The 57542-nt window shown below is 63.6% G+C and carries 46 protein-coding genes and 1 riboswitch (1 of these 47 running past the window's edge); of the genes, 23 read left to right on the top strand and 23 right to left on the bottom strand.

The window, feature by feature from the left end; genetic code table 11:
- From ACIP1G_RS00230 to ACIP1G_RS00220, 3 genes are all read left to right on the top strand, one after another.
- On the top strand, positions 1-1388 hold the end of the coding sequence (locus tag ACIP1G_RS00230) for an Hpt domain-containing protein (protein WP_400732462.1). It extends 3562 nt beyond the left edge of the window; only the last 1388 of its 4950 coding nucleotides appear in the window; the start codon falls outside the window, past its left edge; it ends in the stop codon at positions 1386-1388.
- Positions 1381-1854 carry a chemotaxis protein CheW gene (locus ACIP1G_RS00225; RefSeq protein WP_198750407.1) on the top strand — a complete coding sequence of 158 codons (474 nt, stop codon included), beginning with the start codon at positions 1381-1383 and terminating at the stop codon, positions 1852-1854. The genes ACIP1G_RS00230 and ACIP1G_RS00225 overlap by 8 nt, the downstream gene beginning before the upstream one ends.
- Before the next feature lie 141 nt (positions 1855-1995).
- Positions 1996-2613, top strand: a complete 618-nt coding sequence (locus ACIP1G_RS00220; RefSeq protein ID WP_400732459.1) for a hemolysin III family protein — start codon at positions 1996-1998, stop codon at positions 2611-2613.
- On the opposite strand, the gene ACIP1G_RS00215 is transcribed toward ACIP1G_RS00220, so the two are convergent.
- The 3 genes from ACIP1G_RS00215 to ACIP1G_RS00205 all read right to left on the bottom strand — a co-directional run bounded on the left by ACIP1G_RS00215 (position 2614) and on the right by ACIP1G_RS00205 (position 5442).
- The gene (locus ACIP1G_RS00215) at positions 2614-3333 is read right to left on the bottom strand and encodes a 16S rRNA (uracil(1498)-N(3))-methyltransferase (protein WP_400732456.1); all 720 of its coding nucleotides are present in this window, start codon (positions 3331-3333) and stop codon (positions 2614-2616) included.
- Positions 3334-3464: 131 nt separating this feature from the next.
- Positions 3465-4871, bottom strand: a complete 1407-nt coding sequence (locus tag ACIP1G_RS00210) for an adenosylmethionine--8-amino-7-oxononanoate transaminase (RefSeq protein ID WP_400732454.1) — start codon at positions 4869-4871, stop codon at positions 3465-3467.
- Positions 4872-4950: 79 nt separating this feature from the next.
- Positions 4951-5442: a hypothetical protein gene (locus ACIP1G_RS00205; protein WP_400732451.1), complete on the bottom strand. Its 492-nt coding sequence runs from the start codon at positions 5440-5442 to the stop codon at positions 4951-4953.
- A gap of 211 nt (positions 5443-5653) precedes the next feature.
- Between ACIP1G_RS00205 and ACIP1G_RS00200 the strand changes: the two genes are divergently transcribed.
- The 3 genes from ACIP1G_RS00200 (at position 5654) to ACIP1G_RS00190 (ending at position 8836) form a co-directional block, all read left to right on the top strand.
- Entirely contained in the window at positions 5654-7414 is a 1761-nt protein-coding gene (locus ACIP1G_RS00200; protein WP_400732448.1) for a flavin monoamine oxidase family protein, read from the top strand.
- A 259-nt stretch (positions 7415-7673) separates the two neighbouring features.
- Positions 7674-8225 (top strand): cytochrome b, encoded by a 552-nt coding sequence (locus ACIP1G_RS00195; RefSeq protein ID WP_400732447.1) that lies wholly within the window; start codon positions 7674-7676, stop codon positions 8223-8225.
- 32 nt (positions 8226-8257) lie between these two features.
- Complete coding sequence (locus ACIP1G_RS00190) at positions 8258-8836, top strand: YceI family protein (RefSeq protein ID WP_400732445.1); 579 nt, start codon at positions 8258-8260, stop codon at positions 8834-8836.
- 172 nt (positions 8837-9008) lie between these two features.
- On the opposite strand, the gene ACIP1G_RS00185 is transcribed toward ACIP1G_RS00190, so the two are convergent.
- The 5 genes from ACIP1G_RS00185 to ahcY all read right to left on the bottom strand — a co-directional run bounded on the left by ACIP1G_RS00185 (position 9009) and on the right by ahcY (position 15644).
- The gene (locus ACIP1G_RS00185) at positions 9009-10922 is read right to left on the bottom strand and encodes a DEAD/DEAH box helicase (protein WP_400732442.1); all 1914 of its coding nucleotides are present in this window, start codon (positions 10920-10922) and stop codon (positions 9009-9011) included.
- A gap of 218 nt (positions 10923-11140) precedes the next feature.
- A complete protein-coding gene (locus ACIP1G_RS00180) occupies positions 11141-11929 on the bottom strand; it encodes a substrate-binding periplasmic protein (RefSeq protein ID WP_400732440.1) in 789 nt (262 codons plus the stop codon).
- 148 nt (positions 11930-12077) lie between these two features.
- Positions 12078-13154: a hypothetical protein gene (locus ACIP1G_RS00175; protein WP_400732437.1), complete on the bottom strand. Its 1077-nt coding sequence runs from the start codon at positions 13152-13154 to the stop codon at positions 12078-12080.
- An 88-nt stretch (positions 13155-13242) separates the two neighbouring features.
- The gene (gene metF, locus ACIP1G_RS00170) at positions 13243-14088 is read right to left on the bottom strand and encodes a methylenetetrahydrofolate reductase [NAD(P)H] (protein WP_400732434.1); all 846 of its coding nucleotides are present in this window, start codon (positions 14086-14088) and stop codon (positions 13243-13245) included.
- Between the two features lie 146 nt (positions 14089-14234).
- A complete protein-coding gene (gene ahcY, locus ACIP1G_RS00165; RefSeq protein WP_400732432.1) occupies positions 14235-15644 on the bottom strand; it encodes an adenosylhomocysteinase in 1410 nt (469 codons plus the stop codon).
- A 20-nt stretch (positions 15645-15664) separates the two neighbouring features.
- Positions 15665-15761: riboswitch (S-adenosyl-L-homocysteine riboswitch) on the bottom strand.
- A gap of 178 nt (positions 15762-15939) precedes the next feature.
- On the opposite strand from ahcY, the gene ACIP1G_RS00160 reads away from it, so the two are divergent.
- On the top strand, positions 15940-16341 hold the full coding sequence (locus tag ACIP1G_RS00160; protein ID WP_012274534.1) for an acyl-CoA thioesterase: 402 nt from the start codon (positions 15940-15942) through the stop codon (positions 16339-16341).
- 129 nt (positions 16342-16470) lie between these two features.
- Here ACIP1G_RS00160 and ACIP1G_RS00155 read toward each other — a convergent pair whose 3' ends face one another.
- A complete protein-coding gene (locus tag ACIP1G_RS00155; protein ID WP_400732429.1) occupies positions 16471-17706 on the bottom strand; it encodes a cation:proton antiporter in 1236 nt (411 codons plus the stop codon).
- Between the two features lie 502 nt (positions 17707-18208).
- On the opposite strand from ACIP1G_RS00155, the gene ACIP1G_RS00150 reads away from it, so the two are divergent.
- Positions 18209-19042, top strand: coding sequence for an EamA family transporter (locus tag ACIP1G_RS00150; RefSeq protein WP_400732427.1), 834 nt, complete (start codon positions 18209-18211; stop codon positions 19040-19042).
- Positions 19043-19069: 27 nt separating this feature from the next.
- Positions 19070-19456 carry an MAPEG family protein gene (locus tag ACIP1G_RS00145; RefSeq protein ID WP_400732424.1) on the top strand — a complete coding sequence of 129 codons (387 nt, stop codon included), beginning with the start codon at positions 19070-19072 and terminating at the stop codon, positions 19454-19456.
- Positions 19457-19567: 111 nt separating this feature from the next.
- On the opposite strand, the gene ACIP1G_RS00140 is transcribed toward ACIP1G_RS00145, so the two are convergent.
- Positions 19568-20719 carry a murein transglycosylase A gene (locus ACIP1G_RS00140; RefSeq protein WP_400732421.1) on the bottom strand — a complete coding sequence of 384 codons (1152 nt, stop codon included), beginning with the start codon at positions 20717-20719 and terminating at the stop codon, positions 19568-19570.
- Between the two features lie 119 nt (positions 20720-20838).
- On the opposite strand from ACIP1G_RS00140, the gene ACIP1G_RS00135 reads away from it, so the two are divergent.
- Positions 20839-21300: a c-type cytochrome gene (locus tag ACIP1G_RS00135; protein WP_400732420.1), complete on the top strand. Its 462-nt coding sequence runs from the start codon at positions 20839-20841 to the stop codon at positions 21298-21300.
- A 135-nt stretch (positions 21301-21435) separates the two neighbouring features.
- Here the strand turns inward: ACIP1G_RS00135 and ACIP1G_RS00130 are convergent, their stop codons facing one another.
- From ACIP1G_RS00130 to ACIP1G_RS00115, 4 genes are all read right to left on the bottom strand, one after another.
- Entirely contained in the window at positions 21436-21828 is a 393-nt protein-coding gene (locus tag ACIP1G_RS00130; protein ID WP_400732417.1) for a DUF1090 domain-containing protein, read from the bottom strand.
- Between the two features lie 135 nt (positions 21829-21963).
- The gene (ligB, locus tag ACIP1G_RS00125) at positions 21964-23652 is read right to left on the bottom strand and encodes an NAD-dependent DNA ligase LigB (RefSeq protein WP_400732414.1); all 1689 of its coding nucleotides are present in this window, start codon (positions 23650-23652) and stop codon (positions 21964-21966) included.
- 480 nt (positions 23653-24132) lie between these two features.
- On the bottom strand, positions 24133-25323 hold the full coding sequence (gene metK, locus ACIP1G_RS00120) for a methionine adenosyltransferase (protein WP_400732411.1): 1191 nt from the start codon (positions 25321-25323) through the stop codon (positions 24133-24135).
- A gap of 19 nt (positions 25324-25342) precedes the next feature.
- A complete protein-coding gene (locus ACIP1G_RS00115; RefSeq protein WP_400732409.1) occupies positions 25343-26335 on the bottom strand; it encodes an ArsR/SmtB family transcription factor in 993 nt (330 codons plus the stop codon).
- A 229-nt stretch (positions 26336-26564) separates the two neighbouring features.
- Here ACIP1G_RS00115 and tkt point away from each other — a divergent pair, with 229 nt between their 5' ends.
- The 9 genes from tkt (at position 26565) to ACIP1G_RS00070 (ending at position 36022) form a co-directional block, all read left to right on the top strand.
- Complete coding sequence (gene tkt, locus ACIP1G_RS00110; RefSeq protein ID WP_400732406.1) at positions 26565-28562, top strand: transketolase; 1998 nt, start codon at positions 26565-26567, stop codon at positions 28560-28562.
- 150 nt (positions 28563-28712) lie between these two features.
- The gene (epd, locus tag ACIP1G_RS00105; RefSeq protein ID WP_400732403.1) at positions 28713-29774 is read left to right on the top strand and encodes an erythrose-4-phosphate dehydrogenase; all 1062 of its coding nucleotides are present in this window, start codon (positions 28713-28715) and stop codon (positions 29772-29774) included.
- A gap of 12 nt (positions 29775-29786) precedes the next feature.
- A complete protein-coding gene (locus ACIP1G_RS00100) occupies positions 29787-30950 on the top strand; it encodes a phosphoglycerate kinase (protein ID WP_400732401.1) in 1164 nt (387 codons plus the stop codon).
- Positions 30950-31201 carry a hypothetical protein gene (locus tag ACIP1G_RS00095; protein WP_400732399.1) on the top strand — a complete coding sequence of 84 codons (252 nt, stop codon included), beginning with the start codon at positions 30950-30952 and terminating at the stop codon, positions 31199-31201. The genes ACIP1G_RS00100 and ACIP1G_RS00095 overlap by 1 nt, the downstream gene beginning before the upstream one ends.
- A 63-nt stretch (positions 31202-31264) precedes the next feature.
- Entirely contained in the window at positions 31265-31594 is a 330-nt protein-coding gene (locus ACIP1G_RS00090; RefSeq protein ID WP_004576614.1) for an MliC family protein, read from the top strand.
- 100 nt (positions 31595-31694) lie between these two features.
- Complete coding sequence (gene fba, locus ACIP1G_RS00085; protein ID WP_201206955.1) at positions 31695-32759, top strand: class II fructose-bisphosphate aldolase; 1065 nt, start codon at positions 31695-31697, stop codon at positions 32757-32759.
- A gap of 287 nt (positions 32760-33046) precedes the next feature.
- Complete coding sequence (locus ACIP1G_RS00080) at positions 33047-35173, top strand: putative bifunctional diguanylate cyclase/phosphodiesterase (protein WP_400732397.1); 2127 nt, start codon at positions 33047-33049, stop codon at positions 35171-35173.
- 39 nt (positions 35174-35212) lie between these two features.
- Positions 35213-35713, top strand: coding sequence for a M48 family metallopeptidase (locus tag ACIP1G_RS00075; protein ID WP_346646141.1), 501 nt, complete (start codon positions 35213-35215; stop codon positions 35711-35713).
- Between the two features lie 12 nt (positions 35714-35725).
- Entirely contained in the window at positions 35726-36022 is a 297-nt protein-coding gene (locus ACIP1G_RS00070; RefSeq protein ID WP_016395304.1) for a helix-turn-helix domain-containing protein, read from the top strand.
- A gap of 125 nt (positions 36023-36147) precedes the next feature.
- Here the strand turns inward: ACIP1G_RS00070 and ACIP1G_RS00065 are convergent, their stop codons facing one another.
- Positions 36148-36600 (bottom strand): GNAT family N-acetyltransferase, encoded by a 453-nt coding sequence (locus ACIP1G_RS00065; RefSeq protein ID WP_400732396.1) that lies wholly within the window; start codon positions 36598-36600, stop codon positions 36148-36150.
- 179 nt (positions 36601-36779) lie between these two features.
- Between ACIP1G_RS00065 and ACIP1G_RS00060 the strand changes: the two genes are divergently transcribed.
- A complete protein-coding gene (locus ACIP1G_RS00060; protein ID WP_400732394.1) occupies positions 36780-37517 on the top strand; it encodes a substrate-binding periplasmic protein in 738 nt (245 codons plus the stop codon).
- A gap of 128 nt (positions 37518-37645) precedes the next feature.
- On the opposite strand, the gene yccS is transcribed toward ACIP1G_RS00060, so the two are convergent.
- From yccS to ACIP1G_RS00025, 7 genes are all read right to left on the bottom strand, one after another.
- Entirely contained in the window at positions 37646-39829 is a 2184-nt protein-coding gene (gene yccS / locus ACIP1G_RS00055) for a YccS family putative transporter (RefSeq protein WP_400732392.1), read from the bottom strand.
- Between the two features lie 214 nt (positions 39830-40043).
- Positions 40044-41225: an NAD(P)/FAD-dependent oxidoreductase gene (locus ACIP1G_RS00050; RefSeq protein WP_400732390.1), complete on the bottom strand. Its 1182-nt coding sequence runs from the start codon at positions 41223-41225 to the stop codon at positions 40044-40046.
- A gap of 137 nt (positions 41226-41362) precedes the next feature.
- Positions 41363-42700: an ATP-dependent RNA helicase DbpA gene (gene dbpA / locus ACIP1G_RS00045; RefSeq protein ID WP_400733107.1), complete on the bottom strand. Its 1338-nt coding sequence runs from the start codon at positions 42698-42700 to the stop codon at positions 41363-41365.
- Positions 42701-42812: 112 nt separating this feature from the next.
- Positions 42813-44240, bottom strand: a complete 1428-nt coding sequence (gene mdtD, locus ACIP1G_RS00040) for a multidrug transporter subunit MdtD (RefSeq protein WP_400732388.1) — start codon at positions 44238-44240, stop codon at positions 42813-42815.
- 109 nt (positions 44241-44349) lie between these two features.
- On the bottom strand, positions 44350-45669 hold the full coding sequence (locus tag ACIP1G_RS00035; protein WP_400732386.1) for a TldD/PmbA family protein: 1320 nt from the start codon (positions 45667-45669) through the stop codon (positions 44350-44352).
- Positions 45669-47111 carry a TldD/PmbA family protein gene (locus tag ACIP1G_RS00030; protein WP_400732384.1) on the bottom strand — a complete coding sequence of 481 codons (1443 nt, stop codon included), beginning with the start codon at positions 47109-47111 and terminating at the stop codon, positions 45669-45671. Before ACIP1G_RS00030 ends, ACIP1G_RS00035 begins: the two co-directional genes overlap by 1 nt.
- Before the next feature lie 31 nt (positions 47112-47142).
- Positions 47143-48945: an acyl-CoA dehydrogenase gene (locus tag ACIP1G_RS00025; protein ID WP_400732382.1), complete on the bottom strand. Its 1803-nt coding sequence runs from the start codon at positions 48943-48945 to the stop codon at positions 47143-47145.
- Positions 48946-49939: 994 nt separating this feature from the next.
- Between ACIP1G_RS00025 and ACIP1G_RS00020 the strand changes: the two genes are divergently transcribed.
- Positions 49940-50203 carry a DUF3077 domain-containing protein gene (locus tag ACIP1G_RS00020; RefSeq protein WP_400732381.1) on the top strand — a complete coding sequence of 88 codons (264 nt, stop codon included), beginning with the start codon at positions 49940-49942 and terminating at the stop codon, positions 50201-50203.
- Between the two features lie 404 nt (positions 50204-50607).
- On the opposite strand, the gene putA is transcribed toward ACIP1G_RS00020, so the two are convergent.
- Positions 50608-54561, bottom strand: coding sequence for a trifunctional transcriptional regulator/proline dehydrogenase/L-glutamate gamma-semialdehyde dehydrogenase (gene putA, locus ACIP1G_RS00015; RefSeq protein ID WP_400732380.1), 3954 nt, complete (start codon positions 54559-54561; stop codon positions 50608-50610).
- Positions 54562-54920: 359 nt separating this feature from the next.
- Here putA and putP point away from each other — a divergent pair, with 359 nt between their 5' ends.
- Positions 54921-56399, top strand: coding sequence for a sodium/proline symporter PutP (gene putP, locus ACIP1G_RS00010; RefSeq protein ID WP_400732377.1), 1479 nt, complete (start codon positions 54921-54923; stop codon positions 56397-56399).
- A 188-nt stretch (positions 56400-56587) separates the two neighbouring features.
- Complete coding sequence (locus tag ACIP1G_RS00005; protein WP_400732375.1) at positions 56588-57424, top strand: 23S rRNA (adenine(2030)-N(6))-methyltransferase RlmJ; 837 nt, start codon at positions 56588-56590, stop codon at positions 57422-57424.
- Positions 57425-57542: the final 118 nt, after the last annotated feature.

Below are 57542 nucleotides of genomic sequence, written 5' to 3'. Positions count from 1 at the left end.
CACGCTTGCAGCGCGTGGTACGGCAGGTGGCCAGCGAGCTGGGCAAGCAGGTGGAGCTGGTGGTCGGCAACGCCGAAGGCGAACTGGACCGCAGCGTACTGGAGCGCATGGTGGCGCCGCTGGAGCACATGCTGCGCAACGCCGTCGACCATGGCCTGGAAAGCCGCGAAATGCGCCTGGCTGCCGGCAAGCCGGAGCAGGGCACCATTCACCTGAATTTGCTGCACGAAGGTGCCGACATCGTCATTGAAATGACCGACGACGGTGCCGGCGTGCCACTGGAAGCGGTACGGCGCAAGGCCATCAAGCGCGGCCTGCTGGACCCGCAGGCGCACTTGAGCGATCACGAGATCCTGCAGTTCATCCTGCGCCCGGGCTTTTCCACCGCCGAAAAGATCACCCAGATTTCCGGGCGCGGCCTGGGGATGGATGTGGTGCACGAGGAGGTCAAGCAGCTGGGTGGCTCGATGAGCATCGAGTCGGCCCAGGGCAAAGGCGCGCGTTTCCTGATTCGCCTGCCGTTCACCGTGTCGATCAACCGTGCCTTGATGGTGCACCTGGGCGAAGAGCAGTACGCCATTCCGCTCAACACCATCGAGGGCATCGTCCGCGTGCCGCCGGCAGAGCTGGCGGCGTGCTATCAGCTGGACACGCCGCGCTATGTCTACGGCGGCCACGAATACCAGCTGCGCTACCTGGGTGAGCTGCTGCAGGGCCTGCCGCGCCCCGCGTTGCTGGGGCAGAGTGTGCCGCTGCCGGTGCTGCTGGTGCATGCCAAGGAGCAATCGTTCGCGATCCAGGCCGACAGCCTGTCGCCCAGCCGCGAGATCGTGGTGAAGAGCCTGGGGCCGCAGTTTGCAGCGGTTGCAGGGCTGTCGGGAGCGACGCTGCTGGGCGATGGCCGGGTGGTGCTGATTCTCGACTTGCTTGGCCAGTTGCGCGGCCAGCAGCGGCGCCTGGCCCGTTTGCCCGGTGGCGGCACCCAGCGCCAGCTGCTCGGCCCGGCGCCACGGCGCGCGCTGCTGGTGATGGTGGTGGACGACTCGGTAACCGTGCGCAAAGTCACCAGCCGCCTGCTGGAGCGCCACGGCATGAGCGTGCTGACGGCCAAGGACGGGGTCGATGCCATGGCCCAGCTGGAAGAGCACCGCCCCGACGTACTGTTGCTGGACATCGAGATGCCACGCATGGACGGCTTCGAGGTGGCCACACGCATCCGCCGTGACGAGCGCCTGAAAGACCTGCCGATCATCATGATCACCTCGCGCACCGGGCAAAAGCACCGCGACCGTGCCATGGCCATCGGCGTCAACGAATACCTGGGCAAGCCGTACCAGGAATCGCTGCTGTTGCAGAGCATTGCCCACTGGAGCCAGACCCATGCTTGAACTGATTGCCGGCCAGCGCAGCAGCCTGACCGGGTTGTTGCTGCCGTTGGGCGACCGCACCCTGGTGTTGCCCAACGTGGCGGTGGCCGAGTTGAGCGGCCAGCGCAACCTGGTGTGCCAGCACGGTGAGCCGGCCTGGCACCTGGGCTGGATCGACTGGCGCCAGCAGCGCCTGCCACTGATCGGCTTCGAGGCGGCTTGCGGGGGTGAGACGCCTTGTGGCGAGCGGGCTCGGGTGGTGGTGCTCAATGCCCTGGGCGATACCGGCCTGCGTTACCTGGCGCTGCTGCTGCAGGACATTCCGCGCTCGTGCAAGCTCGACAGCCAGCTGAACTATGTGGACGTGGCGCTGGGGCGCCTGGAGCTGGCGGCGGTGCAGGTGGGCGAGCAGGTGGCGCGGGTGCCGGACCTTGCCGGGCTGGAAAGGCTGGTGCGTGACGCGGAACTGCAACCTGAGCTTGGGTAGGATGTGAGGCACAAGGCCTCTTCGCGGGTAAACCCGCTCCTACAACGATATGCGTAACCCGTGTAGGAGCGGGTTTACCCGCGAAAGGGCCGGAACAGACCGGCACAGGAACCCAGCCCACCTCAGGAGGTCTGTGTTTGCATGTATTACGGTGAACGCTTCAACGCCTGGACCCACTTGGTCGGTGCCGTCCTGGCCTGTATCGGTGCCATCTGGCTGATCGTGGTCGCGGGCCTGCAGGGCGACCCATGGAAGATCGTCAGCTTCTCCATCTACGGCAGTACCCTGCTGTTGCTGTACAGCATTTCCACCCTGTACCACAGCACCCGCGGGCGGGCGAAGGTGATCATGCGCAAGCTCGATCACCTGTCGATCTACCTGCTGATCGCCGGCAGCTACACGCCGTTCTGCCTGGTCAGCCTGCGCGGCCCCTGGGGCTGGAGCCTGTTCGGCGTGGTCTGGGGGCTGGCGGTGATCGGCATGCTGCAGGAGATCAAGCCGCGCTCCGAGGCGCGGGTCCTGTCGATCATCATCTATGCGGTAATGGGCTGGATCGTGCTGGTAGCGGTCAAGCCGTTGCTGCAATCGCTGGGCAGCGCCGGCTTTGCCTGGTTGGTCGCCGGCGGAGTGTTCTACACCGTCGGCATCATCTTCTTTGCCCTCGACAGCCGCTTGCGCCACGCGCATGGCATCTGGCACCTGTTCGTGATTGTCGGCAGCCTCATGCACTTCGTGGCGGTGTCGTTCTACGTGCGCTAGTTAAAAGTCGCCCCACAACTGTTGCGCCACCGACAGCGCTACCACTGGCGCGGTCTCGGTGCGCAGCACGCGTGGGCCGAGGCGTGCGGCGTGGAAGCCGGCGGCCTTGGCCTGCTCCACCTCCGCCTCGCTCAGGCCGCCTTCGGGGCCGATCAGGAAGGCCAGGGTCGCAGGCTTTTCATGGCTGGTAAGGGGCTCGGCTACCGGGTGCAGGACCAGTTTCAGGTCTGCTTTGCTGCTGCTCAGCCATTCAGCCAGGGTGACTGGCGGGTGGATGACCGGCAAGGTCGAGCGGCCGCATTGTTCGCAGGCGCTGATCGCTACCTGGCGCCAGTGGGCCAGGCGCTTGTCGGCGCGCTCGTCCTTCAGCCGCACTTCGCAGCGTTCGCTGACGATCGGGGTGATTTCGTTGGCGCCCAGCTCGGTGGCCTTCTGGATTGCCCAGTCCATGCGCTCGCCACGGGACAGGCCCTGGCCGAGGTGGACGTGCAGGGGGGAGTCGGCCTGGCCGGCGAGGGCCTGGTCGAGGCTGACGCGTACGGTTTTCTTGCCGACTTCGAGCAACTGGCCGAGGTATTCCTGGCCGCTGCCGTCGAACAGCTGCACGGCGTCGCCGGGGGCCATGCGCAGCACACGGCCGATATAATGGGCCTGGGCTTCAGGCAGGTCGTGCTCGCCAAGGCTCAGGGGGGCGTCGATGAAAAAGCGGGACAATCTCATGGGTTTGCTCGGACGAAAGGGATCAGGTGACCGTTGTAGGAGCGGGTTTACCCGCGAATGCGATGGTGGACTGACCGACGCATTCGCGGGTAAACCCGCTCCTACAAGGGGTCGGCGGCGGACTCTCGGGCCTAGCCCGGGTCGCGGAAGTCGGGGTGGAAGTTGGCCGGCACGGCCACGCTGACGCTATCGCGGGTGGCGATGTCGATGCCTTCGCTGGCCACCTCGGCCAGGAAGTCGATCTGCTCCGGCGTGATGACATACGGCGGCAGGAAGTACACCACGCTGCCCAGCGGGCGCAGCAGGGCACCACGGCTCAGGGCATGCTCGAACACCTTCAGGCCACGCCGCTCCTGCCAGGGGTAGGCGACCTTGCCGGCCTTGTCCTGGACCATCTCGATGGCCAAGGCCATACCGGTCTGGCGGATTTCGGCCACATGCGCATGATCGGCCAGGTGCGCGGTGGCCGTGGCCATGCGCGTGGCCAGGGCCTTGTTGGCCTCGATCACATTGTCCTGTTCGAAGATGTCCAGCGTCGCCAGCGCGGCAGCACAAGCCAGCGGGTTGCCGGTGTAGCTGTGCGAGTGCAGGAACGCGCGCAGGGTCGGGTAGTCGTCATAGAACGCCTGGTACACCTTGTCGGTGGTCAGGCAGGCGGCCAGCGGCAGGTAGCCGCCGGTCAGGGCCTTGGACAGGCACAGGAAATCGGGGCGGATGCCGGCCTGTTCGCAGGCGAACATCGTGCCGGTGCGGCCGAAGCCCACGGCGATCTCGTCGTGGATCAGGTGCACGTCGTAGCGGTCGCAGGCCTCGCGCAGCAGCTTGAGGTACACCGGGTGGTACATGCGCATGCCGCCGGCGCCCTGGATCAGCGGCTCGACGATCACCGCGCTGATCGAGGCGTGGTGCTCGGCCAGGGTCTGTTCCATGGCCTGGAACATGTTGCGCGAGTGCTCTTCCCAGCCCATGCCTTCGGGGCGCAGGTAGCAGTCAGGGCTGGGCACCTTGAGGGTGTCGAGCAGCAGCGCCTTGTAGGTTTCGGTGAACAGCGGCACATCACCGACCGACATGGCGGCGATGGTTTCGCCGTGGTAGCTGTTGGTCAGGGTGACGAAGCGCTTTTTGTCTGGCTTGCCGACGTTCTGCCAGTAATGGAAGCTCATCTTCAGCGCCACTTCGATGCACGACGAGCCATTGTCGGCGTAGAACACCCGGTCGAGCCCGGCCGGGGTCATGGCCACCAGGCGCTCGGACAGCTCGATCACCGGTTGGTGGCTGAAACCGGCGAGGATCACATGCTCCAGCTGGTCGACCTGGTCCTTGATGCGCTGGTTGATGCGCGGGTTGGCATGGCCAAACACGTTGACCCACCAGCTGCTCACCGCATCCAGGTAGCGCTTGCCTTCGAAGTCCTCCAGCCACACGCCTTCGCCGCGCCTGATCGGGATCAGCGGCAGCTGCTCGTGGTCTTTCATCTGGGTGCAGGGGTGCCACAGGACCTTTAGGTCACGTTGCATCCACTGATCATTCAGGCCCATGGGCACTTCTCCTGGCTTTGCGGCGTGGTTCGACCGCGTAAGCCTAAGCAATGCCGCAGGGCAGGACAACCGCCGCGGTTCAATGGCGGCGGGTGCCGGTCCATTCAAGCTTGCGGATGTGTACGGTGCCTGCGTGGGAAGTGGAGATGGTCAGGCGCCGGAATGGTCCGTCAATCACCTGGTGGTAGGGGTGGGTGGCGATGGGGCCGGGGCGCAGGTCGCGGAAGCCGCTGCCTTCCAGGGTGAGCCAATAGAAGTTGCGCGGGGACGGGGTAACCATGTCGTAGTCATGACTTTCGGTATCGAACAGCATGTTCAGCTCATCGCAGAGAAAGTCGCTGACAACGTAGTACTCCAGGCGCAGGCATTCGACCTCCTGGTCGAAATTGATCACGATCTCGCTGTGTTCGCCAATCACCAGTTCGGTACCGTCCTCGCCCTTGAAGGCTTCATGAAAGCCGATCCAGGACGTGCTGTTGGAGCGGAAACTCACACCTGAGGTGGTGTGTAATGTTTGTTTGTGCCAAAGAAACTGCCGTTCAACGTGTTGGAACTGCTCCTCGAAGATCATGCGCGTGCCCTCCTGGCGGGGCTTCTGGCCATCTTCCCCAGCTTCGCCTGCCGCCGTGTGACACCGCTACTGGTAAAAATGTCAGTTGCCAAAGGCACTTGATGTCACTGCGCTGGCAGGGTCGGCGGACCTGACGTATTCTTAACGCATCTCTCCCGGGGCATTCCTGCCTCTCCCCGCTTCTGTAACCCCTGACTCGGAGTTCGCCGACATGGCTGCTGCTTGGGTGCGCCTGTGCGCGTTGGTATTGATTGGTGTGTCCAGCGGCGCCGCGCTGGCAAAGGACAAGATCCCCACCGCGATCGTGGTGGGTGGCGGCCTGGCAGGCCTGACTGCAGCGTATGAGCTGCAGAACAAAGGCTGGCAAGTGACGCTTCTGGAAGCCAAGTCAGGCATGGGCGGGCGCTCAGGCCTGGCGACCAGCGAGTGGATCGGCAACGCCAAGGCACAGCCGGTGCTTAACCAGTACCTCGACCGTTTCAAGCTTGAAACACTGCCGGCACCGGAGTTTGTGCGTACCCCCGGTTACCTGATCGACGGTGAGTACTTCAGCGCCACCGACCTGGCCACCAAGCAGCCGGCTACCGCCGAAGCGCTCAAACGTTACGAAAAAACCCTCGACGACCTGGCACGCTCGATCGACGACCCGTTGAACCCGCAGGCCACCAGTACACTGTTTGCCCTCGACCAGATCAACGTTTCCACCTGGCTGGACAAGCTGCAACTGCCAACCACTGCCCGTCAGCTAATCAACCAGCAGATCCGTACCCGCTACGATGAGCCGTCGCGCCTGTCGCTGCTGTACTTCGCCCAGCAGAACCGCGTGTACCGCGGCGTCAGCGACCGCGACCTGCGTGCCGCGCGCCTGCCCGGTGGCAGCCCGGTGCTGGCCCAGGCCTTCGTCAAGCAACTGAAGACCATCAAGACCAGTTCGCCGGTAACCGCCATCGTCCAGGACAAGGACGGCGTCTCGGTCAAGGTCGGCAGCACCAGCTACCAGGCCGATTACCTGGTCTTGGCCGTGCCGCTGCGCGCCTTGGCCAAGATCCAGATGACCCCAGGCCTGGACAGCCAGCACCTGGCGGCGCTCAAAGGCACCAACTATGGCTGGCGCGACCAGCTGATGCTCAAGTTCAACAAGCCAGTGTGGGAAAGCCGCGCACGTATGTCGGGCGAAATCTTCAGTAACGCCGGCCTCGGCATGCTGTGGATCGAGCCGGCGCTCAAGGGCGGTGCCAACGTGGTGATCAACCTGTCTGGCGACAACGCCCGCCTGCTGCAGGCCTTCGGCGACAAGCAGATGGTCGACCAGGTATTGATCCGCCTGCATGCGTTCTACCCGCAGGCCCGTGGCTCGTTCACTGGCTACGAGGTCAAACGCTACAGCACCGACGCCGGCACCGGCGGCGCCTACCTGGCCTATGGCCCGGGGCAGATCAGCAAGTTCTGGCGCCTGTGGGAGCGCCCGGTGCAGCGGATCACCTTTGCCGGTGAGCACACCGACGCCCTCTATCCGGGCACTTTGGAAGGCGCCCTGCGCAGTGGCCAGCGCGCCGCCAGCCAGGCACAGGACCTGCTGGCCGGCAAGTCGTTCGACCCGGCCAAGGCTGCACCGGTTGCCGCAGCTGCGGCGGCAGGGGCGGTGGCGGCCAAGCAGAGCAAGGGTGGGTTCTTCTCGCGCCTGTTTGGTGGCGCGGACCAGCCTGAGGTGAAAGCCGAGCCGATTGCCAAGGCTGAAGAAGTAGCGCCAGTCCCTGCGCCAGCGCCAGCACCACAAGCTGCGCCGGCTGCGGTTGCACCAGCACCTGTGGTCAAGGAGGCGGCGGCCAAGCCAGCAGCGACCAAGGCGGCCCCGGCCAAGCATGCGCCGGCGCACAAGCCTGCGCACAAGCCTGCCGAGACCAAGAAGGCAACTGCCAAGTCTGAACCGGCCAAGAAAGCTGTGGCCAATACCCAGGCCAAGGCTGGTTGATCTATTGACAGTGCCGGCCCTTTCGCGGGTAAACCCGCTCCTACACACAGGACCGCGCCGTCCTGTGTAGGGGCGGGTTTACCCGCGAAGAGGCCGGCACTGACAACCACGAACTCTCCGTCTATCGTTAATGTTTCCTTAATGGGAAGGTTACAGAATACATATCGGATTTCTCGATAATCCGAAGCAATTTTTTCCGCTTTTATTCGATACGTTACGCGTTAGTCTGTGCTCAGCTTTCACGGGGAAACACGTCAACATGCAACTGCGCAATTCACCTTCTCGCTACGGCGTGGTCAGCATCGTCCTGCACTGGGGCGTGGCTTTGGCGGTATTCGGCCTGTTCGGCCTGGGCCTGTGGATGGTCGGCCTCGACTACTACAGCCCTTGGCGCAAGGCCGGCCCGGACCTGCACAAGAGCATAGGCCTGGTGCTGCTGGCGGTGATGCTGCTGCGGGTGGTCTGGCGCTTTATCAGCCCGCCACCACCGGCACCGGCCAACCACGGCGCATTCACTCGCATGGCGGCCAAGTTGGGCCATTTGGCGCTTTATGGCGGGCTGTTTGCCGTGATGGGCGCTGGTTACCTGATTTCCACCGCCGACGGCGTCGGCATTCCGGTGTTCGGCCTGTTCGAAGTACCGGCCCTGATCAGCGACCTGCCCGACCAGGCAGACGTGGCTGGCGTGATTCATCTCTGGCTGGCCTGGGGCCTGGTGATTTTTGCCGTGCTGCATGCCCTGGCAGCGCTCAAGCACCATTTCATCGACCGTGACGCGACCCTGACCCGCATGCTGGGCCGCAAAGCTTGACTCTCAACCTCAATTGCATAGGAAGGAACAGGATGTTGAAAAAGACTTTTGCCGCTCTGGCGCTCGGTACCGCTTTGCTCTCCGCCGGCCAGGTCATGGCTGCCGAGTACAAGATCGACACTGAAGGCCAGCACGCGTTCGTTGACTGGAAAATCAGCCACCTGGGCTACAGCTTCATCCACGGTACCTTCAAGGAATTCAAAGGCGACTTCAGCTGGGACAGCGCCAAGCCTGAAGCCAGCAAGATCAATGTCGACCTGAAAACCGCTAGCCTGTGGTCGAACCACGCCGAGCGTGACAAGCACATCGCCAGCGCCGACTTCCTCGACGTGAAGAAATACCCGGAAGCCAAGTTCGTCTCCACCAGCGTCAAGTCGACTGGCGACAAGACTGCTGACGTGACCGGCGACCTGACCATGCACGGCGTGACCAAGCCGGTCACCTTCAAGGCCACCTTCAACGGTGAAGGCAAAGACCCATGGGGCGGTGAGCGCGCTGGCTTCAACGCCACCACCACGCTGAACCTGAACGATTTCGGCATCAAAGGACCGGGCGCTACTTCGCAGACCCTGGACCTGGATATCAGTGTTGAAGGTGTGAAGCAGAAGTAAGTATTGCTTTGGCAATAAAAAACGCCGCCCATTGGGCGGCGTTTTTGTTCCCCTTCGAGGGCCCTATCGCCGGCAAGCCGGGCTTCCACAGGAATACCACAGGCCCTAAAGGCAGTGATTTCCTGTAGGAGCTGGCTTGCCGGCGATAGGGCCAGCACAGGCTGCCCCAGGCTTAGCCTTTTCGGGTCAGCAAGGCCGGGCGCTCGCCACGCGGGCGGCTTGGCAGGTCATCCAGCTGCTCTGGCGTCGGGTAACGGTCGAGCTTGGATTCCTTGCGGATGATCACCGGCTGTTTTTCCGGCTGGCGTGGGTTGCGCACGGCCGGCTCTTGCCGGGCTGCATCGTCACGGGCCGGGCGGCCACGGCCAGCGCCGCCACCATCACGACGGGCACCGCCACCGTTGTTGGCGCGGGCCGGGCGTTTTTCGCCACCACCACCGGTACCGCCACTGCGCTGCTGGCCGCCATTGCGAGCTTGGCCCTGGCCCCCAGCGTTACTGCGTTGCCCGGTACCTTGGCTTTGGCCCTGACCTTGGCCGGCACCACCACCTGGGCGGCGATTGCGACCCTGGTTCTTGCCCTGGTACGGGCTGACGTAATCGGCACGGTTACCGAAGTTGTCTACGTCGTCGTCCAGGAACTCTTCCGGATCACGGTCTGTGGCTACTTTCGGTAAGCTGCTACTGGCCTGCTGCTGTTGCTGCTGGCGCGGTTTCTTGTCACGCGGCTTGCGCTGCTGCTGTTGCTTGTCGCCGCTCTTTTCCTTCTCGGCCGGCTTTTCCGCAGCTTGCTGCTTAGCCTTGCCTTTATCCTTGCCCTTGTCCTTGCGGCCGCCGTTGGCGTCTTTGCTGCCTTCGCCGCGTGGCTGCTGGTTGCGGCCGCCACGGCCATTGTTCTGCGGGCGCTCGCGCACTTCAGGTTTTTCGGCTTCTACCTGGCTGGCATCAAAGCCCATCAGGTCGCCGTCCGGGATCTTCTGCTTGGTCACCCGCTCAATGCTCTTGAGCAGCTTCTCTTCATCCGGCGCGACCATGGAAATGGCCTCGCCCGAACGGCCGGCACGGCCGGTACGGCCAATGCGGTGAACGTAGTCTTCCTCGACGTTCGGCAGCTCGAAGTTGACCACGTGGGGCAGCTGGTCGATGTCCAGGCCACGGGCAGCGATGTCGGTGGCAACCAGTACGCGTACGCTGTTGGCCTTGAAGTCGGCCAGGGCCTTGGTGCGGGCGTTCTGGCTCTTGTTGCCGTGAATCGCGGCGGCGCTCAGGCCGTGCTTTTCAAGGTACTCGGCCAGGCGGTTGGCGCCGTGCTTGGTGCGGGTGAACACCAGCACCTGTTCCCAGGCACCCAGGGTGATCAGGTGCGCCAGCAGCGCGCGCTTGTGGCTGGCGGGCAGGCGGTAGACGCGCTGCTCGATACGCTCGACGGTAGTGTTCGGCGGGGTGACCTCGATACGCTCCGGGTTGTGCAGGAGCTTGTCGGCGAGGTCGGTGATGTCCTTGGAGAAGGTGGCCGAGAACAACAGGTTCTGGCGCTTGGCCGGCAAGCGGGCCAGGACCTTCTTGACGTCATGGATGAAGCCCATGTCGAGCATGCGGTCGGCTTCGTCCAGGACCAGGATTTCCACGTGGGCCAGGTCAACTTTACCTTGGCCGGCCAGGTCGAGCAGGCGGCCCGGGCAGGCGACCAGCACGTCTACACCCTTGGCAATGGCCTGGATCTGCGGGTTCATGCCAACGCCGCCGAAGATGCAGGCGCTGACCAGTGGCAGGTCACGGGCATAGACCTTGAAGCTGTCATGCACCTGGGCTGCCAGTTCGCGGGTCGGGGTCAGGACCAGCACGCGAGGCTGGCGCGGGCCGTGACGCTGCGACTTGTCGGGGTGGCCGGCCGGGAACAGGCGCTCGAGAATCGGCAGGGCGAAGCCGCCGGTTTTACCAGTACCTGTCTGTGCGGCAACCATCAGGTCGCGGCCTTGCAACACGGCGGGAATTGCCCGCTGTTGCACGGGGGTCGGCTGGGTATAGCCCGCAGCCTCGATAGCGCGGACAAGAGCCTCGGAGAGACCGAGGGAAGCAAAGGACATGGGCGATCCTGTTCTCGTGTGGGCTGGGCCCGTTTGGGAAGTTCTGCCTGGCGCGACGGGCATCGGTGGGATGCGATCGCGTCCGGTCCAGCTGGCTTGCACTGCACATCCGGGAAACGGAGGGTGGACGCGAAGGGGCGTCGGTGCCGATCGGGATGCCTGTTGCGAGGCCGAGCGTCCGGGCGTGAGCCGGGCGGGAAGGCCCGAGTATAACAGAGCTAACGCGCTGTGCTGCTTTCCTGCTGCTCAACGGCGTTGAGAATGTTTCCAATGTCGCCTGTGTAACGGTTGCTGATCGCAGCAAAGGCCGGTTCCTGCTTGAAACGCCGCAGTTCTTCTGCAAAGGCCACGGCCAGTGCTTCGCGCCCGGGCTTGCGCACCAGGCCGAGGTATTGCGCCTGGCGGCTGATCACCAGCGGCAGTTGCTCGACCTGTTGTTGCAGGCCCAGCTGGTGCAGCAGGTAGTGCCCGACCCTGCGGTCGGTGATGGCCAGGTCGATACGCCCCAGTATCAGCTTGCCGAAGTTGGCTTCGTGGGTGGGCGCGGCTTCGCGCTTGAAGCTCGGTGCCTCGGTGAACGCCGGGCCGTAGGCGTAGCCCGGCGATGTGCCGATGGTGAGGCCGGCAAGGTCGTCCAGGTGGGTGACGGCATGGCGACGCGAGCGGCTTTGGAACAGGACGAATTCGACCTCCGACATGGGCTCGGAGCCATACACCAGGTAGGGTTGGCGCGCGTCGGTCTGGAAGATGTCGAGAATGCCATCGGCCTGGCCCTGCTCAGCCATTGCCAGGCAGCGTTTCCACGGCAGGAACTGCCATTCCACCTCGATGCCCAGGCGGGCGAAGATTTCAGTGGCGACTTCGTAGTCGATGCCGCGCGGCTGGCCGTTGTGCTGGAATACATAGGGTGCCCAGTCGTCGGTTACCAGGCGCAAGCGCTCGCCCAGGGCCAACGGGCTCAGGCAGGCGAGCAGCAGGATCCAGGACAGCCGGGAGATGTGTGGCATGGCCGGAGGTTACGCGCTCGGCCAGGGCAAGGCCAGAGGAGATGGTGTTCTCCTGTGCCGGCCTCTTCGCGGGTAAACCCGCTCCCACGAGGACCGCATAACCCCTGTGGGAGCGGGTTTACCCGCGAAGAGGCCGGCACAGGTCCACTCAAGAGTGGGAAGTTCTCAACAGATGCGCTTCGACATCCTTGCGCCGCTCGCCCAGCGACAAGCGCAACCCCGGATGACGCAGGCACTGGCGCAGCCGTTCGGGCTCGATGCGGCCATGGCGGGCATTGAGGTTTTCCAGGGCCTTGTCCCACCAGGCCGACGCGCAGGCGCGGTCGAATTCATTGGGGTAGGGGTAGCAGCCATACAGCAGCTCGCGGGCAAACTGGCGCTCGTGGCTGGGCAGGGTCAGGCTCAGCGCCTTGTAGCCCAGGCGTTGCAAGGCCGGCGGCCGTGGCAGCTGGTCGTTGACCAGGGCAACGTCGGCCAGCGCCGCGTGGCTTAGCGGGTCATGGCCATGCTTGCGCAGCCAGGCCTGGATCTTGGCGCGGAATTGCGCCTTGCGGCTCCAGTAGTGGTGGATGACATCGGTGCACTCGGCCAGTTCCAGCCTACGGTAGGCCGCCACCGACAGGCAGAATTCCTCGAGGGTATAGGCTTCGCGAGCCAAGGGGTGGAGTTCGTCCATCAGGGCGATCGAGCTGTCCAGGGTGCAGGTGTCTTCGGCCGTGAGGCCGATCACCCCGGAGTTGACCAGCGGCATCTGGCAATCGGCCAGGCCCCGTGACTGCAAAACGGCCAGCAGGTTCTTGTACAGCAGGCATTTCTGGTTCGCCCCGTAGCGGGGGCCGATGGCGTTGCACAGCAGTTTGCCTGGCGCCACCCGGGCGAACAATTGCAACGGTGATTTGCGGAAGAAGGTGTCGGTGTCGATCAGCACTGCCAGCGGGTGTTGCTGCAGCACCTGGCGCAACAGCACATGCTTGCTGCGAAAGTGATAACCGTGCGGGGCGTTCCATGCCTGACGCGTGGCGTCGTCCAGCAGGTGGACGGTTACGGGCAGGCTGGCGTAAGGCTGCGGATTGTCGGTGTAGACCTGGATATCCATGGCGTCGCCAGCTGCGCTACCCAGCTGGGCGAGGGCGCTGACGATGCTGAAGCAGGCTTCCTGATGGTAGGTTGCCGGGCCAAAAGCCAGGTAGACGAGCTGTGGGCGCGATGGCTGGGGATGCTGCATGGCAAGACCTGTGTAACCAGAAAATGAACAAGGCTTTAGCCTACGACCAAAGCCTTAATCATTTCTTAAACAGGTTTTGCCAAAGGTTTCAGCGCGGCAGCTTCAGGTTGTTCCAGATCGCCAAGCTCGGCTCGGCCTGGTTCAAGGTATAGAAGTGCAGGCCCGGTGCGCCGCCTTGCAGCAGTTGTTCGCACATGCGGGTGATTACTTCTTCACCGAATGCCTGGATGCTGGCGGTGTCGTCGGCATAGGCTTCCAGCTGCTTGCGGATCCAGCGCGGGATCTCGGCGCCACAGGCGTCGGAGAAGCGGGCCAGCTTGCTGTAGTTGGTGATCGGCATGATGCCGGGCACCACCGGGATGTCCACGCCCAGCTTCTGTGCGCGCTCGACAAAGTAGAAGTAGCTGTCGGCGTTGAAGAAGTACTGGGTAATGGCGCTGTCGGCACCTGCCTTGACCTTGTGCACGAAGTTGCCCAGGTCGGCCTCGAAGTTGCGCGCCTGCGGGTGCATTTCTGGGTAGGCGGCGACTTCCAGGTGGAAGTGATCAGCCGTTTCCTGGCGGATGAACTCGACCAGGTCGCTGGCGTAGCGCAGTTCGCCACTGGCCATGCCCATGCCCGACGGCAGGTCGCCACGCAGGGCGACGATGCGCTTGATACCTGCAGCCTTGTACTCGGCCAGCAGGGCGCGCAGATCGTCCTTGCTGTCGCCCACGCACGACAGGTGCGGTGCGGCAGGCACCTTCACTTCGCTTTCCAGCTGCAGCACGGTGTTCAGCGTGCGGTCGCGGGTCGAGCCACCGGCACCGTAGGTGCAGGAGAAGAAGTCCGGGTTGTAGGTGGCCAGCTGGCGGGCGACGCCCATCAGCTTTTCGTGACCGGCGTCGGTCTTGGTCGGGAAGAACTCGAAACTGTAGCGGCGTTCTTGTGACATCAGGCGTTCCTCTAGCAGCAGGCTTCAAGCGGCAAGCTGCAAGTAAAAGCCAGATCGGTGAAGGCCGATCTGGCTTGGCATCGTTCAAGAATTCTGCGGCTGGGCTTCAAGCGGCAGCGTTGCCGCTTGAAGCCCAGGCTTGCCGCTTAGTAACGGTAAGCGTGCGGCTTGAACGGGCCTTCGACGGTCACGCCGATGTAGTCGGCTTGCTGTTTGGTCAGCTGAGTGACCACGCCGCCGAAGCCGCGGACCATTTCCAGGGCCACTTCTTCGTCGAGCTTCTTTGGCAGTACTTCAACGGTCAGGCGCTCGGCTTTCTTCTCGGCCGACAGGTCAGCGTACTTCTGCTCGAACAGGAAGATCTGTGCCAGCACCTGGTTGGCGAACGAACCGTCCATGATGCGGCTTGGGTGGCCAGTGGCGTTACCCAGGTTGACCAAGCGGCCCTCGGCCAGCAGGATCAGGTAGTCGTCGTTCTGCGGGTCGAAGCTGCCAGCGCCGGTGCGGTGGATCTTGTGCACTTGCGGCTTGACCTCTTCCCAGGCCCAATTCTTGCGCATGAAGGCGGTGTCGATCTCGTTGTCGAAGTGGCCGATGTTGCAGACCACGGCACGCTTCTTCAGGGCCTTGAGCATGTTGGCGTCGCAGACGTTGACGTTACCGGTGGTGGTCACGATCAGGTCGATCTTGCCCAGCAGGGCCTTGTCGATGCTGGCTTCGGTGCCGTCGTTGATGCCGTCGATGAACGGCGAAACCAGCTCGAAGCCGTCCATGCAGGCCTGCATGGCGCAGATCGGGTCAACTTCGGTGACCTTGACGATCATGCCTTCCTGGCGCAGGGACTGGGCCGAGCCCTTGCCCACGTCACCGTAGCCGATCACCAGGGCTTGCTTGCCCGACAACAGGTGGTCGGTACCGCGCTTGATGGCGTCGTTCAGGCTGTGACGGCAGCCGTACTTGTTGTCGTTCTTGCTCTTGGTGACCGAGTCGTTGACGTTGATTGCCGGGACTTTCAGCTCGCCCTTGGCCAGCATGTCCAGCAGGCGGTGTACGCCGGTGGTGGTTTCTTCGGTCACGCCGTGTACGCGGTCCAGCACGGCTGGGTATTTCTTGTGCAGCAGTTCAGTCAGGTCGCCACCGTCGTCGAGGATCATGTTGGCGTCCCATGGCTGGCCATCTTTCAGGATGGTCTGCTCCAGGCACCACTCGTACTCTTCCTCGGTTTCACCTTTCCAGGCGAATACCGGGATACCGGCGGCGGCGATGGAGGCGGCGGCCTGGTCTTGAGTGGAGAAGATGTTGCAGGACGACCAGCGCACTTCGGCACCCAGGGCAACCAGGGTTTCGATCAGCACGGCGGTCTGGATGGTCATGTGGATGCAGCCCAGGATCTTCGCACCCTTGAGCGGTTGCTCGGCCAGGTACTTGCGACGCAGGCCCATCAGTGCCGGCATTTCCGATTCGGCGATGATGGTTTCGCGACGGCCCCAGGCGGCCAGGGAGATGTCGGCGACTTTGAAATCGGTAAAACCAGCAGGCATGTTTGCAGCGCTCATGAGAGCCTCCATTCGTAGTGTGCGAATGGGCGCCGTTGTGCGTTAAGCGCCCGCGAGAGCGAGCAACGCCCCATCCGAGCCTGACAGGCCTAGCCTGCTGCAGCGCCCCTCGGACAGGTGGCGGGCATGGCACCGCTGTGGGCAACCATGTAAAGCGGCGAAGATTATAGCCGCGCCGGCCGGGTTGCCCAAGGTTTTCTGTCGATTAATCGCGACGATAGTCGATGTTCAATGGAGCGATGGCGGCCGCTCTGCCATCATTGCTACACGTTAGCCAAGCAGGTCAGGAGTACAGATGAACTTTCACACCCGCAAGTGGGTTAAACCCGAAGACCTCAACCCCAACGGCACTCTGTTCGGTGGCAGCCTGTTGCGCTGGATCGACGAAGAAGCGGCGATCTACGCCATCGTCCAGCTGGGCAACCAGCGCGTGGTGACCAAGTACATGTCGGAAATCAACTTCGTCAGTGCTTCGCGCCAGGGCGACATCATCGAGCTGGGCATCACTGCCACCGAGTTTGGCCGCACCTCGATCACCCTCAAGTGCGAAGTGCGCAACAAGATCACCCGCAAGAGCATCCTGACCGTCGACAAGATGGTGTTCGTCAACCTGGGTGAAGACGGCTTGCCGGCGGCGCATGGGCGAACCGAGATCAAGTACGTGCAGGACCAGTTCCCGGATTCTGCAGTCGAATAAACATCTTGGGGCTGCTGCGCAGCCCTTCGCGGCGGTTCGGCGCCCCGATAAACCCGCTCCTACAGGAGATCGCGTTCCCCTGTAGGAGCGGCCTTGTGTCGCGATGGGCCGCAAAGCGGCCCCAAAATCTCAAGGCTGCTCGCTAACCTTGCGCACCACCCGCCCAATGCTCAACCCCTGCACCAAAATCGACGACAGCACCACGATGTAGGTGATCGACAGCAGCAGGTCACGTTCCTCGCCCAATGGCAGCGACAGCGCCAGGGCCACCGACACCCCGCCACGCAAGCCACCCCAGGTCAGTACCCGTACTGTGCCTTTGGGCACCGGGCGCCAGCGCCGCAGCAGCACGATCGCCGGGGCCACGGTCAGCAACCGCGACAGCAACACCGCCAGCGCCAGCACGCCGCCGGCCGCCAAGTGCATCCAGTTGAACGGCAGCAGCAACAGCTCCAGGCCGATCAGCGCGAACAACAGGGCGTTGAGCATGTCATCGATCAGCTCCCAGAAACCGTCCATGTAGCGTCGGGTCATGTCATTCATCGCCAGGTTGCGGCCCAGGTTGCCGATGATCAGGCCGGCTACCACCATGGCGATCGGCGCCGAAACGTGCAGTTCGTAGCACATCGCCGAACCACCGATGACCAGCGCCAGGGTCAGCATGACCTCGACCTGGTACTGCTCGACGCTCTTGATCATGCGGTAGGTGGCGTAGCCGATCAGGCCGCCGAACACCACACCGCCAATGGCCTCGCGGGCGAACAGGATCGCCGTGTCGGTCATGCTTGGCGTTTCACCCAGCTGGATGATGCCCAGCAACACGGTGAACACCACCACCGCCGTGCCGTCATTGAACAGCGACTCGCCAACGATGGTGGTCTTCAGCGGTTTGGGGGCGTTGGCGGTACGCAGCGCGCCAAGCACGGCAATCGGATCGGTGGGCGAAATCAGCGCACCGAACAGCAGGCAGTAGATCAGCGGCACCTGCCAGCCGAACATGGCAAACACCCAGTGCGACAGGTAGCCGATGACCACGGTGGCAATCAGCACGCCGACGGTTGCCAGCAAGCCGATTGGCCAGCGGTAGCTGCGCAGGTCGGTGAGGTTGACGTGCAAGGCGCCGGCAAACAGCAGGAACGCCAGCATCCAGTGCATCAGCAGGTCGTTGAAGTCGATCTGGTTCATCAGCCCTTCGACGCGCGCTTCCAGGCCAGGGAAGCCGATCAGGCTCAGGCCCTGCAGCATCAACGAGAACAGCAACGCCGTGACCATCACGCCGATGGCGGGAGGTAGGCCGATGAAACGGTAATTTACATAGGTGAGGAGGGTGGTCAGGCAGATAAACGCGGCAACTAATTCAAGCATCCCGAATCCTGTAACAGTGGCTTCCAAGTCGTAACCCGAATGGCTCGGGCAGTTCTTTGATGACCTGGCGAGGGGTTCGGGACACAGGGTTTGACCAGGATTGTCGGAAACGTTCCGGGTGTTCAGCGCTGGAGGGTGCATTAAGGCGGCCAGGTGCCTGCCATAACATTTGCAGCGCCTGTGAGATCGAGCGCCGCCCGCGCGGCGCTTCGCGGCTAAAGCCGCTCCTACGTTTGTTTCGGGCCAGTCCCTCCTGTGCCAGGCGCGCGCGACCGCCTTGTTTGTACGACGCGATATCGAGACGTGCGCCAAGGCGTTCGCGCGCGAATCCCACAGGCATAATTGGCCCGAAACAAACGTAGGAGCGGCTTTAGCCGCGAAGCGCCGCGCGGGCGGCGCTCGATCTCACAGGCGCTGAAACTCTCCCGGCATACACACCGCAGGCAACCCGCAGCCCAACGCTATATATTCATCCCTCAAAACGTCACAAGGACTCGAAGGCGTGCTGGCAACTTCCCTGGTTTTGGTCGCCGCCCTGCTGCACGCGACCTGGAACACCCTGATCAAATTCAGCGGCGAACGCCTGCTGGTGATCGCCAGCATGGACACGGTGGCGCTGGCCTTCGCCGTGCTGGCAGTGCCCTTCGTCGAGGTGCCGCCGGCCAAAATCTGGCCGTGGCTGATCGCCTCGGCGCTGGCCGAACAGCTGTACCGCTTTCTGCTGATCCAGGCCTACCGCGTGGGCGACCTGGGGCTGGTCTATCCTCTGATGCGCGGGCTGTCGCCGCTGGTGGTGCTGGGGCTGACCCTGGCCTTTGCCGGGGAGTCGCTGAGCCAGCAGCAGATCATCGGCATCCTGCTGATCCCCTGTGGCATGGCCTGCCTGTTGTGGCAGGGCGGCGGCGGAGATCGGTTGCCCTGGTCGATGCTGCCGGTGGTCGCGTTGATTGGCCTGTGTATCGGTTGCTACACCTGGTTCGACGGCCAGGCCGTACGTCTGTGGGGCAAACCGTGGGATTACCTGGTGTGGCTGACCTTGCTCAGTGCCTGGCAATTCCCGCTACTGGCCACTGTCGCGCGACGGGAACCTTTTGCCTTGTTCTGGCGAACCCAGTGGCGCTTGGGGCTGGCGGTAGGGTTCTGCGTGCTGTTCAGCTATGCGCTGGTACTGTGGGCCATGCACCTGGGCTCGGTGGCCGAGGCGGCGGCACTGCGGGAGTTGAGCGTGATCCTGGTGGTGTTGCTGGGTATGCGCTACCTCAAAGAACCTTTTGGCGGGCCGAGACTCCTAGCTTGCGGGCTGGTGTTGGCCGGCATGCTGGTAATGAAGCTTTGACCTAAGACTGAACAAGGAGTCCTGTCCATGACTGTTGCCCTGTGGTGCATCCTCATCGCGCTGTTCTTGCCGCCATTGTGTGCGCTGATTGCCAAAGTCAGCAGTGGCCGCTTCGGCTTGAAGGACAATCATGACCCGCGTGCGTTCCTCGATACCCTGTCTGGGCTGCCGCGACGGGCGCATGCGGCCCAGCAGAACAGCTTCGAGGCCTTCCCGGCGTTTGCTGCGGCGGTGCTGGTGGCGGATATCGTCGGCAATGCCGAGCAGGTAACCCAGGATGTGCTGGGGGTGATGTATATCACCAGCCGGTTGCTGTACATCATCTGCTACCTGGCCGACTGGGCTGCACTGCGCTCGCTGGTGTGGTTTGCCGGGGTGGCGATGATTGTGGGGTTCTTTGTGGTTTCCATCTGAAACCGAGTCGCCTGCTTCGCGGGCTTGCCCGCTCCCAAATGTACAACGCAGCATTCGAGGTCTGTGGTGTACCTGTGGGAGCGGGCGAGCCCGCGAAGAATCCACCGCCGATCAAGGCACTTTGGGCACCTCAGGCAGCGGCTGGCCCTTGGGCCACAACATCCAGATCTGCCCCTGCTGCTTCATGTTCCCGGCCAGCTCGCCGGCCTCCGGGCCGGTGCCCCAGAACAAGTCCGCACGCACCTCGCCAGCAATTGCCCCGCCGGTGTCCTGAGCCCCCACCGGGCGTACAACCGGCGTGCCGTCCGGGCGGGTGGTGGACAGCCACAACAGGCTGCCCAGCGGGATCACCTTGCGATCAATGGCCACGCTGTAGCCGGCAGTCAGCGGTACGTTCAGCGAACCACGCGGGCCTTCATTGCTGTCCGGGCGGGTGCTGAAGAACACGTAGCTGGGGTTGCTGGCCAGCAGCTCCGGCACGCGCTGCGGGTTGGCCTGGGCCCAGGCATGAATGGCGCCCATGCTTACTTCTTCCTTTTTCAGCTGGCCCTGTTCCACCAGCCAACGGCCAATCGGCCGGTAGGGGTGGCCGTTCTGGTCGGCGTAGCCCAGGCGCAGCTGGCGGCCGTCTTCCAGTTGTACTCGCCCCGAGCCTTGGATCTGCAAGAACTGCAGGTCCATCGGGTCGGTCAGCCAGGCCAGCACCGGCGCCTTGACGCCATTCCGGTTGATCACCTCGGCGGTGTCGTAAGGCTTCAGCACCCGGCCATCAAGGCGACCGCGCAGGCGCTTGCCCTTGAGTTCCGGGTATACGCTGGCCAGGTCGACCACGATCATGTCGTCGGGCACGCCATACACCGCCACATGGGCCGCTTCGGTGCGTTTCATGCTGCCGGGGTAGACCGGCTCGTAGTAGCCGGTGATCAGGCCGTTGGCGTTGTTCTCGGCGGAGCGCAGGCCGTATACCTGCAGGTTCTGCTCCAGGAAGGTACGCACCTGGGCGGCGCTGGCCGTGGCGCTGCCCGCCGCTTCGCAGGTGGCGGCCCATACCGGGTCGCGCTTGAGCTTTTCACAGCCGCTACGCCAGGCGTAGAAGCCGGCCAGCAGGTCTTCGTCGCTGACCACGGGCAGGTCTTTCCAGGTGGCTGGGGCGTAGGTGGCGATGGCATGGGGCTCGGGCTTGGCGTTCTCGCCGCCGTTGCAGCCGGCCAGCAAAGCCAGCACCGGAAGTGTCCAGGCCAGGTGGCGCAGGGCAGATTTCATGTATGCATTCCTGTCATGGGCGAACATGAATATTCGCCCCTGTTTTTTATGTGGCTATTGGTCTTTGGCCCTTGGGCGGTGATACTGGCCGCCCATTTGCGTAGGCCGAAGTGAGCGTGATGTTGAAGCGATTGACCGTTGTTCTGCTGGCTGCACTGGCCTTGGGCAGTGCCCTGAGTGGCTGCGATCGGGTTGACCCGAACTCGCCGCTGGGCAAGCGCAAGGTGATCTTCAAGGACATGCTCAAGACCAGCGAAGACCTGGGCGGCATGTTGCGTGGCCGGCTGCCGTTCGACGGGGTGAAGTTTGCCGACGGGGCGCTGAAACTGGACAGCCTCTCGCACCAGCCTTGGCAGCACTTTCCGCAAGTGCGTGATGCTGCTGGCGAGAGCAGTGCGCGTGCCGAAGTGTGGGAGCGCCAGACGCGTTTTCATGACCTGGCCCGGCAGCTGGAAGGTGTTACTGGCGAACTGGTCGATGTCACCCGCGGCCAACCGCTGGACGCTGTGCAGTTGAAGGCACCGATGGACAAGGTCGAAGCGGCGTGCAAGGCGTGTCATACCGAATTCCGAAATCACTGATGACCTGCACTGGCCTCATCGCGGGCAAGCCAGCTCCCACAGGTATTGCACAGCTCTCGAAGGCGGCGCGATACCTGTGGGAGCTGGCTTGCCGGCGATGAGGCCATTAAAGACAACGCACTTTTAGCGTCGGCCTCAACGGTCGAGGTCGTCGACTGCTTCCTGCAGTTCCTTACGTGACTCGGCCAGCTTGTCCTTGCGCTTGTTGATCTTCTCGGAATCGCCCTTCTTCTCTGCCTTCTTCAGGTCCTTTTCCCGCTGGGCCACTTCGTGACGGGCTTCGAGGACCTTCTGCTCACGTTCCTTGCGCAGGCTGGCATCGGTGCAGTTGTCGACCCCGCGCAGCGCTTCTTCCAGCCCGGCGACCTGGTCGTTGTTGCCGTGGTCACGGGCAATTTTCAGCTGGTTCTCGATGGCGCTGCGCTTGGCGGCGCAGCCCGTCAGGCCGGCATCCGGCTCGGCAGCCTGCACGGCACCTGCGGCGAGGCCAAGGGTTGCGAGCAGGAAAAGGGTCGAAATACGTTTCATGAAAAGCCTCCTGGACGGGGCGGGGCAGCAAAAAAAGTAGGGGGAAATCCTGCCTTGGTTTTGCCCATTTAGAAACCCTTGTCGGGGTTTTCCGTTTGAAAGTCGGGGTTTCCCTACAGGCAAATTGGTAAAAAATCATTGCCTGGCGTTTTTAAAGCCATCGATGCCGGCATTGGCCAACTGCGCTGCAATCGCCTGGACTTCGTCGGTCGCAAAAAAACGGGCCAGTTGTTGCGCGCGCTTCTCGCCGATACCGGGCGATGCCTGCCAATCGCCAGGTGTGCGGGCAGCCAGCGATTGCCACTCGCCGGTCAACAGCATGCCAGTAGGCATGGGCGCACCAAGCCCTCGCAGCCACTGCGCAAAAGGCCGTGAGCGGGCTGCGTCGAAACTTCCCAGCAACTGCACGGCTGTCGCCTCGCCAATGCCTGCTACCTGACCCAGGCGTTCGCCATCCAGGTGCAGCCAGTCGGTCATCGAAGTCACCAGCCCGGCTGCGACCAGCCGGCGCCATGTGCCGGGCCCGGTTCGCGGCAGCGCCAGCCCCTGTTTGCCACTAAGCCAGGTAAGGCGGGCGATGAATTGCTCCTCGCAGCCGTCGCTGGCCTGCCAGCAGCTGTGGGCATGATGCTGGCCGGGTGCAGGCGCGGCCACTGCCTGGCGCTCGACGGCGCGGTGCACCACCTGCTCCAGGCGTGGGATGGTCAGCCCGGCAAGGCTGACGGCCACCTGGTCACCGGGGCGGATGTCGAGGCTTTGCCAGCGCGCCAGCGAGCCCACGCTCACCTGGGTGATCCGCCGGTCATCGAGGGTAACCGGCAACAATTGCAGCACCGGTGTCACCCTGCCGGTGCGGCCGACCCGAAAGCGTACATCGCGCACTTCGGCCAAGGCCTGCGCGTAGGGGTACTTCCATGCCGCGATCCAATAGGGCGCCTTGGCCTGCCAGCGCTCGGCGGGTGGCCGGTTGCTCTGGCGCAAGACCACGCCATCGGTGGCGAAGGGCAGGGCGGAGCGGTACCAGTGCTCGCGCCAATGGGCTGCATCCTCCAGCGTATCGATGGCGACGCTGTAGTGCTGGCTGTCGGCAAAGCCCAGTTGTGCCAGCTGCGTGAGGCGTTCGCCCTGCTGGCTCGGGCCCTGTGGCCAATCCCAGACTAACAAGCCAATACCGACGCCTTGCTCACGACTCAGCTGCTTGCGCGCAAGTAACCCAGCCACCGTGCCACGGGCATTGGCGCTGCCTGCCTGAGCCTGCACATGCGCGTCCAGGCGCAAGTAGAGTTCGCCCTGCAACTGCAGGTCGATTGCCTGAGGCAGCTGCCGGACGATGGCGCCGAGCTGGGGAATGTGCCGGCTCCAGTCGTGGCCTTGTACACCGTCACCGCGGCTGATCAGTTGCACCAGCTGGCCTTGTCGATAGATGAGGGAGACCGCAACGCCATCGACCTTGGGCTGTACCCACACCTCGGTCTTGCCGGCCAGCCAGCGTTGTACGGCCTGGCGGTCGGCCAGCTTGTCGACGCCGGTATGCGGCACTGGGTGTGGGATCGGGCCGCGAGCGCTGGCCAGGGGGGATGAGCTTGTCGCCAGGCCAAAGCACTGCTGCAAATGCTCAAGGCGCTGGCGGCTCTGGTCGTAAAGCTCATCGGGCACCAGCGCAATGCCCTGGCGATGGTAATGGTCGTCCCAACGACCAAGCGTGGCACGCAGCTGGGCAATTTCAGTTTCGACTTGTTGCGGGTTCCAGGCGGGGCATGTGGCGGCCCAGGTTAGTGGGGGCTGAAGTAATAACAGCAGGGTGAACAGCAGCATGAGCGGCATGGCCAGCATCCTTGCTTGGCGGGGTGAGCTGTTAGCGTAGGCAGGTCTGGCAGCGGGTGGGGCATGGAGTTGTCAGGTGATATGTCGCGAGAAGGTTGTGAGGGCTGCCAGGTGCCTGTCTTGGGTTTTGAGGTGTTGCGGAAATCGAGCGCCGCCCGCGCGGCGCTTCGCAGCACAAGGCTGCTCCTACATCTGTTTCGGGCCAGTAACGCCTGCACCGGCGCGCGCGACCGCCTTGTTTGTCCAACGCGATATAGAGGTGAACGCCAAGGGGGCGCGCGCCTGCGCCTCAGGAATAACTGGCCCGAAACAGATGTAGGAGCAGCCTTGTGCTGCGAAGCGCCGCGCGGGCGGCGCTCGATCTCACAGGCAACAAAAACCTTATGGCGGACACCTCCCAGCCATACACTTTTCAAAAGACCACAAAAAAGCCCCCGCCGATCACTCGGCAGGGGCTTTCATTTCCCGCTGTAGGAAAACTTACAGGCCGGCAGCGTCACGCAGCGCCTGGGCGCGGTCGGTGCGTTCCCAGGTGAAAGTGGTGAAGGTGTCGTCGCCGACAGTCTTCTGCTGCGGGGTGCGGCCGAAGTGACCGTAGGCAGCGGTTTCCTGGTACATCGGGTGCAGCAGGTCGAGCATGGTGGTGATGGCGTATGGACGCAGGTCGAAGCACTCGCGCACGATCTGGATGATCTTGTCGTCGGAGACCTTGCCGGTACCAAAGGTGTTGATCGAGATGGAGGTCGGCTGGGCCACGCCAATGGCGTAGGAAACCTGGATCTCGCAACGCTCGGCCAGGCCGGCGGCGACGATGTTCTTGGCTACGTAGCGGCCAGCATAGGCGGCGGAGCGGTCGACCTTGGACGGGTCTTTGCCGGAGAACGCGCCACCACCGTGGCGGGCCATGCCGCCGTAGGAGTCGACGATGATCTTGCGGCCGGTCAGGCCACAGTCACCCACCGGGCCACCGATGATGAAGTTGCCGGTCGGGTTGATGTGGTACTGGGTGCCCTTGTGCAGCAGTTCGGCAGGCAGGGTGTGTTTGACGATCAGCTCCATCACGGCTTCTTGCAGGTCTTTCTGCGAAACCTCAGGGTTGTGCTGGGTCGACAGCACGATGGCGTCGATGCCCACTACCTTGCCGTTTTCGTAGCGGCAGGTGACCTGCGACTTGGCATCCGGGCGCAGCCACGGCAGCAGGCCGGACTTGCGCGCTTCGGCCTGGCGCTCGACCAGGCGGTGCGAGAAGCAGATTGGCGCTGGCATCAGCACGTCGGTTTCGTTGCTGGCATAGCCGAACATCAGGCCCTGGTCACCGGCGCCCTGGTCTTCCGGCTTGGAGCGGTCCACGCCCTGGGCGATGTCCACCGACTGCTTGCCGATGATGTTCATCACGGCGCAGGTGGCGCCGTCGAAGCCGACGTCGGAGCTGTTGTAGCCGATGTCGATGATGACCTTGCGCACCAGTTCTTCCAGGTCGACCCAGGCCGAAGTGGTGACTTCGCCGGCGATGATGGCGACGCCGGTCTTGACCAGGGTCTCGCAGGCTACACGGGCGTATTTGTCCTGGGCGATGATGGCATCAAGGACAGCGTCCGAAATCTGGTCGGCGATCTTGTCCGGATGCCCTTCGGACACGGACTCGGAGGTGAAAAGGGAGTATTCGCTCATCTCGAAGGTTCCTGAAAAATTACCGATGGTGTATGTCGCCAGCCGTCCGCTGGAAATGGCGGACCTGGATCTGGAAACCGTTACGCAAGCCCACGTACAGGCTGTCCCCATGGGCCAGCCCGGCAGCGTTGGCCCAGCGGGCCAGGTCGTCCTGTTCGAAGCCAAGCCACAGGTCGCCGCAGGCTTCGCGCGCCCACCCCTGGTCATGGCTGCACAGTTCGGTGACCAGCAGGCTGCCGCCTGCCTTCACCCGTTTGGCCAGCTGGCGCAAGGCCAGGGCCGGGTCGCTGAAGTGGTGCAGCACCATGTTCAGCACAACGCAGTCGGCGGCCACATCCGTTGCACCCAGTGCATCGGCCAACTGCAGGTTAACGTTGTCGAGCCCTTCGCGCTGGCACACCTGGCGCGCCAGTTCGAGCATGGTCGGGCTGTTGTCCAGGGCGGTGACCTGGGCGAAGCGCCGGGCCAGGTCGGGCAGGAAACCACCGTCGCCGGGGCCGACCTCCAGGGCACTGGCAGCCGGGTCGAAATGCAGTTTGTCGAGCAGCGCCAGCAGGCTTTCGCGGTACTGCGGCAAGCCGGCGATCAGGTCTTGCTGGGCGCGAAACTTTTCTTCCACGCGCAGGAAGAAGTCCTGGCTGGTGGCTGCGCGGCGTTGCTGCACCTGGGCGATCCGTGCCTGCACTTCTGGTGGCAGGGTCAGGTCATCGACCTCTTCGAGCAGCGCCGCGTGCAGCCGGCCACCCAGGCGCAGGCTGTCGGGCAGGGCGCGGCGGTAGAAGATGGCGTTGCCTTCGCGGCGGGTCGCCACCAGCTCGGCCTGGGCCAGCACCTTCAGGTGGTGGCTCATGCCCGACTGGCCGACATCGAAGATCTGCGCCAGTTCGAGCACGCCGAACGAGTCGTTGGCCAGGGCGCGCAACACGTTCAGGCGCAATTCGTCGCCACTGGCTTTGCACAGGGCAGCCAATGCTTCGCGTTGCTCGGGGATCGATTGCGCACGGAGGTTCATGGGGCGGCAGTCTAGACAGGCATCGTTGCCCTCGCAAGGCCAATATCAAAAAGTTTTGATATTGAGTGATGAGCGGGACTGTTCTCCCGTTTTTGCCCCGAATTGAATGCCAATCACAGGAAAATCCCCCGACTGCGACCATACGTCATTGCCCCAAGCCCCTCCAGTGGGCGAAAATGGCCGCCTTTTTTCGTAACACTACCTATTCAAGCCCCCCAGGAGATCAGCGATGCCCAGCCGTCGTGAACGTGCCAACGCCATTCGTGCCCTCAGCATGGATGCCGTGCAAAAGGCTAATAGCGGCCACCCAGGTGCCCCCATGGGCATGGCGGATATCGCCGAAGTACTGTGGCGTGACTACCTGAAGCACAACCCGAGCAACCCGGATTTCGCCGACCGTGACCGCTTCGTGCTGTCCAACGGCCACGGCTCGATGCTGATCTACTCGCTGCTGCACCTGACCGGCTACGACCTGTCGATCGACGACCTCAAGGCCTTCCGCCAGCTGCACAGCCGCACCCCGGGCCACCCGGAATACGGCTACACCGCCGGCGTCGAGACCACCACTGGCCCACTGGGCCAGGGCCTGGCCAACGCCGTGGGCTTTGCCCTGGCAGAAAAGGTACTGGGCGCCCAGTTCAACCGTGACGGCCACAACATCGTCGACCACAACACCTACGTGTTCCTCGGCGACGGCTGCATGATGGAAGGCATCTCCCACGAAGTCGCCTCGCTGGCCGGCACCCTGGGCCTGAACAAGCTGATCGCCTTCTACGACGACAACGGCATCTCCATCGACGGCGAAGTGCACGGCTGGTTCACCGACAACACCCCGGCGCGCTTCGAAGCCTACAACTGGCAGGTGATCCGCAACGTCGACGGCCACGATGCCGAAGAAATCAAGATGGCCATCGAGACGGCGCGCAAGAGCGACCGCCCGACCCTGATCTGCTGCAAGACCACCATCGGTTTCGGTTCGCCGAACAAGCAGGGCAAGGAAGACTGCCACGGCGCACCGCTGGGCAACGACGAAATCGCCCTGACCCGCCAGGCCCTGAAATGGAACCACGGCCCGTTCGAAATCCCGGCCGACATCTATGCCGAGTGGGATGCCAAGGCCGCCGGTGCCAAGGCCGAAGCCGAGTGGAACCAGCGCTTCGACGCCTACGCCAAGGCCCACCCGGAGCTGGCTGCCGAGTTCAAGCGCCGTGACAGCGGTGAGCTGCCGGCCGACTTCAGCGCCAAGGCCCAGGCCTACATCGAAGAAGTGGCTGCCAAGGGTGAAACCATCGCCAGCCGCAAGGCCAGCCAGAACGCCCTGAATGCCTTCGGCCCGCTGCTGCCCGAGTTCCTCGGCGGTTCGGCTGACCTGGCCGGCTCCAACCTGACCCTGTGGAAGGGTTGCAAGGGCGTAGAAGCCAATGACGCCAGCGGCAACTACGTGTTCTACGGCGTACGCGAGTTCGGCATGACCGCCATCATGAACGGCGTTGCCCTGCACGGTGGCCTGGTGCCTTACGGCGCAACCTTCCTGATGTTCATGGAATACGCCCGCAACGCCGTGCGCATGTCGGCACTGATGAAGCAGCGCGTGATCCACGTTTACACCCACGACTCCATCGGCCTGGGCGAAGACGGCCCGACTCACCAGCCGATCGAACAGCTGACCAGCCTGCGCAGCACGCCGAACCTGGACACCTGGCGCCCGGCCGACGCGGTGGAATCTGCCGTGTCCTGGAAAAACGCCCTGGAGCGCAAGGACGGCCCTTCGGCGCTGATCTTCTCGCGCCAGAACCTGCAGCACCAGGACCGCAACGCCCAGCAGATCGCCGACATCAGCCGCGGCGGCTACGTGCTCAAGGACTGCGCAGGCGAGCCTGAGCTGATCCTGATTTCCACCGGTTCCGAAGTGGGCCTGGCCGTTCAGGCCTTCGACAAGCTGACCGAGCAAGGCCGCAAGGTGCGTGTGGTTTCCATGCCATGCACCAGCGTGTTCGATGCCCAGGACGCTGCCTACAAGCAGTCCGTGCTGCCGCTGGAAGTGGGTGCGCGCATCGCCATCGAAGCTGCCCACGCCGACTTCTGGTACAAGTACGTCGGCCTGGAAGGCCGTATCATCGGCATGACCACCTACGGTGAGTCGGCGCCGGCTTCGGCACTGTTCGAAGAATTCGGCTTCACCCTGGAGAACATCCTGGGTACTGCCGAAGAGCTGCTGGAAGACTGATACAAGGAAGGCGAGGGCCTTTGGCCCTCGTTCGCGGCACAAGGCCGCTCCCACAGGGTATTGCGCACGCCGTGCCCTGTGGGAGCGGCCTTGTGCCGCGAATGGGCCGCGCAGCGGCCCCGTTCAACTGCCGGAGTTCAAGAGCTACCTATGTCCCACCTGCGTCCCTACAAAGTTGCACTCAACGGTTATGGCCGTATCGGCCGCTGTGTCCTGCGCGCGCTGTTCGAGCGGGGGGCAAAGGCCGGTTTCGAGATCGTCGCGCTGAACGACCTGGCCGACCAGGCCAGCCTGGAATACCTGACACGCTTCGATTCCACCCATGGGCGTTTCCCGGGTGAGGTGAAAGTCGACGGCGACTGTCTGCACATCAATGGCGACTGCGTGAAGGTAATGCGCAGTGCCACCCCCGAAGGCATCGACTGGGCCGCCCTGGACATCGACCTGGTGCTGGAGTGTTCCGGCGCCTACCACACCCGTGCCGATGGCCAGCGCTTCCTCGACGCCGGCGCGCCACGGGTGCTGTTCTCGCAGCCGATGGCCAGCGAAGCCGATGTCGATGCCACGGTGGTCTACGGCGTCAACCAGGCCTGCCTGACCGGCAGCGAGCGCCTGGTGTCCAACGCCTCGTGTACCACCAACTGCGGCGTGCCGCTGCTGCGCGTGCTGGACCAGGCGTTCGGCATTGAGTACGTGCAGATCACCACCATTCACTCGGCGATGAATGACCAGCCGGTGATCGACGCCTATCACCACGAAGACCTGCGCCGTACGCGTTCGGCCTTCCAGTCGGTAATCCCGGTGTCCACTGGCCTGGCGCGTGGCATCGAGCGCCTGCTCCCGGAACTTGCCGGGCGAATCCAGGCCAAAGCGGTACGCGTACCGACCGTCAATGTCTCGTGCCTGGACATCACCCTGCAGACCGCCCGCGACACCAGCGCGGCCGAGGTCAACCAGGTGCTGCGCGAGGCGGCGCTGGAAGGCCCGCTGAAAGGCTTGCTGGCCTACACCGAACTGCCCCACGCCAGCTGTGATTTCAACCATGACCCGCATTCGGCGATCGTCGATGCCAGCCAGACCCGTGTTTCCGGCCCCCGCCTGGTGAACCTGCTGGCTTGGTTCGACAACGAATGGGGGTTCGCCAACCGTATGCTCGACGTTGCCGAACACTTTCTGCACGTCGTTCACCCAACCCGCAACAAACAGCCCTGAAGGACTGCATTCATGACCGTGTTGAAGATGACCGACCTCGACCTGCAAGGTAAGCGCGTACTGATCCGCGAAGACCTCAACGTGCCTGTGAAGGACGGTGTGGTAACCAGCGACGCGCGTATCCTGGCAGCGCTGCCGACCATCAAGCTGGCCCTGGAGAAGGGCGCGGCGGTAATGGTCTGCTCGCACCTGGGCCGCCCGACCGAAGGCGAGTTCTCTGCCGAAAACAGCCTCAAGCCAGTTGCCGACTACCTGAGCAAGGCCTTGGGCCGCGAAGTACCGCTGGTTGCCGACTACCTGGACGGTGTCGCGGTACAGGCCGGTGAGCTGGTGCTGTTCGAGAACGTGCGCTTCAACAAGGGCGAGAAGAAGAACGCCGACGAGCTGGCGCAGAAATACGCCGCCCTGTGCGACGTGTTCGTCATGGACGCCTTCGGTACCGCTCACCGCGCCGAAGGTTCGACACATGGTGTAGCCAAGTTCGCCAAGGTCGCTGCTGCCGGCCCGCTGCTGGCTGCCGAGCTGGATGCCCTGGGCAAGGCCCTGAAGGCCCCGGCCAAGCCGATGGCGGCCATCGTTGCCGGTTCCAAGGTTTCCACCAAGCTGGACGTGCTGAACAGCCTGAGCAGCGTTTGCGACCAGCTGATCGTCGGCGGCGGCATTGCCAACACCTTCCTGGCCGCTGCCGGCCACCCGGTCGGCAAGTCGCTGTACGAGCCTGACCTGGTCGACACCGCCAAGGCCATCGCCGCCAAGGTCAGCGTGCCTCTGCCGGTCGACGTCGTGGTTGCCAAGGAGTTCGCCGAAACCGCAGAAGCCACCGTCAAGGCCATTGCCGACGTTGCCGCTGATGACATGATCCTGGACATCGGCCCGCAAACTGCAGCCAACTTCGCCGAACTGCTGAAGTCGTCGAAGACTATCCTGTGGAACGGCCCGGTCGGCGTGTTCGAGTTCGACCAGTTCGGCAACGGCACCAAGGTACTGGCCAAGGCCATCGCCGAAAGCGCCGCGTTCTCCATCGCCGGTGGCGGTGACACCCTGGCGGCCATCGACAAATATGGCGTCAGCAAGGAAATCTCCTACATTTCTACCGGTGGTGGCGCCTTCCTCGAGTTCGTCGAGGGCAAAGTCCTGCCAGCCGTGGCAATCCTGGAAGAGCGGGCCAAGGCCTGATGACGTCGGCGCTTGGCAAAGGGAGTGGCCTGATGGTCAAGCAATTGCCTGTGATGCTGCTGGCCGGTCTGCTGAGCGCCTGCTCTGGCAGCCCGGCCTCGGATGCCGACCCGGCGCAGCCGCCCAAGGGCGGTTGCTACCAGTCCGAGTGGCAGGCCGAGACGGTGCCGGTGATCAGCAAGCGCGTAGGCCCGGAAGGCCTGGAAAAGTACGACGAAGACCACCAGCGCAAGGCGCCGGGTTGCCCTTGAGCCCGGCGTTTCGTCGGGCCAGGCAACCAAGTGACCGCTGTGTGGTCATCTAGAGGATATGTAATGAAAGCGCTCTTGGCCGTGACGGCCCTGGCGACACTGGCAGGATGCTCACTGCTACAGCCGGCGCAACCCGCCCCGGCAGACAACTGGACCCGCTGGGTCTGCGACACCCAGGCCGAAGTGCTGTGGCGCTTCGCCGATGCGCAGCGCGACCAGGTTGACGTGCGCCTTGGTGGCGGCGACCAGGTCTATCGGCTCAAGGCCGAGCCGGGTGCCTCGGGTGCGCTTTACAGCGATGGCATGCTGGCCTTCCACACCAAAGGCGAAGAAGGCCTGGTGTACTGGGTGGCAACCAACGATCTGATTGGGCGGGGCTGCAAGGCACCGTGACTGGCCGGGCCGCGACGGTGGCCCACACTACTTGAACAGCAACCGCCCCTGCGGCAGGCTTGCACGAAACAAACGACGCTTGTCGGGAGAGAGATACACAATGGCACTCATTAGCATGCGCCAGATGCTGGACCACGCCGCCGAGTTCGGTTACGGCGTACCAGCTTTCAACGTCAACAACCTCGAGCAGATGCGCGCCATCATGGAAGCGGCCGACAAGACCGACTCCCCGGTGATCGTCCAGGCTTCGGCCGGTGCCCGCAAATACGCTGGCGCGCCGTTCCTGCGCCACCTGATCCTGGCTGCCATCGAAGAGTTCCCGCACATTCCGGTGTGCATGCACCAGGACCACGGCACCAGCCCTGATGTCTGCCAGCGTTCGATCCAGCTGGGCTTCAGCTCGGTGATGATGGACGGCTCGCTGGGTGAAGACGGCAAGACCCCGACCGACTACGAGTACAACGTCCGCGTTACTCAGCAGACCGTTGCCATGGCGCACGCCTGCGGCGTTTCGGTAGAAGGCGAGCTGGGCTGCCTGGGTTCGCTGGAAACCGGCATGGCCGGTGAAGAAGACGGCATCGGCGCCGAAGGCGTGCTGGACCACAGCCAGATGCTGACCGACCCGGAAGAAGCCGCCGACTTCGTCAAGAAGACCCAGGTCGACGCCCTGGCGATCGCCATCGGTACCAGCCACGGTGCCTACAAGTTCACCAAGCCGCCAACCGGTGACATCCTGGCCATCGAGCGCATCAAGGAAATCCACAAGCGCATCCCCAACACCCACCTGGTGATGCACGGTTCTTCCTCGGTACCGCAAGAGTGGCTGGCGATCATCAACCAGTACGGCGGCGAGATGAAAGAAACCTACGGCGTACCGGTTGAAGAAATCGTCGAAGGCATCAAGTACGGCGTGCGCAAGGTCAACATCGACACCGACCTGCGTCTGGCGTCCACCGGTGCCATGCGCCGTCACATGGCCCTGAACCCGAGCGAGTTCGACCCGCGCAAGTTCTTCGCTGAAACCGTGAAGGCCATGCGTGACGTGTGCATCGCCCGTTACGAAGCCTTCGGCACCGCTGGCAATGCCTCGAAGATCAAGCCGATCTCCCTGGAAGGCATGTTCCAGCGTTATGCCAAAGGTGAGCTGGCCGCCAAGGTCAACTGATCGACTGGCGACACAAAAAACCCGCAGAAATGCGGGTTTTTTCATTTTTGGGTGTTAGAGCATGCAAACCTTCAGGCTGTGCAGTACCTGTGGGAGCGGGCGCGTCGAGTCGTCGAACCGCCGCGAAGAAGCCGGCACATATTTTCCCGGCAAAGCGACCGTTAGTCGGCTACCGTACAGTTGAACCGCTGATAGCGTTCTGATTGCATTGCGTGTTACTCGCTCAGGTCTAGAGTACTAATGGATCCAAGCGCACCTTGAAGTCGGTCACATAACAGAGAAGCAGCATGGATGGCGCTCACCCTCAACCACAGCCACTGGATGGCAAATCGGTTCTTCTGGTGGTAGACGATTACCCCGAGAACCTCATCAGCATGCGGGCGTTGCTGGCCCGTCAGGATTGGCAAGTGCTGACGGCAAGCTCAGGGATGGAAGCCTTGAGCGCGTTGCTTGAACACGATGTCGACCTGGTCTTGCTGGATGTACAGATGCCGGAGATGGATGGCTTTGAAGTCGCCCGGCTGATGCGCGGCAGCCAGCGCACCCGGCTGACGCCGATCATTTTCCTCACCGCCAACGAACAGTCCGAAGCGGCCGTGCTCAAAGGCTATGCCAGCGGCGCCGTGGACTACATGTTCAAACCGTTCGACCCACAAATCCTCAAGCCCAAGGTCCAGGCCCTGCTCGACCAGCAGCGCAACCGGCGCATGCTGCAGCGCCTGACCCGCGAGCTGGAGGCGGCCAGGGCGTTCAATGCGTCGATCCTGGAGAACGCCGCCGAAGGCATTCTGGTGGTCGATGCCCAAGGCATCATCAGCTTTGCCAACCCGGCCATCTCCCGCTTGCTGGCGGCCCCGGTGCAGCAGTTGCAGGGCGTCCACCTGCTCGATCTGGTGCAGCTGGCCAGTGCCAGCCTGTGGGGCGAATCGGACTTCTACCAGGCCTACCTGGGGCGGCGGATCTTCCGTGTGCACGATGCCCAACTGCGCACCCTGGGCGGCGCACTGGTGCCCGTGGCGTTGTCCTGTGCGCCACTACCGGCCGACCAGCAGGCCATGGTGGTGACGGTGCTGGACATGTCGGTGGTGCGCAACCTGCACCAACAGCTTGAGTACCAGGCCGTGACCGACCCGCTCACCGGCCTGCTCAACCGCCGTGGTTTCTACCAGGCCGCCGAAGGCGCGCTGCTGCGTAACGAACGCTCGGTAAAGGCGCAGGCGCTGATGTACATGGACCTGGATGGCTTCAAGCGCATCAATGACTCGCTGGGCCACGACGCCGGCGACCGGGTGCTGCGCTGGGTGGCCGAACAACTCAAGGATTGCCTTGGCAGCGAGGCGCTGCTGGCGCGCATGGGCGGCGATGAATTCACCGCGCTGTTCGACAGCCTGCCTTACCCGGAGCAGGCCGGGCGCTATGCCGAGCGGCTGCTTGAGCGTATTTCCATCAGCCACCAGGTAGAAGGCCTGGATGTCTGCCTTGGGGTCAGCATCGGCATCGCCACCTACCCGGACTGCGGGGCCAATGTGGAGGGCCTGCTGCGCTCGGCTGATGCCGCGATGTACGCAGCCAAGCAGGCCGGGCGCCAGCAGTACCGCTTCTACGATCAGGAGCTCAACGGCCGAGCGCGTTCGCGGTTGATGCTTGAAGACAGCGTGCGCACGGCCATCGAGCAGCAGGATTTCAGCCTGGTGTACCAGCCCCAGGTGCGCTTTGCCGATGGCCACCTGCGGGGTTTCGAAGCCTTGCTGCGCTGGCAGCACCCCAGCGTCGGCGATGTACCGCCAGGGCTGTTCATACCGTTGCTTGAGGAAGCGCGCCTGATCAACCGCCTGGCCAGCTGGATCTACCGCCAGGGCGCGGCTCAGCGCCAGGCCTGGTACGACCGCTTCCCCGCAGACCTCGTACTTGGCATCAGCCTGAGCCGCGCGCAGTTCGTCATGCCTGGCCTGGTCGAGGAGTTGCAGCGGGTGATTCAGCTGTACCAGCTGGACCCGGTGCAGCTGGAAGTGGAAGTGGCGGAAACCTCGCTGATGTACAACATCGATGCCGCCGTGAAACAGATACACCGCCTGCGCGAGCTGGGGGTACGCGTGGCCCTGGATGACTTTGGTGCAGGCGACTGCTCGTTGCGCATGCTGCGCGACCTGCCGATCGATACCCTCAAGCTCGACCGTCACCTGGTGGCGCGCCTGCCCGATTCGGCGGTGGATGCCGCGCTGGTGCGCAGCGTCATAAGCTTGTGCGCCGACTATCGCATCACGGTGATTGCCGAGGGCGTGGAAACCCCGGCCCAGGCGGCCTGGCTCAAGGCCAATGGATGCGAATACGTGCAGGGCTTCCTGGTGGCTTACCCGATGACTGCAGCGGATGCCAGCGGCTTTCCGGCGATTTTCCCCTGGCCAGGGCCATGATTGGCTAGAATCGGCATTCGTTACGCCGAATGCAGCGCCATGACCGTATTACGTTACTTGCAAGCCTACCCCCCGCACCTGCAGGAGCAGGTGCGGCAGATGATCGACAGCGACCGCCTGGGCGAGTATCTGCAGCGCCGCTACCCTGACCGCCATGACGTGCAAAGCGACAAGGCGTTGTACGGCTATGCCCAGGATTTGCGCCAGCAATACCTGCGCAGCGCGCCAAACCTGGACAAGGTGCTGTTCGACAACCGCCTCGACCTGACCCATCGGGCCCTGGGCCTGAACACGGCGGTATCACGGGTGCAGGGCGGCAAGCTCAAGGCGAAGAAGGAAATCCGCATCGCCTCGCTGTTCAAGGAGGCAGCGCCGCAGTTCTTGCGCATGATCGTGGTGCACGAACTGGCGCACCTGCGCGAGCGTGATCACAACAAAGCGTTCTACCAGCTCTGCCAGCACATGGAGCCGGACTATCACCAACTGGAATTCGACCTGCGCGTCTACCTGACCTATCGGGAGTTGCCGGGTAATCTGTAAGGAACATGCAGCATGGAAGTGAGCAAGACCAAGAGCAGCTTCTACCGCCGCCTGTACGTGGCCTGGCTGATCGACAGCCAGACCGCGACCAGCGTGCCAGCCCTGATGGAGGCCACCGGCATGCCGCGGCGCACCGCCCAGGACACCATCGCCGCCCTGGCCGACCTGGATATCGTCTGCGAGTTCGAGCAACAAGAGGGCGCGCGCAATCATGCCGGGCATTACCGCATTCATGACTGGGGGGCGATCGACAAGCAGTGGATCATCCAGCATTTGCGGCAGATTCGTGAAGTACTGGGCTACCCCTGAAAAGCTGGGGCCGAATCGCGGCCTGTGGGAGCGGGCTTGTCCCGCGAACACCGGCAGAGCCGGTGCCATGCACCGCGTGGTCTGCTTCGCGGGACAAGCCCGCTCCCACAGGGATCGCGGCGATCTCAGCCCTTACGCATGCCGATATGCGGAATGTCATCCTCCAGATATTCCTCACCCACCACCACAAACCCATGCCCGGCATAAAACGCCTGTAGATGCGCCTGCGCCGACAGGTACACCGGCACCCCCGGCCAGCAATGCTCCGCCGCCTCAAGCCCCTTCAGCAGCAACGTGTGCCCCAGCTTCAGCCCACGCGCCTCAGGTGAAGTCACCACCCGCCCGATCACCACATCCCCGCCCTGTGACTGTGGATCGAGCAAACGCAGGTAGGCCAGCAGCTTATCGTCCTGCCAGGCCATAAGGTGCAGGGTATCGCCGCCAAGGTCCTGGCCATCGACTTCCTGGTAGGCGCAGCGCTGCTCGACCACGAACACTTCCGTGCGCAATTGCAGAATGGCGTAGAGCTGGTCCTTGCTGAGGTCGGTGTGGTGCTTGCAGAGCCAGTCGATGGACATTGGTGGGAACTCCTTGAAGTGATCACCGATCATCGCATGTCGCGTGTGCTTCGGCCAAAATAGAGGCTAAATGACATTATTGGCCGCTGCCTCAGGCACTGCCTTTGTGTAATCTCATTGGCAGTTGCAAAGATGACTGCCTACACAGTGTGCGCCCCCCATTGCAAAAGGACTTGAGCATGCGGCCACTGTTTTGTGTTCTGGGATTGCTGGCAGTGATGCTGGCAACGCCCGCACCAGGCCACGACAAGCTGCGCCTGGTGGCAGACAATTGGCCCCCGTTTACCGATGCCAGTTTGCCGGGCGGCGGCCTGGCGACCAGCATCGTCACCACCGCACTGGCCCGTGCCGGCTACACCAGTGCCTTTGAGGAGGCGCCGTGGGCGCGGGCGCTTTTGGGGGTAAGTGAAGGTCGCTACGACGTGCTGATCAATGCCTGGTACAACGACTCGCGCGCCCGCATCGGGCACTTTTCCACAGCCTACCTGAGTAACCGTGTACGCCTGCTGCAGCGCAAGGGCGAGGCGGTGCGCTACAAGCGTCAGTCGGACTTGTACCCGTACAGCATCGCCGTGGTGCGTGATTACGCCTATTCATCCGAGTTCGATGGCGACACCCGCCTGCACAAGGTGCCGGTAAGCAACTTTTCCTCTGCGGTGCGCATGCTGGCGGCTGGGCGGGTGAACCTGGCGGTGGAAGACGAGTACGTGGCCCGATACAGCCTACAGCGCGAGCCGCAGGCGGTGCGTGAAGGGGTGGTGCTGGTGGAGCCGCCGCTGGCGGAGAATACCCTGCATATCCTGGTCAGCCTGAAGCATCCGGAGCATGAGCGGATCGTCGAGGGGTTCGAGCGGGCGGTTGCGGCGATGAAGGCCGATGGCAGCTATGCGCGGCTGCTGCATCAGCATGGTTTTTGAACTCAATTGCCTGTACCGGCCTATTCGCGGGTGAACCCGCTCCTACAAGGGAGCGCGCAGGCTCAGGAAGTGCGCATTCCTTGTAGGAGCGGGTTCACCCGCGAATAGGCCAGCACAGGCAATAGAGATCAGGCCGGGGAACCTTCCTTGATCAAATGCGCCGCCAAGGTTCGCAACGGCGCCAGCTGCCGGCAGATCAACGCCAACTGCGTCTGCACCAGCCGCTGGTGCTCATCCAGCTCTTCCGGCATCTGCTCCAGCGCATTGGCCAGCGCCTCTTCGGCATCGCTATGAATCGCCACCGGCAGCCGCGCCGCCAAACCGTTGGCAATCTCGTCCAGGCTGCTGGCCAGGCTTTGCCCGGCACCTTCGATCAACTGCTCCTGCACCTCCGCCGGCAACGCCGTATCGCGGTGCGCACCAAGCCCTGAGAGGTAGCTGAGCAAGGTGTGCGACAGCACCAGGAAGCGGAAGCCGACGTCGGCTTCCTTACGGAAATGCCCCGGCTCCATCAGCATGTTGGCCAAGGTGGTGGACAGCGCCGCATCGGCATTGTGGGCGTTGCGCCGGGCCAGCCGATAAGCCAGGTCGTCGCGCTTGCCGTGGGCATACTGCTGCATGATCTGGCGCAGGTACACGCTGGCGCAGGCCAGGGTGTTGGCCAGCGCCTTGTTCAACCGCCGCCCCTGCCAGTCTGGCAGGAACAGGAACACCGCAAGGATGGCGATCAGGCTGCCCACCAGGGTATCGAACAGGCGCGGCAGGAACAGGCCATAGCCATCGCCGATCTGGTTGAAGCAGAACAGCACCATCAGGGTGATCGCGGCCGTGGCCAGGGCGTAGCGGGTGGTACGGTTGACGAAGAACACCACCCCGGCGACCACGGCGAACAACGACTGGATCACCGGGTTGGGGAACAGGTCGAACAAGGCCCAGCCCACGGTCAGGCCGACGGCAGTGCCGAATACCCGTTGCACCAGCTTGCGCCGGGTCGCCCCATAGTTGGGCTGGCACACGAACAGCGTGGTGAGGATGATCCAGTAGCCCTGGGTCGGGTGGATCAGGTGCACCATGCCGTAGCCGATCGACAACGCCAGCGGCAGGCGCAAGGCGTGGCGGAACAGCAGCGAGGTCGGCGTGAGTTGGGTGCGCAGGCGTGTCCACACGTCTTTCAGCGAGCGTGGCGAGCGGTCGAGCAGGCTGCTGTCGCTGGCATCGGCCAGGCTGTCCGGGTTGCTGGCGGCGCTGAGCAGGCGGTCCAGCGTCGACAAGTTGGCGGCCAGCGCCCGCAGCGAGCGCAACAGGCCGCGCCAGGCCGGGTTGCTCTGCAGGCGCAGGTGTTCCAACGAAGCGTTGAGGTCTTCAAGGGCTTCTGGATAACCGCTGGCCAGCACGAACGGCTGGCGCAGGCGGATCGAGCGGGCCAGCTCCTGGCAGGACGAGCCCTGCTTACGCAGCAGGCGCTGGCAGCGGAACATCACGTCGCTGTGGAAAAACGCCTCGGTCAGGGCGTTGTAGGGGTAGTGCGAGGCGCTGACCCGCTCATGGATGTCCTGGGCCAGGAAGTACAGCTTGAGGTAGCGGCTGACTTTGGAGTTCGGTTGGCTGTTGCCCACCCGGTGCAGGATGATTTCCTTGGCGGCGTTGAGCGCTGCCACCACCTTGCCGTTCTGCTGGGCCAGCTCCAGGCGCCGGGCCTCGACGTCGAGGGTGCGGATGGGTTCGAACAGGCTGGCCTTGAGCTTGAGGTAGCTGCCCAGCTCGAAGAACAACTTGGCCAGGCTCTGTTGTACCGGTTGGTTGGAGAACAGCGCCTGCCACAGCACCGACAGCAGCCCGTACCAGGCCGCGCCTGCCACCAGCAGCAGCGGTTCGTGCCAGAAGTCTGTGACCTGGCCGCCACGCTGGTCCACGCCGATCATGGTGTATACCGCGGTGATCAGTGTTGCCGAGGCAATCGCACCATAGCGCTCGCCCAAGGCGCCGAGCATGGTCAGGCCGAATGCGGCCAGGGCCAGGGCAATGACGAAGATCCAGGGGTAGGGGAACAGCAACTCCACCGCCAGTGCGGCGATGGCAAAACACACCAGGGTAACGGCCAGGGCGCTGAGGCGGCCCTGCCAGCTGTCATCGGTTTCGGCCAGGGCGCTGGCGATGATGCCGAGGAACAGTGGAATCAGCAGGGCCATCTCGTTCTGGTACCAGCACAGGGCCAGGCTGCCGGTGAGGGCGATGGTGACCCGGATGCTGTAGCTGAACTTGTCTTGGCCCCACAGGCGACGCAGTGACTGACGGAACGAGCTCGATGACATGATGGCCTGCTAGGCAGTGATCAGAGGAATACCTTTCGAGGCCGTGCTATTGGGGCCGCTGTGCGGCCCTTCGCGGGCAAGCCCGCTCCTACAAAGGTTACACAGATCCATGTAGGAGCGGGCTTGCCCGCGAAGGGGCGCAAAGCGCCCCGAATAACGGCACTCCCAGCACGGGCCAGCAAGAAGCGTTCCGTGCTGCTGAATGGATTCTACTCTACACGAACTGCGCTGCGGCGTTGGCCGATGCCCAGGCCCACTGGAAGTTGAAACCGCCCAGGTGGCCGGTGACATCCAGCACTTCACCGATGAAGTAAAGCCCGGGGCTCTTCAGCGATTCCATGGTCTTGGACGACACTTCGCGGGTGTCCACGCCACCCAGGGTAACTTCGGCGGTGCGGTAGCCTTCGGTGCCGGCCGGCACCACTTGCCAGTTCGCCAGTTTCTCGGCGATCTGTGCCAGCTCCGCCGGGGTGTACTGCTTCATCGGCCTGGACTCGAACCACTGCTCGGCCAGCAGGTTGGCCAGCTTGCGGGTGAACACTTCGCCCAGCACGGTCTTCAGTTCGGCATTGGTGCGCTCTGCCTGCATCTGTTGCAGCCAGGTCAATGCGTCACGGTCTGGTAGCAGGTTGATCTCGACCGTGTCGCCGGCTTCCCAGAACGACGAGATCTGCAGGATCGCCGGGCCGCTCAGGCCACGGTGGGTGAACAGCAGGTTTTCGCGGAAGCTGGTGCCGTTGCAGCTGGCGGTGCAGTCCAGCGAAGTGCCGGACAGCTCGGTGCACAATGCCTTGAGTTGGGGCTCGGTGATGGTGAACGGCACCAGCCCGGCGCGGGTTGGCAGCAAGGTGTGGCCGAACTGGCGGGCCACCTGGTAGCCGAAACCGGTGGCGCCCAGGGTCGGGATCGACAGGCCGCCGGTGGCGATCACCAGCGACTGGCAGGCGAACTGGCCGCCGCTGGTCTGCAGCAGGTAGCCGCTTTCGGTCTTCTCGATCTGTTCGATGCTGGTGTGCATGCGGATCTCGGCGCCGGCCTCGTCGCATTCGGCCAGCAGCATGTCGAGGATGTCGCTGGCCTTGTTGTCGCAAAACAGCTGGCCGAGCTTCTTCTCGTGGTAGGCCACGCCGTGCTTGCACACCAGTTCGATGAAGTCCCACTGGGTGTAGCGGGCCAGCGCCGACTTGCAGAAATGCGCGTTGTGCGAGAGGAAGTTGCTGGGCTCGGTGTACATGTTGGTGAAGTTGCAGCGGCCGCCGCCAGACATGAGGATCTTCTTGCCTGGCTTGTTGGCGTGGTCGAGCAGCAGCACCCGGCGGCCTCGGCGGGCGCTGAGCTGGGCGCACATCAGGCCGGCGGCGCCGGCGCCGAGGATGATCACGTCGGTGGAGTGCACGGTGTTACCTCTTCAAGATTGCAGGGGGCTGCTGCGCAGCCCTTTCGCGACACAAGGCCGCTCCTACAGGAGATACGCGATCCCCTGTAGGAGCGGCCTTGTGTCGCGAAAGGGCCGCAAAGCGGCCCCGAAATAGGTCAGACGATGCGGACTTTCAGGGAGCGGCCCTTGATCTTGCCGCTGTTCAAGCGCTGCATGGCCTGCTTGGCCAACGCCCGCTCCACCGCCACAAACGCCTGGAAGTCAAAGATCGCAATCTTGCCCACCTGCTTGCCCGGGATCCCGGCATCACCGGTCAGTGCCCCCAGAATATCGCCCGGGCGCAGCTTGTCCTTGCGCCCGGCGGCGATGCACAGGGTGCTCATCACCGGCAGCAGCGGCTCGCCGCCCTTGTTCTTCAGGCTGTCCAGCTGGTCCCAGCGCAGCGGGCTCTTCTGCAGCTCTTCGATAGCCTGGGCGCGGTGCCCTTCGGCCGGGGCCACCAGGCTGACCGCAACACCTTTCTCGCCCGCACGGCCAGTACGGCCCACGCGGTGCACGTGGATTTCCGCATCGCGCGCCAGCTCGACGTTGATGACCATGTCCAGGCCGTCAATGTCCAGGCCGCGCGCGGCCACGTCGGTGGCTACCAGCACCGAGCTGCTGCGGTTGGCGAACATGGTCAGCACCTGGTCGCGGTCGCGCTGCTCCAGGTCGCCGTGCAGGGCCTGGGCGACAATGCCCTTGGCAGTCAGGTGGGCAACCACATCCTCGCACTGCTGCTTGGTAAAGCAGAACGCCACGCACGACTGTGGGCGGTAGTGGCCAAGCACGCGGGTGACGGCATCCAGACGTTGCTCTGCATCGATCTCGATGAAACGCTGCTCGATCTGGTTGTCGGTGTGCAGGCTCTCGACCTTGACCTGCTGCGGGTTGCGCATGAAGTCGGCGGCCAGTTGCTTGATGCCGGCCGGGTAGGTGGCCGAGAACAGCAGGGTCTGGCGGCGCGATGGGGTCTTGCCGATGATGCTGGCGATGGCGTCGAAGAAGCCCATGTCGAGCATGCGGTCGGCTTCGTCGAGGATCAAGGTGTTCAGGCCGTCAAGCACCAGGGTGCCTTTGTCCAGGTGCTGCTGGATGCGCCCCGGGGTGCCGACGATGATGTGCGCACCATGCTCCAGCGAAGCGATCTGTGGGCCCAGCGAAACGCCGCCGCACAGGGTCAGGATCTTGATGTTGTCTTCGGCGCGGGCCAGGCGACGCAGCTCTTTGGCGACCTGGTCGGCCAGTTCGCGGGTAGGGCATAGTACCAGCGCCTGGCAGCCGAAGTAGCGCGGGTTGATCGGGTTGAGCAGGCCGATGCCGAAGGCGGCGGTCTTGCCGCTGCCGGTCTTGGCCTGGGCAATCAGATCCTGGCCCTTGAGGATGACCGGCAGGCTCTGGGCCTGGATCGGCGTCATCGAGGCATAGCCGAGGGCGTCCAGGTTGGCCAGCATGGCAGTGGACAGCGGCAAGGTGGCAAAGGCGGTGGATTCGGTGGTCACGAGGCGGGCCTGCGGTGCGAAGCTAAAAATGCCGCACAGTCTACCAGCCTCGTGGCCATTCACCCTAAGACTCTACGTGCTCTTCCGGACGACGGGCACGCCTTCCGTCCGTCGGCGCCAACTGCAGGAAGATTGCTGCGGCCAGCATGGACATGATGCCGATGGTGACGAACGTCAGCTGGAACGCGCCCAGCGTGGTTTCCACGCCCTCGGCGCTGCCCGCTGCGGTAAAGCCGCCGAGCAGCGCGCCAGCACAGGCCACGCCCAGGCTCAGCGCCAACTGCGCGACCACCGACAGCAGGCTGTTGCCGCTGCTGGCGCTGGCGTCGTCGAGGTCGATCAGGGTGACCGTGTTCATCGCCGTGAACTGCATCGAGTTGACCGCACCCAGCAGGCCTAGCTGGATCAGCAGCACCGCGTAGGGCGTTTGCTCGTCGACCAGGCCGAGGCTGGCCAGCAGGATGCCCAGCAGCAAGGTGTTGCTGGTGAGAATGATGCGGTAGCCGAAACGTTCGATCAGCGGCCTGGCGATGGACTTGGCCAGCATGGCCGCGGCCGCCAGCGGGATCATGCTCATGCCGGCCTGGGCCGGCGAGTAACCCAGTGCCACCTGCAGCAGCAACGGCACCAGGAACGGCAAGGCGCCACTGCCCAGGCGCGAGAACAGGTTGCCGAGGATGCCGATGGCGAAGGTACGCACGCGAAACAGGCTGGGCGAGAACAGCGGCTCCGGGTCGCGCCCGGCGCGCAGCCAGTAGGCGGCCAGGCACGCCATGCCGGCGAACAGCAGCAGCATCACCCGCAGGTGGGGCAGGTGCAGCTCGCCCAGGCCTTCCATGGCAATGGTGATCAGTACCATCGCTGCGCCAAACAACAGGAAGCCGGGGCCGTCGAACTTGGTGCGCTCGGCGCCGCGCAGGTCCGGGATGAACTTCCACACCGCATAGCAACCGATCAGGCCGACTGGCAGGTTGAGCAGGAAGATCCAGTGCCAGCTGAGGATTTCCACCAGCCAGCCGCCGACCGTCGGGCCCAGCAGTGGGCCGAGCAGGCCGGGGATGGTGATGAAACTCATGATCCGCACCAGTTCACTGCGCGGGTAGGCGCGCAACACCACCAGCCGCCCGACCGGCAGCATCAGCGCGCCGCCCAGGCCCTGCACGACACGGGCGAAGACCAGGAAACCGAGGCTGTTAGCGGCGGCGCACAGCAGCGAGCCGAAACTGAACAGCAGGATGGCGCTGAAGAAGATGCGCTTGGTGCCGAAGCGGTCGGCGATCCAGCCCGAGGCGGGGATCAGCAGGGCTACGGTGAGCATGTAGGCGATGATCACGCCCTGCATGCGCAGCGGGTCTTCGGCCAGCGAGCGGGCCATGGCCGGCAGCGCGGTGTTGAGGATGGTGCCGTCCAGGGACTGCATGAAAAAGGCGATGGCCACCACCCAAGGGATCCAGCGGGCGGTGACGGGGTCCAGCGGGGTGCGTTCGGGCATGACTTCCTCGTTTGTCAGTGCCGGCCCTTTCGCGGCTAAAGCCGCTCCTACAAGGGTTACGCGTTCGTCGTAGGAGCGGCTTTAGCCGCGAAAGGGCCGGCAAGTCCAATCACAATGTCAGGGTCAGGCCTTTGACCAGCGCCCCCGGCAAATGACTCGACCCGGTACTGCGCTGTCCATAGGTACTGGTCGACAAAATCATCTCGCGCTCCTGGGTCAGGTCCTCCAGCTGGCTACCCAGCAAGCTGTACAGGCTGTCATCGAAGCGCATGGTGCTCACCGGCCCCTGAATCTGCCCGTTCTCCACCCAGAAGGTGGCAAATCTGGTCAGCCCGGTCATGCGCGCCGCCGGCAGGTCAGAGTAGTTCAAGTACCACAGGTTGCTGATATACAACCCGGTGCCCAGCCGCTCCAGGATCTGCTCACTGGGCAGGCCACCCGGCGCCAGGCTGAGCGCACACGGCGACTCGTAGCTGTCGGCACCATTGGCCAGCAGTTCGAACTCGGCCGCACTGCGCGCACTGATCAAGCGCTGCAGGGCTGCACCGTGCTCGATCAACGGCACATCCAGGCGCGGCGAGCCCTCATCGGAAAACGCCGGGCTCAACGAACCGCTGACCTGCTCGGTGAAACTCACCATCGGGCTCAACCGCGCATCCCCGTTGTACAGGCGCTGCAAGGCGCTGTTACCGGTGGCCAGGGCCTGTGCCGAGAAACCGCCCCAGCACAGCATGCCGGCAATCTCGTCCATGGCCGCCGGCGCCAGGTAGGCGCGGTAGCTGCCGGGCTTGAGGGAAACGGCAGGCAGGCTGAGGAAGCCCAGCTGTTCGCGTGCCTGGCGCAAGCGTGCAGTAAAGTCTTCGGCGCTCCACAGCTGGCCGGCATAGTTGGCTTTCACGGCCTCGCCATTTTCGTGGAACAGGCTCCAGTCGAAGTTGAAACTGTTGGCCTGGTGCCAGCCAAAGGCGCCGAACGAGCTGGCGAAGCCCCGGCAGATCGGGCCGGCGGCGTAGATGCCGACCAGGTCCAGGTCGCCGGCTTCGCGGTCGAGCAGGGCCAGCACTTCGCTCAATTCGGGTAACGGCTGCGCTTGCTGGCTGTGGCTATGCCAGGCGCTTTCGTCCAGGCGCAGGTAAGGGTCGACGGCCAGCAGCGGCAAGGTCTGGCGCAGTTGTTCCAGCGCATCAGTCAGGCGTTGGCGGTCCAGTTGCGTGTCGCCACTCAAGGTCACTTGCTGTTCGGCCTGGCGGCCATCGCGGATCAGTCGCAGCTGCGCGCTGGCCTGGCTCACTTCGCCGGCCTGGCGCACCTTGGCATGGTTGAAACGCACGAATTGCGACTGTTCGGCGCTGTAGCCGAGGGTGAACTGCTCGCCCGCCTGCAGCGCGGCGCGCACATCCCCGACCAGGGTTTCAAATGCATGTTGCATCAGGCGTCTCCTCCGAATACGTCGATCTGGCGGAACACGCAGGCTGGCGAGGCATGGCCCACGCGCACCACCTGGTTGGGTTCGCCCTTGCCGCAGTTGGGCGTGCCCAGTACCTGGAAGGTGCTGCGGTCACCAACCGCCGCCAGGTTGCGCCAGAACTGCGCGGAGATGCCGCGATAGTTGGGGTTCTTGACGATGCCCTTGAGCTGGCCGTTTTCGATCAGCTGGCCCCATTCGCAGCCGAACTGGAACTTGTTGCGCGCATCGTCGATGGACCAGGAACGGTTGGTGCGCATCAGGATGCCGTGCTCGATGCCCCCGATCAGTTGGTCGAGGGACTGGTCACCCGGCTCGATGTTGAGGTTGGCCATGCGGTCGATCGGCGCACGGTTCCAGCCGCAGGCACGGCTGTTGGCTACGCCATCCAGGCCTGAGCGGAACTGCGACAGCGCGCCGCCCAGTGGGCGCAGCAGCAGGCCGTCGCGGATGAGGAACTGCTTGCTGGCCGCAGTGCCGTCGTCATCGAAGCTGTAGCTGGCCAGCTCTTCGCCGATGGTCGGGTCGAACGTCACGTTGAGCAGGCTGGAGCCGTATTGCAGGTGGCCGAAGTCGCTGGCTTTGACGAAGCTGGTGCCAGCGTAGTTGCGTTCGTCGCCGAGGATACGGTCCATCTCCAGCGGGTGGCCGATGGATTCGTGGATCTGCAGCATCATCTGGTCCGGCATCAGCAGCAGGTCGCGTGGTCCGCTGGGCGTGTTCGGTGCCAGCAGCAACTGCAGCGCTTCATCGGCAACCTGCCGGGCGGCGCCCACCAGGCCGCAGCGCTCGATGATCTCGAAGCCGCCCTGCTGGCCGAAGTTGTCGCGGCCCAGGCTGCGGCTCTGGCTGTCCTGGCCGTCGCTGGCGGTTACGCCCAGGCCCGGGAACAGGAAGCGCTGGGCATGGCGCAGTTCGGCGCCGGCAGAGTTCAGGTAGGTTTGCTCGACCAGGGTCAAGCCCAGGCTGGCCTGCCAGTCCACCAGGTGGCTGTCCTTGGGCACGCTGGCCGATTCGGCAGCGAGCAGGCCGAGGCAGTCGGCAAGGCTGGGCACGGGCTGGTCGAAGTTGGGCGAGATGTGGTCGTGGCGGGCGCTGGTCACCGGCTGCTCGCGCAGGTCCAGCAGGCTGTGCCGATCGATCTGCCGGGCCAGTGCCTCGGCTTGTTCCAGGGCGCGCTGCAGGCCAGCCTGGGACAGGTCGGCGGTGGCCGCGTAGGCCTCCACGCCATTGACCCGCACGGTGAGCATGGCGCCCTCGTCCTGGCTGAAGAAGGGTGGCTCGGCGACATTGCGGCGAACCGACAGCGCCTGGTGCGACTGTTTCACATGGCGCAGGGAAAACAACTCGGCCGTACTGCGCAGCGCGGCAAAGCGCTGGCGCAGCAGGGCGCTGGAATCGAACATGTGGAAGTCTCCGTGTACGCGGTGGCTCCCCCTAGAACCACCCGTCTTGCATGCCGAGGCAGGTATCGTCGCGTGCCTCGAGCAATGCCAGCTCATTATGGCAGCCCGGTACTTCCCAGGTCAGGAAATAACGTGCGGCTTGCAGCTTGCCGAGGTAGAAGTCGCGATCAGCAGCGGTGCCCTTGAGCAGGCCGAGTTCGGCGTGAATCGCCTGTTCCAGCCAGCGCCAGCCGATCACGCAGTGGCCGAAGGCCTTGAGGTACAGCGCCGAGTTGGCCAGGGCACCAGCGACTTTGCCCTGTGCCAGGTCGCCGAGCAGGGCAAGGGTAACCCCTTGCAGGCGGTTGACCAGTTGCTCCAGCGGCTGGCGTAGCGGGTCAAGGTTGGGGTGATGGCTGGCGCGCTCGCCGGTGGCGGCGATCAGGCGGATAAGTTGCTTGAGCCCGGCGCCATTGTTCTGCGCCAGCTTGCGGCCCAGCAGGTCGAGTGACTGGATGCCCTCGGTGCCTTCGTGGATCGGGTTCAGGCGGTTGTCGCGATAGTACTGCTCCACCGGGTATTCGCGGGTGTAGCCGTGGCCGCCGAGGATCTGGATTGCCAGTTCGTTGGCCTTGAGGCAGAACGCCGAGGGCCAGGATTTGACGATTGGGGTCAGCAGGTCGAGCAGTTCCTGCGCCTGTTTGCGGGCGTTTTCATCGCTGAGGGTATGGGTGTCGTCGAACAGGCGAGCGGCGTACAGGCCGAGGTCGAAGGCGCCTTCGACGTAGGCTTTCTGGGCCAGCAGCATGCGTTTCACATCGGTGTGTTCGATGATCGGCACTGCCGGGCTGTGCGGGTCCTTGTTGTCCGGCCGCCGGCCCTGCGGGCGTTGGCGGGCGTATTCCAGCGAATACAGGTAGCCGGCGTAACCGAGCATCACCGCGCCCATGCCGACGCCGATGCGCGCCTCGTTCATCATCTGGAACATGCAGGCCAGGCCCTGGTGCGGCTGGCCGATCAGATAGCCGACGCATTGGCCGTTGTCGCCGAAGTTCAGCGCGGTGGAGGTGGTGCCGCGCCAGCCCATCTTGTGGAACAGCCCGGCCAGCAGCACGTCGTTGCGCGGGCCACGGCTGCCGTCCGGGTTGACGTGGTACTTGGGCACGATGAACAGCGAAATGCCCTTCACCCCGGGCGGGGCGTCCGGCAGCTTGGCCAGCACCATGTGCACGATGTTTTCCGACAGATCGTGGTCGCCGCCGGAAATGAAGATCTTGTTGCCCTTGAGCCGGTAGCTGCCGTCGCCTGCAGGTTCCGCGCGGGTGCGGATGTCGGCCAGCGACGAACCGGCGTGGGGTTCGGTCAGGGCCATGGTGCCGAAGTAGCGGCCCTCGATCATCGGCTGCAGGAACAGGCGCTTCTGCTCTTCAGTGCCGAAGCTTTCGATCAAGTTGGCCGCGCCCATGGTCAGGAATGGGTAGGCCGTGGTGCCAGCGTTGGCGGCCTGGAAGTGGGCGAAGCAGGCTTGCGAGACCAGGCTGGGCAGCTGCATGCCACCCATTTCGAAATCGCGGTTGGCGTTGAGGAAACCGGCTTCGAGGAAGGCGTCGACGGCGGGCTTCACCTCGGGGATCAGTTCGGCGCGGCCGTCGACGTAGCGCGGCTCGTTTTCATCGGCCTTGCGGTTGTGCGGGGCGAAGAACTTTTCGGCGATGGTGCGCGCGGTGGTCAGGGCGGCGTCGAAGGTTTCGCGGCTGTGCTCGGCGAAGCGCCGGCGGTGGGTGAGGGCTTCGGCGTCGAGGACTTCGTAGAGCTCGAAGGCGAGGTTGCGAGGGCTGAGCAGGGTCTCGGGCATGGGGGCGGTCCTGAGGCGGGATGCTGCGAGTGTAGGGGGTTGGGTAGGGGTGGGGGAGGTTAATAGGTTTGGGTGATATGGGTTTAGAAAGGGGTGGGGGCATACAGGTGCTTGCCTTGATTCTTTCTGCGCCTGTGAGATCGAGCGCCGCCCGCGCGGCGCTTCGCGGCACAAGGCCGCTCCCACATCTGTTTCGGGCCAATTATTCCTGTGCCATAGGCGCGCGCACCCTGGTGCGCATGACTGGAAATCGATAAAGATCAGCGCCACCTTCAATATCGAATGGGGCTAACAAGGCGGACAGAGGAGGCCTCACAGGAGTGACTGGCCCGAAACAGATGTGGGAGCGGCCTTGTGCCGCGAAGCGCCGCGCGGGCGGCGCTCGATCTCACAGGCGCTGCAAATGCCAAGGCGAACACCTGTCAGCCCCACCGCATTCCAGTCAGCACCCCGGCAATTTCTTAGGTTTTTGCCTATTCCCTGTAGTCCATTTCCCAAACATACTCCCAGCCCCCTTCTAGCCATTGCGGTGCTCTGGGTGGGGCCCTAGTCTCGGGTGGTCGCTGGCGAATCAGTGACCGGCTTTGACAGGCCGACCAGAAAATTCTCATGGCTCTCGCCTTTATGGCGGCTGTGTGTGGGGCACCTCGCGTGCGCCGGGCTTTTTGGATTTTTCTACCGGTCTGTCAACCCATGCACAGCTGCCACCCTCTTGTTTGACAGCAAAGGGTGGTGGCCCATACCGAGAAAAATACCAATGCTTAAGAGTGTACCTGATCCATCTCGTGATCCCCTTTTTCTGAAGACAGCCCGATGCAGGGGCAAATGCCAGCTGTAAGGCTTTGTTGATATGTCGCCTGGGCTAGCCCTTTCGCGGGTGAACCCGCTCCCACAGGTTCACCACAGGCTTCAAGGGTTGCACCGTACCTGTGGGAGCGGGTTTACCCGCGAAAGGGCCCGGCCAGGCAATAGAGAATTATCAGGGGATTGAACAATGACAACAGAAGACACCCAATTCACCGTCGGCAAAACCACTTTTTACCAAGGCGAAAACGGCACCCATCCACTGTTCCGCATCGAGCCCGGGATCCCGTGCAGGGATGCCCGCGAGCAGTCTTCGAAGTTGATGGGGTATGTGCGCGAGCTGACCATCACCGGGTTGATGGATGAGAAGCCGATGATGATCTGGGCTGCCCATTACCTGAGTGCGATGGCCAAGGCGCTGATGGATGATGCGGAGTTGGGGATGAAGCAGTGAGGGGTTGGCTCTAGATTGCATGAAGGCTGCCATGTGTTCGACACAACAATTTCAGCGCCTATGAGATCGAGCGCCGCCCGCGCGGCGCTTCGCAGCACAAGGCTGCTCCTACATCTGTTTCGGGCCAGTCTTTCCTGTGGGATTTGCGCGCGACCGCCTTGGTGCACGCCTCGAAATCGCGTCGTACAAACAAGGCGGTCGCGTGCGTCTGGCACAGGCGATACTGGCCCGAAACAGATGTAGGAGCAGCCTTGTGCTGCGAAGCGCCGCGCGGGCGGCGCTCGATCTCATAGGCGCAGAAGATGTTGTGGCGAGCACCTGTCAGCCCACCCCCAACCTCAAGACGAACACCTATAAAAAAAGGAGAGCCGAAGCTCTCCCTTTTTTATCAACAACCCCTGGCCTCAGCCAATAGTCATCAAACTGGCATTCCCCCCCGCCGCCGCGGTATTCACACTCACCGCCCGCTCAATCACCAGTCGCTCCAGCGCAATCTGATGATCCCCGCTGGACAGCCCGTGCACACCCACGATCGCCCCGGAACGCTTGGCCACCTGCTGGCAAACGCCGCGCAGCTGGTCCGAGTCGCCATGGTGGATCACGGCGTCGAACGCCACGTCATCCTTGTTCCAGTCCGCCACCAGCTTCACCTTGGCCTGCAGCTCACGCGGCAGGCGGGCGCGCAGGGCCTTGCCCGGTTCGCCGTCAGCCCATACCGCCGAGCTGCCCACCGCCAGCACCGCAGCAAACTGCGCCAGCAGGTCGGCTTCGTTGTCGGCCAGGCACAGCACGTGCTCGCGCGGCAGGATGGTGTAGCTGTTGCGCTCGCCGGTCGGGCCTGGCAGCAGGCGGGCGATGCCGCTCTGCGACTGGCTGGCGAACTGGCCGCACAGCGCGGCCAGGTCGGCCAGCTGGTTGCTCTCGGCCCAGGCCTTCAGACCGTGCAGTGGCTTCACCAGCTGTTCGTGCAGGGTACGGTCTGGCTTGCCTTCGCCGTCCTGCTGCTGGAAGTGGCGGCCGATCGCATCGGCCGGGCGGGTCGATAGCAGGCGGTACAGGTACAGCGGTCCGCCGGCTTTCGGGCCGGTGCCGGACAGGCCTTCACCACCGAACGGCTGCACACCCACCACCGCACCTACGATGTTGCGGTTGACGTACATGTTGCCGGCGTTGGCGGTTTCCACGACTTTGGCAATGGTCTCGTCAATGCGGGTGTGCACGCCGAGAGTCAGGCCATAGCCGGAGTTGTTGATCTGCTCGATCAGCTGGTCCAGGTTGCGGCGGTTGTAGCGCACCACGTGCAGCACCGGGCCGAAGATTTCGCGCTTCAGTTCGTCGAAGCTGTCCAGCTCGATCAGGGTCGGCATGACGAAGGTGCCGCGCTTGATTTCGGCCGCATCAGCGATGGCAACCTGGTAGACCGAGCGGCCTTTTTCACGCATGCCCTGGATGTGCTTCTCGATGCCGGCCTTGGCTTCGGCGTCGATCACCGGGCCAATGTCCACGGCCAGGCGGTCCGGGCAGCCCAGGCGGCTTTCGGCCATGGCACCCTTGAGCATTTCGATCACGCGGTCGGCGGAGTCTTCCTGCAGGCACAGCACGCGCAGGGCCGAGCAACGCTGGCCGGCACTGTCGAAGGCCGAAGACACCACATCGATCACCACCTGCTCGGTGAGTGCCGAGGAGTCGACGATCATTGCGTTCTGGCCGCCGGTTTCGGCGATCAGCGGGATCGGACGGCCCTGGTTGTCCAGGCGGCCGGCGACGTTGCGCTGCAACAGGCGAGCAACTTCGGTAGAGCCGGTGAACATCACGCCTTTGACGCGCTCGTCACCGACCAGGCCGGCACCGACGGTTTCGCCGCGGCCTGGCAGTAGCTGCAGCACGCCTTCCGGAATGCCGGCTTCCAGCAGCAGGCGCACGGCCTGGGCTGCGATCAGAGGGGTTTGTTCGGCCGGCTTGGCCAGCACCGGGTTACCGGCAGCCAAGGCTGCGGCCACCTGGCCAGAGAAGATTGCCAGCGGGAAGTTCCACGGGCTGATGCACACCACCGGGCCCAGCGGGCGGTGGGCGTCGTTGCTGAAGTCGTTGCGGGCCTGCACGGCGTAGTAGCGCAGGAAGTCCACGGCTTCACGCACTTCGGCGATGGCGTTGGCGAAGGTTTTACCCGCTTCGCGGATCAGCAGACCCATCAGCGGCTGGATCTCGGCCTCCATCAGGTCTGCAGTGCGCTCCAGAATCGCAGCGCGCTCTGCCGGCGGGGTAGCCTGCCAGATCGGTGCGGCATTGATCGCGCACTGGATGGCGTTGTCGACGTCGGCAACGGTGGCTTCCTGCACATGGCCGACCACATCACGGAGGTCCGCCGGGTTCAGTACCGGTACGGCAGCGGTCTCGCTGGCGGCGCAGGCCAGCAGCGGTACGGCTTTCCAGTCGTTGTGGGCGGTGGCCAGCATGGCGCAGGACAGCGACGCCAGGCGGTGTTCGTTGGCCATGTCGATACCGGCCGAGTTGGCCCGCTCAGTGCCATACAGGTCACGCGGCAGCGGAATGCGCGGGTGCGGCAGGCCGATGTTGCCTTCCTGGGTACCCATACGCTCGATGCTGGCGACCGGGTCGGCAACCAGTTCCTGGATGGAGATCGAGTGGTCGGCGATGCGGTTGACGAACGAGGTATTGGCGCCGTTTTCCAGCAGGCGACGGACCAGGTAGGCCAGCAGCGTTTCGTGGGTGCCGACCGGTGCATAGACGCGGCACGGGCGGTTCAGCTTGCCATCGGCAATCTTGCCGACCACTTGCTCGTACAGCGGCTCGCCCATGCCGTGCAGGCACTGGAACTCGTACTGGCCCGGGTAATAGTTCTGCCCGGCAATATGGTAGATGGCCGAAAGGGTGTGGGCGTTGTGGGTGGCGAACTGCGGGTAGATGGCTTCTGGCACGGCCAGCAGCTTGCGGGCGCAGGCAACGTAGGACACGTCGGTGTAAACCTTGCGGGTGTACACCGGGTAGCCTTCCAGGCCTTCGACCTGGGCGCGCTTGATTTCGCTGTCCCAGTAGGCGCCTTTGACCAGGCGGATCATCAGGCGGTGGCGGCTGCGCTTGGCCAGGTCGATGACGTAGTCGATCACGTACGGGCAGCGCTTCTGGTAGGCCTGGATCACAAAACCGATGCCGTTCCAGCCGGCCAGCGAAGGCTCGAAGCACAGGCGTTCAAGCAGGTCGAGCGACAGCTCCAGGCGGTCGGCTTCTTCGGCGTCAATGTTCAGGCCGATGTCGTACTGTTTGGCCAGCAAGGTCAGCGACAGCAGGCGCGGGTACAACTCTTCCATCACGCGCTCGTACTGGGCGCGGCTATAGCGTGGGTGCAGCGCCGACAGCTTGATCGAGATGCCTGGGCCTTCATAGATGCCGCGGCCATGCGAGGCCTTGCCGATCGAGTGGATGGCCTGCTCGTAGGACGCCAGGTATTTCTGCGCGTCATGCTCGGTCAGTGCGGCTTCACCCAGCATGTCGTAGGAATAACGGAAGCCTTTGGCCTCGAAGCGGCTGGCGTTGGCCAGGGCTTCGGCAATGGTTTCGCCGGTGACGAATTGCTCGCCCATCAGGCGCATGGCCATGTCGACGCCCTTGCGGATCATCGGCTCGCCGCTCTTGCCGATGATGCGGGTGAGCGAAGATGTGAGGCCGGATTCGTTGTGGGTGCTGACCAGCTTGCCGGTCAGCAGCAGGCCCCAAGTAGCGGCGTTGACGAACAGCGACGGGCTGTTGCCCAGGTGCGGCTGCCAGTTGCCGGTACTGATCTTGTCGCGGATCAGTGCGTCGCGGGTGCCCTTGTCAGGGATGCGCAGCAGAGCTTCGGCCAGGCACATCAGTGCCACGCCTTCCTGGGACGACAGCGAGAATTCCTGGAGCAGGCCCTGGACGATGCCGGCGCGGCCGCCAGCGCTCTTCTGGTTGCGCAGTTTTTCGGCGATGCCGGCGGCCAGCTTGTTGGTGGCTTCGGCCAGCGGCGCGCTCAGGCGGGCCTGCTCCAACAGCATCGGCACCACTTCCTGTTCGGGGCGGCGGTAGGCGGCAGTGATCGCCGAGCGCAGTACCGATTGCGGCAGGATGCTCTCGGCGAACTCGAGGAAACACTGGTGGCTGTGATCGGCCTGAACTTCGCCTGCGTCATCGGCCAGGCTGCTGGCATGACCATTGAGTTCGGTCAGGGTGGCGCCACCCTCGAGCTTCTCCAGGTAGTTGAAGATCGCTTGCTTGATCAACCAGTGCGGCGTGCGGTCAATCGACTGCGCTGCGGCCTTGAGTCGCTCACGGGTAGGGTCATCGAGTTTGACCCCAAGGGTGGTCGTCGCCATTTCTTATCCTCGTTATTGCCACGGCTGTGGCCTAAGCTGACGCCAAGATTAGCCTGTAGGACAATTCAGGTGCAACCAGGTGCAACCCGAATTTTTTGTGTAAAAGGTGCAACTCGTCTGACAGACATTTCCACACCTGACAAAGGGTCGTTTTTGGTGCGAATTTGTCTTAAAAACGACGCCTATGCTCCAAAAAGGAGCAAAAAAGCGCTTTTGTCGGAAAAGTGCACGAGCAGGTGCAACTTGCAAATGAAAAATGGTTGCACCTGCTTTGCGTTGTTGCATAGGATTCGCCGCCTGGGTGCAACCGCCATGGCTGCGGTTGTGCATGAGATAAAAACAAACGCCAGGGCACACGCATGGGCAATCCACTAACGATCACTTTCGTGATCTACATCGCGGCAATGGTGCTGATCGGCTTCGCCGCCTATCGCTCCACCAACAACCTTTCCGATTACATTCTGGGCGGTCGCAGCCTGGGTAGCGTGGTTACCGCGCTGTCTGCAGGTGCTTCCGACATGAGTGGCTGGCTGCTGATGGGCCTGCCGGGCGCCATCTACTTCTCGGGCCTATCCGAGGCCTGGATCGCCATCGGCCTGACCGTTGGTGCCTACCTGAACTGGCTGTTCGTCGCCGGTCGCCTGCGGGTTCAGACCGAGCACAACGGTGACGCACTGACCCTGCCGGACTACTTCTCCAGCCGGTTCGAAGACAACAGCGGCCTGCTGCGGATCATCTCGGCCATCGTCATCCTGGTGTTCTTCACCATCTACTGCGCCTCTGGCATCGTTGCCGGTGCCCGCCTGTTCGAAAGCACCTTCGGCATGCCGTACGAAACCGCCCTGTGGGCTGGCGCCGCGGCCACCATCGCCTACACCTTCGTCGGTGGCTTCCTGGCGGTGAGCTGGACCGATACCGTGCAGGCTTCGCTGATGATCTTCGCGCTGATCCTCACCCCGATCATCGTGCTGATCTCCACCGGCGGCTTCGACACCACCTTCCTGGCCATCGAAGCGGTGAACCCGGCCAACTTCGACATGCTCAAGGGTGCAACCTTCATCGGCATCATCTCGCTGATGGGCTGGGGCCTAGGCTACTTCGGCCAGCCGCACATCCTGGCGCGCTTCATGGCTGCCGATTCGGTCAAGTCGATTGCCAACGCCCGCCGCATCTCCATGACCTGGATGATCCTGTGCCTGGCCGGTACCTGCGCCGTGGGCTTCTTCGGTATCGCCTACTTCTCGGCCAACCCTGACCTGGCCGGCCCGGTTACCGAGAACCGCGAGCGCGTGTTCATCGAGCTGGCGAAGATCCTGTTCAACCCATGGATCGCTGGTGTGCTGCTGTCGGCCATCCTGGCGGCGGTCATGAGCACCCTGAGCTGCCAGCTGCTGGTGTGCTCCAGTGCCCTGACCGAAGACTTCTACAAAGCCTTCCTGCGCAAGAATGCTTCGCAGCGTGAGCTGGTGTGGGTCGGCCGCCTGATGGTGCTGGCCGTGGCCCTGATTGCCATTGCCATGGCAGCCAACCCGGAAAACCGCGTGCTGGGTTTGGTGGCCTACGCCTGGGCCGGCTTCGGTGCCGCCTTCGGTCCGGTGGTGCTGATCTCGGTGCTGTGGAAAGGCATGACCCGTAACGGCGCGCTGGCCGGTATCGTGGTGGGTGCACTGACCGTGATCCTGTGGAAGCAGATTGATGTCTGGGGCCTGTACGAAATCATCCCGGGCTTCCTGCTGGCGAGCATCGCCATCTTCGTGGTGAGCAAGATGGGCAGCCCTTCGAACGCGATGGTGCAGCGCTTCGAGACTGCTGATGCGGCGTATCACGCTGACAAGTAATACCCGTTGAGTCGGCGGGGCCTGCTTCGCGGGTAAACCCGCTCCTACAAAGGTACTGCGCAGGATTCAAGATCTGTGCAGGTCTCTGTAGGAGCGGGTTCACCCGCGAAGAAGCCAACACCGACCAGCAGCCAGGCCTGACTCCGCCTGCAAGGCAAGGTAAACTTGCCGCCTTCGCAGGAGTTGCCATGAACTATCGTCACGCCTTCCACGCCGGCAACCACGCCGACGTCCTCAAACATATCGTGCTGACCCGCCTCATCGCCCTGATGTCGCGCAAGGAGCAGCCGTTCGCCTACATCGATACCCACGCAGGGCTCGGCCTGTACGACCTGCAGGGCGACCAGGCAAGCCGCACCGGCGAGTACCTGGAAGGTGTCGCCCGCCTGTGGAACCGCGATGACCTGCCGGCCATGGCTGACGACTACCTGCGCATCATCAAGCGCCTGAACGCTGACGGCGAACTGCGTTACTACCCGGGTTCGCCCGAGCTGGCCCGTCGCCTGATGCGCCAGCAGGACCGCGCCCTGCTCAACGAGAAGCACCCTGAAGACGGGCCGCTACTCAAAGAGAACATGAAAAAGGACCCGCGCGTGACTGTGCACCTGGGCGAAGGCTGGCATGTGCCACGCGCCTTGCTGCCGGTGCAGGAAAAGCGCGCAATCATGCTGATCGACCCGCCGTTCGAGCAGGCTGACGAGCTCAAGCGCTGTACCAGCGCCATGAAGGAGGCGATTGGCCGCATGCGCCAGACCGTCGCGGCCATCTGGTACCCGATCAAGGACCAGCGCTCGCTGACCCGCTATTACCAGGACCTGACCAGCACCGGCGCGCCGAAGCTGCTGCGGGTCGAGCTGTATGTGCACCACCAGGACAGCCCGCAGGGCCTGAACGGCTCTGGCCTGGCCATCGCCAACCCGCCGTGGGGCCTTGAAGAAGAACTCAAGGAGCTGCTGCCCTGGCTGGCCAAGGAGCTGGCGCAGACTGCCGGCAGCTACCGTATGGACTGGCTGATCGCCGAGTAGGGTGCATGCACCGCGATCCCTGTACAGGCTGTGTGAAAACTCAAAATCAGAGTTCAGCCCGCCAGCGCTGATCTCTGACTGAGACTTTCAGATAACCGAGAGATACCTCTCAGGCCAG

Source organism: Pseudomonas sp. NPDC089392 (assembly GCF_044749595.1).
Taxonomy (GTDB): domain Bacteria; phylum Pseudomonadota; class Gammaproteobacteria; order Pseudomonadales; family Pseudomonadaceae; genus Aquipseudomonas.
Note: the sequence above shows the minus strand (reverse complement) of the source record. Positions and strands in the feature narration are given on the sequence as shown.

What these genes read in the sequence shown, in the direction of transcription:
- ACIP1G_RS00225 (WP_198750407.1), top strand. Translation starts at nt 1,381, where the DNA reads ATGCTTGAACTGATTGCCGGCCAGCGCAGCAGCCTGACCGGGTTGTTG.
- ACIP1G_RS00220 (WP_400732459.1), top strand. Translation starts at nt 1,996, where the DNA reads ATGTATTACGGTGAACGCTTCAACGCCTGGACCCACTTGGTCGGTGCC.
- ACIP1G_RS00215 (WP_400732456.1), bottom strand. Translation starts at nt 3,333, where the DNA reads ATGAGATTGTCCCGCTTTTTCATCGACGCCCCCCTGAGCCTTGGCGAG.
- ACIP1G_RS00210 (WP_400732454.1), bottom strand. Translation starts at nt 4,871, where the DNA reads ATGGGCCTGAATGATCAGTGGATGCAACGTGACCTAAAGGTCCTGTGG.
- ACIP1G_RS00205 (WP_400732451.1), bottom strand. Translation starts at nt 5,442, where the DNA reads ATGATCTTCGAGGAGCAGTTCCAACACGTTGAACGGCAGTTTCTTTGG.
- ACIP1G_RS00200 (WP_400732448.1), top strand. Translation starts at nt 5,654, where the DNA reads ATGGCTGCTGCTTGGGTGCGCCTGTGCGCGTTGGTATTGATTGGTGTG.
- ACIP1G_RS00195 (WP_400732447.1), top strand. Translation starts at nt 7,674, where the DNA reads ATGCAACTGCGCAATTCACCTTCTCGCTACGGCGTGGTCAGCATCGTC.
- ACIP1G_RS00190 (WP_400732445.1), top strand. Translation starts at nt 8,258, where the DNA reads ATGTTGAAAAAGACTTTTGCCGCTCTGGCGCTCGGTACCGCTTTGCTC.
- ACIP1G_RS00185 (WP_400732442.1), bottom strand. Translation starts at nt 10,922, where the DNA reads ATGTCCTTTGCTTCCCTCGGTCTCTCCGAGGCTCTTGTCCGCGCTATC.
- ACIP1G_RS00180 (WP_400732440.1), bottom strand. Translation starts at nt 11,929, where the DNA reads ATGCCACACATCTCCCGGCTGTCCTGGATCCTGCTGCTCGCCTGCCTG.
- ACIP1G_RS00175 (WP_400732437.1), bottom strand. Translation starts at nt 13,154, where the DNA reads ATGCAGCATCCCCAGCCATCGCGCCCACAGCTCGTCTACCTGGCTTTT.
- metF (WP_400732434.1), bottom strand. Translation starts at nt 14,088, where the DNA reads ATGTCACAAGAACGCCGCTACAGTTTCGAGTTCTTCCCGACCAAGACC.
- ahcY (WP_400732432.1), bottom strand. Translation starts at nt 15,644, where the DNA reads ATGAGCGCTGCAAACATGCCTGCTGGTTTTACCGATTTCAAAGTCGCC.
- ACIP1G_RS00160 (WP_012274534.1), top strand. Translation starts at nt 15,940, where the DNA reads ATGAACTTTCACACCCGCAAGTGGGTTAAACCCGAAGACCTCAACCCC.
- ACIP1G_RS00155 (WP_400732429.1), bottom strand. Translation starts at nt 17,706, where the DNA reads ATGCTTGAATTAGTTGCCGCGTTTATCTGCCTGACCACCCTCCTCACC.
- ACIP1G_RS00145 (WP_400732424.1), top strand. Translation starts at nt 19,070, where the DNA reads ATGACTGTTGCCCTGTGGTGCATCCTCATCGCGCTGTTCTTGCCGCCA.
- ACIP1G_RS00140 (WP_400732421.1), bottom strand. Translation starts at nt 20,719, where the DNA reads ATGAAATCTGCCCTGCGCCACCTGGCCTGGACACTTCCGGTGCTGGCT.
- ACIP1G_RS00135 (WP_400732420.1), top strand. Translation starts at nt 20,839, where the DNA reads ATGTTGAAGCGATTGACCGTTGTTCTGCTGGCTGCACTGGCCTTGGGC.
- ACIP1G_RS00130 (WP_400732417.1), bottom strand. Translation starts at nt 21,828, where the DNA reads ATGAAACGTATTTCGACCCTTTTCCTGCTCGCAACCCTTGGCCTCGCC.
- ligB (WP_400732414.1), bottom strand. Translation starts at nt 23,652, where the DNA reads ATGCCGCTCATGCTGCTGTTCACCCTGCTGTTATTACTTCAGCCCCCA.
- metK (WP_400732411.1), bottom strand. Translation starts at nt 25,323, where the DNA reads ATGAGCGAATACTCCCTTTTCACCTCCGAGTCCGTGTCCGAAGGGCAT.
- ACIP1G_RS00115 (WP_400732409.1), bottom strand. Translation starts at nt 26,335, where the DNA reads ATGAACCTCCGTGCGCAATCGATCCCCGAGCAACGCGAAGCATTGGCT.
- tkt (WP_400732406.1), top strand. Translation starts at nt 26,565, where the DNA reads ATGCCCAGCCGTCGTGAACGTGCCAACGCCATTCGTGCCCTCAGCATG.
- epd (WP_400732403.1), top strand. Translation starts at nt 28,713, where the DNA reads ATGTCCCACCTGCGTCCCTACAAAGTTGCACTCAACGGTTATGGCCGT.
- ACIP1G_RS00100 (WP_400732401.1), top strand. Translation starts at nt 29,787, where the DNA reads ATGACCGTGTTGAAGATGACCGACCTCGACCTGCAAGGTAAGCGCGTA.
- ACIP1G_RS00095 (WP_400732399.1), top strand. Translation starts at nt 30,950, where the DNA reads ATGACGTCGGCGCTTGGCAAAGGGAGTGGCCTGATGGTCAAGCAATTG.
- ACIP1G_RS00090 (WP_004576614.1), top strand. Translation starts at nt 31,265, where the DNA reads ATGAAAGCGCTCTTGGCCGTGACGGCCCTGGCGACACTGGCAGGATGC.
- fba (WP_201206955.1), top strand. Translation starts at nt 31,695, where the DNA reads ATGGCACTCATTAGCATGCGCCAGATGCTGGACCACGCCGCCGAGTTC.
- ACIP1G_RS00080 (WP_400732397.1), top strand. Translation starts at nt 33,047, where the DNA reads ATGGATGGCGCTCACCCTCAACCACAGCCACTGGATGGCAAATCGGTT.
- ACIP1G_RS00075 (WP_346646141.1), top strand. Translation starts at nt 35,213, where the DNA reads ATGACCGTATTACGTTACTTGCAAGCCTACCCCCCGCACCTGCAGGAG.
- ACIP1G_RS00070 (WP_016395304.1), top strand. Translation starts at nt 35,726, where the DNA reads ATGGAAGTGAGCAAGACCAAGAGCAGCTTCTACCGCCGCCTGTACGTG.
- ACIP1G_RS00065 (WP_400732396.1), bottom strand. Translation starts at nt 36,600, where the DNA reads ATGTCCATCGACTGGCTCTGCAAGCACCACACCGACCTCAGCAAGGAC.
- ACIP1G_RS00060 (WP_400732394.1), top strand. Translation starts at nt 36,780, where the DNA reads ATGCGGCCACTGTTTTGTGTTCTGGGATTGCTGGCAGTGATGCTGGCA.
- yccS (WP_400732392.1), bottom strand. Translation starts at nt 39,829, where the DNA reads ATGTCATCGAGCTCGTTCCGTCAGTCACTGCGTCGCCTGTGGGGCCAA.
- dbpA (WP_400733107.1), bottom strand. Translation starts at nt 42,700, where the DNA reads ATGCTGGCCAACCTGGACGCCCTCGGCTATGCCTCGATGACGCCGATC.
- mdtD (WP_400732388.1), bottom strand. Translation starts at nt 44,240, where the DNA reads ATGCCCGAACGCACCCCGCTGGACCCCGTCACCGCCCGCTGGATCCCT.
- ACIP1G_RS00035 (WP_400732386.1), bottom strand. Translation starts at nt 45,669, where the DNA reads ATGCAACATGCATTTGAAACCCTGGTCGGGGATGTGCGCGCCGCGCTG.
- ACIP1G_RS00030 (WP_400732384.1), bottom strand. Translation starts at nt 47,111, where the DNA reads ATGTTCGATTCCAGCGCCCTGCTGCGCCAGCGCTTTGCCGCGCTGCGC.
- ACIP1G_RS00025 (WP_400732382.1), bottom strand. Translation starts at nt 48,945, where the DNA reads ATGCCCGAGACCCTGCTCAGCCCTCGCAACCTCGCCTTCGAGCTCTAC.
- ACIP1G_RS00020 (WP_400732381.1), top strand. Translation starts at nt 49,940, where the DNA reads ATGACAACAGAAGACACCCAATTCACCGTCGGCAAAACCACTTTTTAC.
- putA (WP_400732380.1), bottom strand. Translation starts at nt 54,561, where the DNA reads ATGGCGACGACCACCCTTGGGGTCAAACTCGATGACCCTACCCGTGAG.
- putP (WP_400732377.1), top strand. Translation starts at nt 54,921, where the DNA reads ATGGGCAATCCACTAACGATCACTTTCGTGATCTACATCGCGGCAATG.
- ACIP1G_RS00005 (WP_400732375.1), top strand. Translation starts at nt 56,588, where the DNA reads ATGAACTATCGTCACGCCTTCCACGCCGGCAACCACGCCGACGTCCTC.